Consider the following 57,671-nt stretch of genomic DNA (forward strand, 5'->3'; position numbering starts at 1 on the left):
GCTAGTTTATTAAACGGTGGAATTTCCTTTGATAACTTGCCTGGCGTCGAAAACAAGCTTAATAATAATTGGCTTTTATACCAAGACTATAAATCTGCTCGTCAGTTTGGCCGAAAAGTAACGCTAGTCACGGCGAAAAATGAAACTGTCACCAAAGGTATGCCAATCAAATACCAAGGGGTTCAAGTTGGTGAAGTCACGCTCGTTCATCTGAATTTCCCGAAAAAGAATGTCGAAATTTCAGCGCGAATTTTTCCTGAATACGTCGATAACATTGCAAAAAAAGACAGCCATTTCTGGGTGGTGACACCTGAAATAGGATTAACCGGTGCAAAGCATATTGATACTATTTTAAGCCCTTATATCGAAGTTGAGCCTTCTGATTCTAAAGAGTTAAGCTACAATTTCAGCCTTGGGCATCATGAAAAATCATCCAGCGGAGCCATTTTTTATCTACAAAGCTTAAATCGTGCCTCTGTCAAGGTTGGCGCCCCTATCTTGTATAGAGATTTTGAAATTGGCCATGTTACTAGTGTTGAGCTTGGAGATTTATCTGATCGCGTCATTACCACCATTGACATCGAACCTAAATATGCTTACTTAATTCGTAAAAACTCCGTCTTTTGGAATGTGTCAGGCGTGAATGTCAGCATTGGCTTAACTGGCGCAAATATTAAAGCTGGAACGGTAGATAATGTATTACGCGGTGGTATTGCATTTGCGACACCAGATGATGAGTCGCTACAACCTGCCGCATCAAAAGAGTCCACGTTCTTATTAAATAAAGAACCTCAGCCTGAGTGGCTGACATGGCAATTAGCGATCCCTAAATAATGATCGCAGTGAATAAACCATTCACTTAGCTTAAAAACAACTTACTTGATAAATGCAGCGGTTAAATCAGCTGCATTTTTTTTCATTTCAGTTAAAATTCGCCCTTAATTTTTATCTCCGTTGAGGTTTATCCTGTGCACGCTAATGTCTATCTCCCTAATGAGTTTCTTGAACTTGTTCAATCAACTATGCCAAGTCACTTATCAATGGATGATTTTATTGCGGCCTGCCAGCGACCTCTTCGCCGTAGCATTCGCGTTAACACCCTCAAGATCGATGTAGCTTCTTTCCAGAATGTTGCCCAACAAAAAGGTTGGTCTTTAGCTCAAATCCCATGGTGCAAAGAAGGCTTTTGGATTGAGCGAAGCGATGAGAGCGTCCCGCTTGGCAACACTGCCGAGCATTTAGCCGGTTTATTTTACATCCAAGAAGCCAGTTCAATGTTACCTGTAACGGCGCTATTACAAGACAATGAACAACTCAATCTTGTTCTTGATATGGCGGCAGCTCCCGGCTCAAAGACCACACAAATCGCCGCGGCAATGAACAATCAAGGTGCACTGGTTGCCAATGAGTACGCAGCTAGCCGCGTGAAAGTGCTTAGTGCCAATATTCAACGCTGTGGCGTTCACAACACGGCTTTAAGTAATTTTGATGCACGTGTATTCGGCGGCTGGCTTCCTGAGCACTTTGATACCATTTTATTAGACGCGCCCTGTTCAGGTGAAGGTACCGTTCGCAAAGATGCTGATGCGATGAGTAATTGGGATTTAGGATCGGTTACTGAAATCGCCGAAACACAAAAAGATCTCATTGAAAGTGCCTTTCACGCTTTAAAACCTGGTGGAACAATTACCTACTCAACCTGTACTCTGAACCACCAAGAAAACCAACAAGTCTGCCTGCACTTAAAACAAAAATTTGGTGATGCTGTTGAGTTTTTGCCACTTGGTGATTTATTTGAAAATGCAGAACAGGCATTAACCGAGCACGGATTTTTACATATTTATCCGCAAATATTTGATAGTGAAGGTTTCTTTGTCGCAAAAATCAAAAAGCTTTCTTCAGTTCAAGCACCTGAAGTGAAGAAGCGTTTAGGGAAATTCCCTTTTGAAGTTGCGAATGATAAAACCTATCAACAAATTCAACAGGAATTACAAAACACTCTTGGACTGGATATTCCTTCCAGCAGTCAAGTCTGGCTACGAGATCAAGAAGTGTGGTTATTCCCTTCAGCAATGACTCATATGATTGGCGAATTACGCTTTAGTCGAATTGGCCTGAAACTGGCAGAAACATTAAAGCCATCAAAGAAAAAAAATGCCCCCCTTTACCGATGGCAACATGAAGCCGTCATGGCATTAGGCAAAGCGAGTAATCTCAAGAGTGTGGAGTTAAGTATCGAAGAGGCACGTGAATGGTTCATGGGCCGAGATGTACGCCCTAACATAGAAGCTGGAAACGGTGAAGTTATGGTTACCTACTCTAATGCGGTAATTGGCTTAGGAAAATGGGTTGGAAATCGAATAAAAAATGGATTGCCACGCGAACTCGTTAGAGATAAAAACTTATTCTAAGTGCAAATGTGATCGGCTCATACCACTATAGATATGAGCCGATTGTTATTCATCTTGCGAATGAAAGAAATGGCTTATGATTGTTACTGCACAATTTCCCATTGTGTGGCTAAACGACGTTTAACCCCGCTACCTAACCACTCATTGACTCTATCAAGCAACTCAATATTGTTTTTGTTCATCATATACACCTTATAACTTTCAGTGCCTTCTAATACATCTTCTGAAGCAATGCAGAACACCCCACTTTCGTTTCTTTGATAATAGCGGCCTTCAATTAAATCCGTAAACATGACATCCGCTCTTTTATCCCGAATCGCGCGTAAAGTTTCAAAGTTATCTTTCTTACGTTGGATAATGGCATGCTTGATGTGTGTATTTACATACATTTCATTGGTACCACCAGGATTGACAGCCACTTTTACATTGGGCTGATCGATATCTTCTAGCGATTGAAATTCTAATTTTTTACTACAATGTGTCAGAGCAATTTTGCCATTTTTAGCCACGGAATTAGATAATGCGAATTGTTGTGCTCTCTGAGGCGTTTTGGTCACTCCACCCGCCGCGATATCAAATTTATCCGCTAAAAGATCAGAGCTCAATGTTGGCCATGTCGTGGCAACAAACGTGACATTAAGCCCTAAAGATTGAGCTAACTTCTCAGTCATATCAACATCAAAGCCGACCAGCGTCCCCATTTTATTGCGAAATGACAACGGTGAATAATCTCCAGTAAGTCCTATGCGCAATTCACCACTTTGCTTTATTTCATCCCAAGTCCTCGCATGAGACGAGCTAATTGAACCTAAGGTACAAGTAACAAGTAGACAAGTGACAAAACTCATCCAGCACGGTTTCTTTTTCATCATAATAACTTCCATGTTTAAAACGTTTGGGTGTTTCGACGATTGACAGCAGCCCCTTTGCTTTTTATTTCAATCATCATATATCCAATAACATTGGAATAAGTATAACAACAGAAAGCGCATGAAAACTCTATTGGTTTTCGTAATAAATAAGAAGATTATTCTATTTTAACGGGGACTAACGTATTGATGATAGTAGAAGTAAAATATATTGGATAAATGACGGAACAGGCAGGAAAATAAAAACAAACTCCTCCTTGAGCCTGCGATTACAAAAAAGCGATTAATGACGAGTAAAGCTTGGTAGCTCATCGATAAAATGATGCTCTTTTTCTATTACACCAGCCTTCTCTCGTTGCTGGCCAAGTTCCGGAGCATTTAAAAATGCTTTAGCTTTTTTCTGATCAAAGACTTTAAACATACAAAAAACATTAAACTCCGTTTCAGTGGATGATGTTTCATGCCAAAGACTTTTAAGCATTAACCCTGCTTCTTCATAGGAAATGGTGTTTACATTGAAGTAATCACGCCATACCTGATAGTCCATGATTTTATTTCTACATAAAAGATACATAATAAAACCTAGTTGATTATATACCCAAGTGGCTTCAAGATGCCGAATTCAGAGCTATCATCCGAACCTTTAGACAAGGATGATTGGCGAAGGAATGTAAGCACCTTTCAAACCAATCTGACGCAGCCTTTCTCTTATAACTTTCTCTTATAAAAAGAGGCGATTTGGATGAAGCTCCCGAAGGGCAAGTTAAAACAAGCTTTATGCGGCGTTAAATTGAACAGAGATAGAATGACTATAATCCTATTCAATTTGCCTTGCTTACCGCTTGTTTTATTCTTACTGAAACTCGCCTCTTGATGTTACTTGGGTATAACAGTTACTCACTTTCAGTGGGCGGCTATTTAATGCCATTTGTTTCAATGGTTCAAGCATTGGTGATTAAATTATCAACAACCCTTCCCAAGAAAAGCGACTTCTTTGATATAACTCAACTAATCTTCACCCTTTCAGTGCCTTTAGCTGTCTATCATGCCACTTAGCCATCACAATAAGGCAAGTTATCGCACCAAATAGAGCAAAAGCCATATCCGACTGTGTATCCCATACGTAGCCTTGAGTACCGAGGAATGCTTCTGCATTTTCCCCCGTTGCGACCGCTACCCACCATTCGATTAACTCGTAAAAAGCACTAAAGGCTAAACAAACCGATACCGCAAACAAGTTCATCCAGGCTTTACCATTAACAATATTGAGTCTAAGCAGTAACTCTCGAGCAATTAAGGCAGGAACAAAACCTTGAGCAAAATGACCGAGTTTGTCGTAATTATTTCGAGTAGCACCGAAGAGATGATCGAACAGAGGCACTTCAGCATACGTATAATGGCCACCGACCATCAAAATAATGCAATGGATAAGAATGAAGAAATAAAGCAATGAAGTCAGCTTAAAACGCTGATAGGTGAAAAGTAATAGCGCTGCCCCAATAAGTGCGGGCAATACTTCTAAAAACCATGTGAAGGTATCTTTCGGGTCAAGTGCCGACCATACAAACGTCACTACAAACACCAGTGCCCATAAAACTCTTCCCATCACCTATCCTCTCATGCCCTTAAATAGCAAAACGCACAACGTAATGTTGTGCGTTTTTTAAACTCTTAATACTAAATTTTGTAAATCCCATCTTTGTCTATGCGGATTTTACCTTGCTTATATAATCCACCGATGGTCTTCTTAAATGTCCCTTTACTGGTACGAAACACGGTGAAAATCGCTTCTGGTGTAGATTTATCACTCAACGGTAAAAAACCGCCTTTGCTTTCTAATACATGCATGACCTTCTCACTAAGATCATCCATCTTCGCCACACCAATTTTCTGCAAAGAAAGATTGATACGACCATCTTCTCGAATCTCTTTGATAAAGCCTTTAAGTCGTTTACCAACAAACAATTTGCCGAAGACATCTGATTTAAAGATCACGCCCCAATGCTCACCATTAATAATAGCTTTGAAACCTAGGTCGGTACGTTCTGCAATCAGCAGGTCAACCTGTTGGTTAATTTCATAGTTAGCAGGGGCTTTATCTAATAGTTTATTAAATTTGGTGGTGCCAACAATACGACCAGAGGCCTTATCAGAGTAGACATAAACTAATATGTTTTGTCCTTCATTTAATGGCACACGTTGATTGCTAAAAGGTACCAATAAATCTTTCTTATCAATGCCCCAATCGACAAACGCGCCAATATTATTCACACCAACCACGTGCATCATTGCCCACTCACCGACTTGTGCAAGTGGTTTTTCTGTTGTAGCAGACAGTTGGTTATCTGAATCAAAGTACAACATCACATCAACGTCATCACCAATATTTGTCCCTTCTGGTACAAATTTATTTGGCAATAAAACCGAGCCGTAATCATCCGCGTCTAAAAAAACACCGAAATCGGCTTGTTTGGTAACTTTAAGTGTGTTGATTTGACCAATATTAATCATGAAAACTCTTATTTATTAAAAACGTATTAATTGCCAGTGATAACTGTAGCAAGACCGAAAAGATTATACTCGCTTGCCCATATTATTCACGCAAATACTACGTAAAACGAAAAGTTAACTGCTCAAAACCCCAATCTTAGGTATTACCCACCACTTTCACTGATAAGGTTAATTCAAATTCGGCCATCGGCTGATCACCATTTAAACTCGGGCACAATGCTGTAATACGCACCGCTTGATTAATACGCTCACCGGTTTCCATGGTTTCCGCTAACATTTTATCGATAAGTTTTCCGTCATTACACACAAAAACAACATCCGCTTCAGGTCGAGCTAAAAACTCCGCTTTCACGGCTTTAAATGCTAATGAAATTTTCTTACCCATTTGCTCAGATTTACTAATCGCAAGAAATCCACCAGCCGCATCGGCCCCAACCGCAAGCGCGCCAAAATACATACTATGAAGGTGATTTTTGGTCTCTTTATTAAGCGGAATCTTAATCTCAACAGATTCATCGGTTAGCGTTAATATCTCTGGCTGACAGTAACCAATCATCGGAACTAATTGCTCACCAAAATATTTAAGATGTTCATTTGCCTGACTAAGTACTGTCATTTTACTATTCCTTTTTATTTGATAATCACCTCTGACCAGTTAAACCAGTATTAACACTTTAGTCAACAGTGAAACATTCAACCTGTTATCAATATAAAAAAAACCGACATTTACGTCGGTTTTTTGTGATGAGTGTAGAGAACATTACATCCCAGCAAGTACTTGTACAGATTCTAAATCCGCTAGTGTTTCTTGCATTTTAGGATAGTGGGCTAGATTTTGACAATAAACGACACAAGGCTTATTAGCGTGAACTGCCGCTTTCGCCGCTTGCGACAGTAACATCAACACGGCCTCATGTTCTGGGTTAAAGAGCGCTTCCAATGCTTGGTTATGAATATCGACACCTAAGGTTAATTGCGTCAAATTACCCGTGTTAACAACCAATCCATCAAAGTATTGTAATAATTTATCGGCAAGCAGCACCGATGAAGGCGCATCACAGCAGTAAAGAACTTTCAGTCCGCCTAACCCTCTAGGAAGCCCTTGAACAGCTAAGCGGTCGATGATCATCGCTGCATCACTTAAAGCACGCACGAAAGGAACAACAATCTCTATATCGATTCCTTTGTCACGGAGTTGCTTAATAACCTGACATTCAAGTTCAAAAGAATGCGTATGTTCCACGGATGCAAAACGCGATACACCTCGAACACCAATCACCGGATTCACTTCCGGCTTTTCGATAGCACCGCCAATGAGAGCGGTATAAGCATAACTATCAGCATCGGATAAACAGACTCTTACTTGTTTATGTTGAGGTAAAATAGAAGACTCTATACGAGAAACAAGCGTAGACACGAAGTGATCATCAATAGATTGCTCACCGACTATCGCCTTTAAGCTCGATTTATCAGCTTCAGATAATGAATCGAGATGCTGCCCAATTTCTGGGTGATAAAATATGCTTTCTTGTACTAAATCACTAAGAGAAACAAACAAATGTGTCGCACTCTCAAGCGGTGATGATTGAGGTGATGGTAATACATCTCCCATTAATGTATTAGCTGGGATGGTTCCTTGCGCAGTATGAGTCATAATTACTCCGTTAAATTAAAATCGCTATGGCTTGAAAATACTGAGATAAAGATGACAAAACAAGAAAAAATATCTTTTATCGCTCAATAATTCACCGATTACTCATAAAATAATAAAATTCCACAACAAAACGAGTATGAACGTTTATTCACAGCCATATTTCCGTTATCTTTATCCAGTGTATCTTTAAAATGAAGACGAACAAATGCCTTTAGTAAAAACTGATGAGCTAAGAACTCAAGCGTTAGGGCCTATGCCAACGCCGATGGAGTTGATGCAAGCTCACCCTCTACCCGATGAAGTTGCCGAGCATATTGAACACTCTCGCCGCCAGATAGAAAATATTCTTTCAGGTAAAGACTCTCGCCTGCTTGCTATTGTTGGCCCATGCTCTGTTCATGACACCGAAGCGGCGATGGATTATGCTCAGCGACTAAACCGACTACAAGAACAGTACAAAGATGAATTATTTATCGTCATGCGTACGTATTTTGAAAAACCAAGAACCGTCATTGGTTGGAAAGGTTTAATTACCGACCCAAACCTAGACGGTAGCTATGCATTAGAAGCAGGGTTAAATAAAGCACGAAAATTATTACTTGATATCAACAAACTGGGTCTGGCTACGGCGACTGAGTTTTTAGATATGGTAACAGGTCAATACATTGCAGACCTTATTTCGTGGGGGGCCATCGGCGCACGTACTACCGAATCTCAAATCCACCGAGAAATGGCCTCAGCACTTTCTTGTCCGGTTGGATTTAAAAATGGTACCAATGGCAATGTTAAAATTTCAACCGATGCCATTCGTGCCGCTCAAGCTTCACATTACTTCTGCTCACCAGATAAAAATGGCCGCATGACGGTTTATCGCACATCAGGCAATCCACACGGACACACCATCTTACGTGGCGGTGACACTGGACCAAACTTTGATGCAGTATCCATCCAATCCGCTTGTGAGCAATTAACCGAAGTAGGATTAACGCCTCGCCTGGTGGTAGATTTCAGCCATGCCAACTGCCAGAAGGAACATCGTAAACAATTAGATGTTGCTCGAGATATTTGTCAGCAAATCAGCAACGGTTCTCAATCGATTGCAGGTATTATGGCAGAAAGCTTTATTGAAGAAGGTAATCAGCCAATGACGGACTTAAACGCCCTCACCTATGGCAAATCGATTACCGATCCATGCCTAAGTTGGCAAGATACGGTAACCATGTTAGACATGCTTGCCACTACCATTAAGAACCAACCGGAGAAGAACTGATCATGCCTTCATTTGACATCATTTCTGAAGTGGACAGCGTTGAAGTAAGAAACGCTGCTGAAAATGCGAATCGTGAACTCGATACGCGTTTTGACTTTCGCAACGTCAATGCGAGCTTTGAATTTAAGAACGATATTGTAAAACTGACTGCAGAAAACGAATATCAGCTTGGACAAATGATGACGATGCTTCGTGGTCAACTTGCTAAGCGTGGTGTCGATGCTAATGCGGTTGACTTACAAAAAGCCGATCAAACTGGCAAAACACACACTCAAGAAGCCAGCTTCAAGCAAGGTGTGGATATTGCAGTAGCCAAAAAAGTCGTTAAGCTTATCAAAGACTCAAAAATTAAAGTTCAAGCCTCGATTCAAGGCGACAAAGTTCGCGTGACAGGTAAAAAACGTGATGATTTACAACAAGTAATGGCGCTTGTTAAAGGTGCTGAATTGGATCAACCATTCCAATTTAATAACTTTAAAGACTAAACTAGCCCTATATCTATCATAAATAAAGACAGGCGATACATCTCTGTATCGCCTGTCTTGTCTTTAGTGTAAATGTTCCATTACGCTGGTCGTTGAACCGAAACCACTTCGGTAACTTTACCGTACTCAATTCCGCCTAAACGCCCTAACGGGTTCACTTTTAAAGCATCAATAATCAGCCTGTCATGACGAGTATGATCGATCACGGAATCATCAATATAAACTTCTTCTATTTTAGCAAACACGAGAGTTTGATTGTTGTCACCAATCTCATCGGTTTTATATAAACGACAACCAAAAGCAATCGAACAGCCTTTAAGCTTAGGCAATTCAAACCCATCAAATGTTTCAGTCATTAATTGATTGGCAATAAGCTCTGATTCACCATGCTCAAGAGTTGCAGAAGTGCGAGTGACAATCTCTGCCATTTCCATGCTAGCAATGTGAATAACCAGTTTTTCTGTACGAAGAGCATTGGTCACCGTATCTTTAGGATCGCCATTAGGCTTTTTACCCACAGAAAACATCAATAACGGAGGCTCACTACAAACCGGTGTAAAAAAAGAAAATGGGGCAAGATTGTAGTTACTCTCTGCAGATTCAGTAAGAACCCAAGCGACCGGCCTAGGCATCACAGTCTGAGTCATTAAATGATAAATAGAATGTTGTGTGTTGGTATCTACGGTGATATTCATACTTTTCTCACTCAAAAGCTTAGCTCTGAGGTTTGATTCCTAATTTTGTTATTAAGGCCTTTACATCAGCAAGTTCTTGTTTTTTCTTCACCAAAGCGGTATCGATCTTACCAATCTGTTCTGCGGCCAGTTGCTCTTTTTTGCATGAGTCTGATTTTGGGTCCCAACTGGTACCATCTTTAAACAACTTACATTCTTCTTGTAGCTTTTTAGTTTGAGCCGCTAATTTTTCTCGAGTGGTAGTCAATTTATTAACTTGAGATTCTAGCTGTCCCTCTTTATCAAAAAGCTCATGAGACTGTTGATACAAATCACTTTGCAGTTCAGTCGTTTGCGCTAGCTTCTTATTTTCTGTTTTCAGAGAAACCGCTTGTTCTTTCTGAACAACTAAGGTCTTTTCAACTTTTTTCTTTTGTTGCTTTAGCTTTGATAGTTCTTGAGTGAGTTGATCTATTTTTTCTTGTTGTTGTTGCGATTTTTGTTCGAATGATTGCCCTTCGGTATCGAGCTTAGTTTGTAAGGTTTTTACTTTCGCGAGGAGTTGCTGATGCTTTGCAGAGAGTGCATTTTTCTGCGATGCAGTTTCTTGAGCACCAGGATTAATGACAGCGTAGGTAATCGCCGAGCCTAACACAATCCCAATAACCGTTGAAATCATGAGCGGAACTTTCGTCTTCATGGATATAATGCTTCCTAAATTGATTAAGTGCGATGAATAGAGGACAGTGACTACCGAATCAGCTCAGTAACGACAACAAAACTAATGTAAATCAATAATGCTGCAGACAAAACAATCGCCACCCACTTTTGTAGAGTGACATTCGTTCGATATTTCAGTAATAAATATGCAAGTACCGCAAATATAGCAATGACGATCAATCGAGTCATATTATCCCTTTCAATGTTATGTCTCTTACCAAAAAGTTCGTTAATTCTTTCGTAAGCTTAAGATTTATAACATTTTCATGGAAAATTACCTTACCCTAGCGCAAGGTTTGTTTTCACAATGTCATTTTTAATGCTAGCAAAGGCGTTTTGTGATCACCCGCATTAATTCAAATACTCAATCGTTATCTAATGCTAATTTTAGTCCAAGACTGACTAATACGACACCGGTTACCCCTTCCATCCATTTCATCATGGAAGAATTTTGGATCCAAGATTTGGCTGAATGTACCATAGTCGCAATACCACACTGCCATATCATCGCAATGACAAAATGGATTGATGCCATAAATAACGATTGTAATAATGCAGAATGTTGAGGATTAATAAATTGCGGAAGAAAGGCCAAATAAAACACCGCAGTTTTAGGATTCAACACATTAGACAATAACCCTTCACGGAATGAACGTTTGACGGAGAGTGACTTCCCTACCGCACCACTCGTCACATCTAACTGACCTTGACCTTTCCAGACGGCGATTAAGCTCGTTACCCCAAGATACACTAGATAAGCGGCACCGATTAATTTCATAGCATGGAACAGTTCCGCAGACTGTAACAATATCGCCGAAATACCAATCGCAGATAAAGTGGCGTGCACAAAGAGGCCACAACAAATGCCTAAACTCGTTACACAACCATCCAAGCTACCACTTCGTGAAGTATTCCTAATCACAAGAGCGGTATCTAATCCTGGAGTTAATGTAAGAATGGTGATCGCAATCAAAAACGCACCAGAATTAATGATATAAAAGTCCATGATGTCCCTATCGTAAACGACTGTAATGAACCTTTGTTATATCAGCGAAATCTTTGGAAAGAAAGTGTTTTACAGTGATCTTTTCAAGATGTTATAAGAGGAAACCATGCCACACACAAACCGATGAATAAAGGAATGTTATGAGCCATTATCAAAAGCTAGTTCAACATGCACAAAAGATAGCCAACTTTAACCATTTAGCGGCGATTTCTGGCTGGGATCAAGCAGCCGTCATGCCTAACGGTGGCAATGAAGCACGCTCAAAAGCCATGGCAGAATTATCGGTACTCATTCACCAACTCAATACTGAACCACAATTATCGGACTGGTTCCATGAAGCTGAGCAAGAGTCATTAAGTCCCATCGAAAAATCAAGCTTGCGTGAAATGAAACAGCGCTGGCAGCAAGCGACAATTCTTCCTAAAGATCTTGTTGAGGCAAAATCATTAGCGGGATCGAAATGTGAGCATGCATGGCGTACACAACGAAAACAAAACGACTGGAATGGCTATGCTCAAAACTGGCAAGAAGTGGTTAATCTTTCCCAGCAAGAGGCACAAATTCGAGCCGACAGCCTTGGAACGACACCTTATGATGCGATGCTTGCCCTATATGAACCTGGGACAAGTAGCCAATCTTTAGATGTTGTATTTGAAAATGTGAAAACATGGCTTCCCAACCTTGTCGATCGCGTTATTGAAAAACAAGATAAAGAAAGCGTTATCTACCCTAAAGGGACTTTTGCTAGTTCTCAGCAAAAAGCATTAGGCTTAAAAGCCATGCAGTTTTTGCAATTTGATTTTAACCATGGCCGCTTAGATGAAAGTGTTCATCCATTCTGTGGTGGCGTTCCAACCGATGTTCGAATCACAACCCGTTATGATGAGAATGACCTAATGCAATCCTTAATGGGTACCATTCATGAAACAGGTCATGCACGTTATGAGCAAGGTTTACCAACATCATTAGCGGGTTTACCAGTAGGTGAAGCAAGATCAATGGGTATTCATGAATCTCAATCTTTGTTTTTTGAAATGCAACTAGGTCGCAGCCCAGAATTCATTAATCACTTATCAGCAATGGCGAGAGCTGAATTTCAAGCAGAAGATCAGCCTGCGTTTTCAGCGGATAATTTCCGTAAACTGTACACTCGAGTAGAAAAAGGCTTTATCCGTGTCGATGCTGATGAGCTCACCTACCCAGCCCATGTCATCTTACGTTATGAAATTGAGCGTGATTTGATGAATGGCAACATCTCATATAAAGATGTCCCAGAGTTATGGGATCAAAAAATGCAGTCATACCTCGGATTATCTACTAAAGATAACTATCAAAATGGCTGCATGCAAGATATTCACTGGACTGATGGCGCCTTTGGCTACTTCCCAAGTTATACACTAGGGGCAATGTACGCCGCGCAATTTATGGCAAGTGTGCGTAAACAAGTGAATGTATCAGAAGTCATTCAATCAGGTGATTTGAGCCTTATATTTGCTTGGCTCGATGAGAATATTTGGAAGAAAGCAAGCCAGTTTTCAACCGATGAACTAGTCAAACAAGCGACTGGTGAGACTTTGAATGCCGAACATTTCAAAGCACATTTAAAAGCTCGCTATCTATAATCGACATTGACACTTAGCGAATAATAAACCCTGCCACCAATCATTACTGGTGCAGGGTTTTTAGTATTACAAGAGATGATTTTTCTCTAACAGTAGCCATAACAGAATCCCACCAAGAACCAACGCCACTCTTAGCCATTCATTCTTTGGACGAGAGTCTTTTATTGGCTCGTGTCTCGCCATTTTATTTTCAGCTTTTTCTTCCACCTGTGTATAGGATTGAAGACTCTTAACTTGAGAAGTTAATAACTGAATCTCACTTTGCATCGTGGCTACCTGCTTTTGTAACACCGTAAGCTGTTGCTCAAGTTGTTGGGGTTCCATCGAGGTCCTTATTTCATGTCATAACTTTGATGAGAATATTCATTGGAGAGATTAAGCGTTAAAAGCCCGCATCCGGTTGTTTTAAAAATTCAACCTCAGCATCGGTAGACGCTCTTCCTAAAATATCATTACGATGAGGGTAACGGCCAAAGCGCTCAATGATTGCTTTGTGTTTATATTCAAAATCTAAATTGGATGGTAAACCAAGTTCAGTGAATAAACCAATCGCTATTTCATGAATCATAGCGGATTCACTGTGCATATAAGGTAAATAGAGGAATAAGCGCTCATCTTGGCTTAGGTACTGATCCAATCCTTGGCTAATCGCCACCTGAGAGAGGGTTAAAGCTTGAGCATCGCTCGCAAAGGCTTTTGGCGTATCGCGATAAATATTACGAGAAAACTGATCAAGTATGATGATTTCAGCCAATGCCCCTTTCGGCTCTGCACGCCATGTATATAACTCGCCTTGCTCGGCTTGAAGGTGTAAATGAGCAAACTTATATTCAATCAAAGCATCTAATTCAGGATCTTTCGCCCACCATTGTTCTGGCGAGAGAACTTGGAACCAAAATTCAAGTACTTGCTCTTGCATAATCATCTCCTTTTTATCGAGTGTTATTCAGTATAGGAGATAAATCGTTAAAGCTTATTGTACTCTTTCTGCACGAGTTCCTTTCCATAAACTCTCTCTAGGCGACGGATAATAAAGTGCCCAGTTGCCATATCCTGATAATGGCCAATAAAAATCGTATTGATAATAGCGCCACCAGCTGCACCAATGGCGGGTACCGCTTGCGCAGCCGCCTTTTCAGTGACTTGAATTCCAAAGCGTTTGGCTATTTCAGCGGTAAACTTAACCAGAATCGGCGAACCTTGATCGGTAATGGCTTTTTTAGCTAAAAACTCAGAAGCATCAAGAACAGACTTAGCTAATGCGGTTCTTACTGCATAATAACCACTTTCAGCACCATCATCTTCTTTACTCTTGCCACCGAGTGCAAACACTTCCAAACAAGCTAATTTGGTCTCTAGATCAGAAACGGATTCCCCTTCCGCGCGCGCAATATCCGCAATCGAGCGCAACATAATCGTGGTTGAAATAGGCAGTTCAACGGCGATCCCAGCGACACCAAAAAATCCACCAACACCGCCGGTTACCGCAACGCTCAACTTATGAAGTCGATTTGAAGCGAGTCCAGTAGAAGTGCTCTTCATAGTATAAATTGCAGCATCAGAAGCTTTTAATAAGGCTTTTTGAGTCACCTCATTAATGCTGCTGTTCCAACTTTGAGGCAACAATTTCAAACCACTCTCTATTGGCGAACCAATCGCATTGGACATTTTGGCAGCCAAGCCGGGGTTTTCCAATAATTGCTTGGCTTGGCGTAGCTCTTCAACCTCTTCTAACTGTAAAAGCATTGGCACACCTTAAATCGACAAAACACCGAACATGCAAACATAATGTTTATATTGCTACAGATAATATTACAGTATGTTAACAATAAAATAATAACTTGTTTGCCATATGTTTGATTTATTCATATTGCTTATATATATTGCGCCAAATCAATGCTTGGTCCCGAATTCAACTCCGAACTGCGACATTTGTAATTTCAAGCAGCCAACATCATTTTGCTAAAAATGACGGCTGGTTGCTTGAACCCTAAACACTTCTTTGGACGATAATTTATCCGAAGTTGGGCTCGCTCAACTTCATCATCACTCACCGACCGTAAATCTGTTCCTTTCTTGATATATTGTCTCAACAGGCCATTAGCATTTTCATTAGCACCGCGCTCCCAAGAACTATAAGGGTGAGCAAAATACACATCGGTTTCTAAGGCTTGTGCTACTTCCATATGACCCGCAAATTCTCTGCCATTATCGGCCGTTATAGTATGAACAAATCGTTTGTATGGCCGTAATAAGTCTATCGTCGCTCTGGTCACATCTTCTGCTGATTTTGAAGGCACTTTTTTTACTAAATAAAACCGTGTGGCTCGCTCTAAGATTGTGACAATAGCGCCCGTACCATGTTTACCAAGAACTGTATCAATTTCCCAATCACCAAAACGTGTACGATTATCGACATCTTTGGGTCTTTCATCTATTGAAATGGCATTTTTTATTGCGGGAGCTTTATCTTTCTTGCCTCTTCTATAGCGTTTATGACCTTGGCGTAAATGACGAAACAGTTTACCGCCTTGCCGTTTATTGCAGGCAATAAAACGGTAAATCCATTCATGACTGACTTTTTCTCCAATACGAGTAAGAACGTGAGATATTTGCTCTGGACTCCAGTCTTGCGTTATTAAAAACTCAATAAATTCCACACGTTGTTGCGGTACTCGATACTTAGATGCGTTTAATCGCTTTGCCCTAGATAGTTGCTGGGCTGTATCTGGTGAATATTGTTCTTTTGTACCGCATCGTCTCAACTCTCTATAGAGAGTTGAGCGGTGACATTTTACGGTTTTGGCAATTTCAGAAATTGAAATTCCCTGTTCTAAAAGGGCAGAAATCTGGTATCGTCTTCCCTCGGTCAACTGCTGATAATTCATGGTAGTCCGCTTGTTTCTTTGGCGAGAAGAGCGTACCACTTTCAGCAGTTGGCTTCCTCTTCTACACCATTCCATGAATGTCGCAGTTATTATCTGAAATCAGGTTTAATATTTAATTACAAACTAACCACCACAGTGATATGTTGATCTCATTGAATTTCAGAGAGAAATATATGAAGAATTTAAAATTAGCGCTTTGTTTGTTTAGCACGACTTTACCTATCGCAGCGCCTACTCTAGCAGCAGATACGGATACAACCAATCGTGAATTTTCTGGTTTTTACCTTGGTGCAGGTTATGGTAAGTCATATTTTAGTGATGGTGGCCTAGAAAAAGATTTGCCTAATTATATAGATGGCAACAAAGTCGATTTCGATATTGGTACAGATGACAATAATTATCAAATTTACGGTGGTTACTACTTTAACCGCATTGTCGGAGTTGAAGCTAACTATATAGACTATGGTGATATAGATATCAAAGAAAAATATAGTGGATATAAAGATAGTACATCCGTAAAAAGTGTCTCACTGGCAGCGAATATCGGTTATACCTTTGACAATGGCATTCGTATATTTGCCCTACCTGGTCTTGCTTACATTGATAGTGATGCAAGTAAAGAGAATATTGGGTTCCACTTTGGTACAGGTGTTGAATATTCACCAATCAGCCTACCTAATTTGGCAATCCGAGCGATATATCAAGGTGACTTATTCTTTAGTGAAGAAGAAGACAAGGATGGTGATGCTTATTCTTTAGTGTCTTCGTCCCTAGCACTTGGCCTCGCCTACCGCTTCTAATTCTGCTTTATGACAAAATAACCAAAAAATAAAAAGAGCCTCGATACGTTTAATATCGAGGCTCTTGCTATTAAGTAGATTCAAAGCTTATAAGAAATGGAATGTTGCGCTTAATGAGTAAGTATTTGCGTCAAACTTATCAAAGCCAAAGTGATTATAAGCAAGACCAAGTGACAACGAGCCTAGAGGAATACCATCTAATACTGTGTATTCAACACCAGCGCCATACATGAAATCATAACCATCATCATCTTTGAATTCACGGCCAGAACCAACATCATATTTGTTAGCACCTAATTTACCGTAAAACTCAAGTGGACCGACATTAATGCTTGGCTTAATCGCAGCATAAACGGTCTTTAGATCAGAACCGGCAATATCACCTAAATCCCAGTAGCCAGCTTCAACACCAATAAAAGGTAGAATGCCAGTACCAACATTCAGTCCATAAGTGCCTTCATTACCTGCACTAGAATCCGTAAAATCAGCCGTACCGTAGTTTACGCCAGCATAAAGCCATGAATCCGCTAATGCTGGTGACGCCGCTCCCATTAAAGCCAAAGCTAAAAGTGTTTTTTTCATCGTAATACCTTCGAATCCTTCGATTTTATATTTATGAATTCTGTATTACCACAGAGTCCATATTTCAAACTTATTGCGCATGATTAGTGAGATGGCTTACAAAATCAAGTAAAAAACTTAAATTATTGCCTATCTCAATGTTTACTTACAAAAACCACACAAAAAGTAAGAAAATCCTTAACCTGTTCATTAACAGGCATCGATTGCATTTTTCACCCGTTTATCAGAAACCGGATACGGTGTGCCTAATTGTTGAGCAAAGTAACTCACTCGCAACTCTTCAATCATCCAACGGATCTCTTTGACGTTATCAGGCACTTCCAGTCCTTTCGGAATCTTATTCAGCAGCTCTTTATAGTCTTTTACTACCGCTTCAATTTTAAGCATATGTAAACGGTCTTTATTCGAATCAATCGGCAGCTTCTCCATTCTGCGCTCTATCGCTTTCATATAACGCAAAATATCAGGCAGTCGTTTCCAACCACACTCGGTGGCAAACCCTTTAAAAATTAACCCCTCTACTTGCGCTTTAATATCTGATAGCGCAAACGCCATTGAAAAATCGACTTTCCCTTTTAACTTTTTATTGATGTTGAAAGCGGTCGTTAAAATCGTTTCCACTTGCTGCGCAATATCGACAACTGTATCACCAAGCTCGGCGCGTACATGTTCTTTTAACGCCTCAAATTGCTCTGGCTGCCATACTAGGCCGCCCTTTTCTTCGATCAATTTATCTACGCCACAGGCAATACAATCATCAATTAAATCTAAGACTTTACCGTACGGGTTAAAATACAGTCCTAACTTTGATTTGTTCGGTAAATTGCTGTGTAAGTATTTAATCGGCGATGGGACATTGAGCAACACTAAACGACGTTGTCCTGCTCGCATCGCCTGTTGCTGCTCTTGTTCGGTCTCAAATAACTTGATTTCAACACTGTCTTTAGCATCGACTAATGCGGGGAAAGCTTTAACTTCAAAACCACCACGTTTTTGTTGATACACCCTTGGCAATTCACCAAAACTCCAAGTATGAAGACCTTGTTGTTCAATATCATCGTCAGCCACTTTCGATAAGGTTTCTTGCACTTTATCTTTTAGGCTCTCTTTAAGCTCATATAAATCATAATGTTCTTTGAGTTTACGTTTACGATGATCGACTGCACGGAATGTCACTTTTAGGTGATCAGGAATTTGTTCAAGTTGCCAATCTTCTCGCTTCACTTCTACACCCGTCATTCGGCGTAGCTCTTTTTCTAACGCATCTAAGATGGGCATTTCCATTGGAGTCACACGAGATAGGAACGCATCTGCATAGTTTGGCGCCGGCACAAAGTTACGGCGTAACCCTTTCGGAAGTGATTTGATCAAACTCACCACTAACTCATGGCGTAATCCCGGTATCTGCCAATCAAAGCCATCAGGGCTCACTTGGTTAAGTATTGGTAGCGGAATATGTACCGTAACGCCGTCATTGTCCTGACCGGGCTCAAATTGATAGCTCAGCTTGAGTTTCAAGCCATTTTGATGCCAGAAATTCGGGTAATCCAAGTCGGTCACATGACTCGCATCCCCTTGAAGTAACATCTCTTTTTCAAAGTCGAGCAATTCAGGGGTATCGATGCTGGCTTTTTTCCACCATGAATCAAAATGGCGGCCTGATACTACGTCAGTACTAACACGCTGATCGTAGAAATTGAACAGCTCATCATCATCGACCAAAATATCACGGCGACGCGATTTATGTTCAAGCTCTTCAACTTCTCGTAATAGCTTACGGTTCTGATGGAAAAATTTATGTTTGGTTTCCCAATCACCTTCCACCAAAGCGCTACGAATAAAAATTTCACGGCTAACAACCGGATCAATCGGTCCATAATTCACATTACGTTTAGGCACAATCGGAATGCCATACAGCATCACTTTTTCCGAAGCGATCACGGCCGCTTGCTTCTTCGACCAATGAGGTTCACTGTAGCTGCGCTTAATTAAATGTGGAGCGAGAGGTTCAATCCACTCGGGCTGAATTTTAGCAATGATTCGCCCCCAAAGTTTTGAGGTTTCGACCAATTCCGCCGACATGATCCATTTCGGCTGTTTTTTAAATAGCCCTGATGCTGGGAAGATATGAAAACGGGCATTACGAGCACCTTGATATTCATTTTTCTCCGTATCTTTCACACCAATATGCGAGAGTAAGCCGACTAATAGCGCAGTATGTACCGATTGGTAACCCGCCGCTTCAATATTGAGTTTGGCATCCATCTCTCTCATCGCTTGATGCAGTTGGAAATACACATCTTGCCATTCACGAACGCGTAAGTAGTTCAAATAATCCTGCTTACATTGCTTACGGAATTGGTTGCTTGATAAGGCCTTTTGTTGCTCTTTAATGTAATTCCACACATTGACGAACGTGAAGAAATCGGATTCTTCATGGAAGAAACGTTTGTGCTTGTCATCCGAACTTTGTTGCTTATCGCTTGGACGCTCCCTTGGATCTTGAATAGAAAGCGCTGAAGCGATAATCATCACTTCTTGCAAACAGTTGTATTTAACCGATTCCAACACCATGCGCGCCAAACGTGGATCAATTGGCAAACGCGCTAATTTACGCCCTGTTGCGGTTAAACGTTTTTTAGGATCGTTGGCATTAGGGTTAATCGCACCAAGCTCTTCAAGTAAACGTACCCCATCTTGGATATTACGTTTATCCGGCGCCTCTACAAATGGGAAAGCTTCGATATCACCGAGCCCTAATGAAGTCATTTGCAAAATAACCGAAGCTAGATTGGTACGCAGAATTTCAGGATCGGTAAATTCAGGGCGAGAGTTAAAATCCTCTTCCGAATACAAACGAATACAAATACCTTCACTGACACGGCCACAACGCCCTTTACGCTGATTGGCACTGGCTTGTGAAATGGGTTCAATTGGCAAGCGTTGTACTTTGGTTCGATAACTGTAACGACTGATACGCGCAGTACCCGGGTCAATCACGTATTTGATGCCCGGAACCGTTAATGAAGTTTCCGCCACGTTGGTCGCCAGTACGATTCGACGGCCAGTATGAGATTGAAATATGCGGTTTTGCTCGGCTGAGGATAAGCGTGCATACAAAGGCACAATTTCGGTATCTCTCATATTTCGGTGACTAAGGGCACGTTTAGATAACGCATCCGCCGTATCGCGAATTTCACGTTCACCATTCATAAAGATCAGAATGTCACCTAGCCCCGGCTCGTCACACAGTTCATCAACCGCTTGGAAAATACCTTCTAATTGATCAAGGTCTTGGTCAGCATCGTCAGGGTTGAGCGGACGATAGCGCACATCCACCGGATAAGTACGACCAGAAACCTCAATGATTGGCGCTTTATCAAAATGATTAGAGAAACGTTCAGGGTCAATGGTGGCCGAAGTAATAATGATTTTAAGATCTGGGCGTTTTGGTAGTAACTCTTTCAAGTAACCCATGATGAAATCAATATTCAAGCTACGTTCGTGCGCTTCATCGATAATAATCGTATCGTATTGATTTAAAAAACGATCGTGTTGAATTTCAGCCAGTAAAATACCGTCTGTCATTAACTTAATTTGCGTATTATCCGATATTTGATCGTTAAAACGGACTTTATAACCGACATACTCGCCCATCGGGGTTTGCATTTCTTCAGCGATACGAGAAGCTACCGAGCGCGCCGCTAAGCGACGTGGCTGCGTGTGGCCAATCAAACCAGCACGACCACGACCTAATTCACTGCAAATCTTAGGGATCTGGGTCGTTTTACCTGAGCCTGTTTCACCAGCAATGATCACCACTTGGTGATTGGCAATCGCCTCGGCAATGTCATCACGCTTCTGGCTAACCGGTAAGTTTTCAGGATATTCAATGTGTGGTTTATGCAAGCGACGGTTTTGCACCACCATCATCGACTTAGCAATATCCATCGCGATTTCATCAAATACCGCCGCCTTGGCTTCTGGCTTCTTAATCTTACTGGCACCATGAATACGCTTACTTAAACGAAAGCGATCACGGATCATACAATCTTTTAACGCGGCACGAAGGCTGCTCGCGGTATTGCCCTGTACGCTATTCTCTGAAGGTGAAGAGTGAGAATGCGAGGAAGAATGGGCGCTATCATGAGGATTGTTCAAAACGATTCCTATTGAAACGATGGGTGAACGTTGAGAAAAATCACTCAACGCTCATAAATAAAAAAGAGAATTGTCAAGATTGTAACACAGGGTGCATTGAGATCTAAGCAATGAGCGTGGATTTATCTAGGTAACAAAGACGCAAATCACTCACTGCAAACCTCGTATGATCGCGGTAGCGGCGCTCGCTAAACACAGCACTAACGTAAAGATACGGATCCACTCTTTAGAGACATATTTCACGACCATTTGTGCAGCAACATAACCTAGCCATCCCATCGGCAATAGCGGCAACGTTAGCACAACGTGGTCCCAGGTGAGATAGCCAATAAAGTATTGAACGGTTAACGAAATAAGCGAACTAAACACAAAGAATGCCGCCAAGTTACCACGTAACGATGAGGCATCTTGATGTTGTAAAATCAATGCCATCGGCGGGCCACCAATACTGGAGCTTGTGCCCATAAATCCAGAAAAGAACCCAGCCAACGCCATGCGTTTCGGCGTCGGCTCAAAACGGATTGGAGTCAAACTGATTAAAACCGCCAGCAGCACCATTCCACCCAACCATAGAGAGAGAATAGAACTGGACACGTAAAGCAACAATACCCCACCCGCCACTGAACCGGGCACTCGCCCATAAATCGCCATTTTCAACCCGCCAATCGAGATGTTATTGCGATATTTATAAGCGTTAAAAAGTGAGTTAAATAAAGCCACCATCACAATTGGAGCAGGAACATATTGAGGTGAAATTAAGAATAATAATGGCGCGGCGACCACTGCCAACCCAAATCCAATGGCACTTTGTACAAATGAGCCGAGGAAAATCATCCCCATTGCTAATAATACCGTACTATTTATATCAAACATGGTGTTCCAAACTGGGTGACTAAAACGGCATTATACCGCTAAATCATTGTGAATGAATGCAGACTTTTCTTGATTTTTAATGTCAAAGTTTTAGGGTGTATTGATAACAAACAGTATGAAGGTAATTATGATTCAATCTTTAAAGAGCTTCTTTAATCAACTCGTTGACGAAAATACACAAGAAAATCAAGGCGTTGATAGCAATTTAGCGATTGCGGCGTTATTGTGTCAGGTTTCACAAGCGGATCACTCTGTTGATGAACAAGAACAAGCCACCAAAATACAAATGTTAAGTAAGCTGCTTTCTTTAACGGAAACCGATGCCGAAACCTTATTACAAGACGCTGCCCTGCGTTCAGAAAGCTCGGCCTCACTTTATGAGTTTACCGATCAACTACGTGATTTAGAGCACCAACAACGTTTTGAACTGATTCAATCGATGTGGCAAGTGGCCTATGCAGACAACCACCTTGACCCTATCGAAGAAGCGATCATCCGTAAGGTCGCCGAACTGCTTTATGTTAATCACAGTGATTTCATTCGCGCCAAACTCTCTGTCGCGCCTTAATCTAGCCGTGTCAGATCGTTTATTCCTACTCTGGTATCAGAAGCTATGCTTTCAATTAAGCAAGCAGCTTCTATTATCGGTGTAGCGACGATAACCAAAGAAAGCCCAAGAAAGTCGCCATCATAGCTTGTATTCGAAAGATGGTTGTTATCTTAAATTCGATGCTAAGAGATGGCGTCATGTGGGATGAAAATATCGCTAAAAATTAATTATTGACGCCATATTCGTTTGTTAGCACGGTTCTAATTGCGTACAGCTGTAACTGTCACCTCAATAAGTACATCACCTTCAAGATCTACACCTAAACAAGCTCGTTGGGGCCAATTGTCAGGGTTGTCACCAGCCCACTCACACCAAATCTTATCCATCTTGGGTTTATCGGCCATATTCGCGATGTAGACCTGAGTACTAACAATCTGAGTTTTGTCTGATCCAAACTCGGCTAAATTACTATCGATTGTTTGTAGCGCCAATTGAGTTTGACCACAAATATCCAAGCTTGTGTCTGCCGATGTAGCAACAGTCCAAACTAAATCTTTGTATGCAGACGACTTATTTCGTCCATTATAAATTCCACGCTTCCTTTCGATCATATCGTACCCTTTGAACTGCTAACGCCCAATTAAGGTGTGAAGCACGCAATACCGATGTAACCGCATACCGCCTTAATCACTAAAACTAACGCATAGTAAAAATGCCACGCGTGCTGAATCACTCTTAAATTGTTTGTTATGGCGCACCACTCAACGTTAGCTCTTGGATGTCAATTTGATCTACTTCCCTACCCAATATCCGCTTGTACTCGACTAAACGATGAATCGGGATAACTGGCAACTCGATACCTTGATAATTTTTAATAACTGATTCTGAAAAGTAGATATCAAACTGGTGCCAAGAGCCATCTTGATGTGATTGTATCTTCGTATGTTCAGACAAACCGACTTCAATTTTTTGATTTTGGTAAACCAATTGGAAATACTCTAAATCCCAACCATATTCGGCATAATGAGTTAACGGCTTGGATATGTATTTTGATACATGCGATAACACTTTGTCTGCGTCTGAATTTCGAATATAAAGATCGATATCTGCGACTTCCCGGCTTCCACCATGAATAGTTGCCGCTAATCCACCTACTATTTGATACTCCACAACCTCTGTATCCAAGATTTCTTTGAGCCACTGCAAGGCTACTTTAACTTTATCACTCATCTAGTTCCCTTAGCTGAATTTTGCCCCGCGCCATAACGCCGCATTAAGGTGTGAGCGGCGCTTGGCTATACTTGAGCGAAGCGAAACTGCCAAGCGTTGCGAATCACTCTTAAATGCTTTGTTATGTGAATTTTTACTCGTACGTCTTACCGTTGTGCTTTAACCAACCGTGCGGGTGTCTATTGTTTGGGTCATGGTGTGTCCAGTGCATAACACCACCTTTTTTATTCCATTCATATTCACCGTAAAACTGAACTCGATCGCCCACTTTTAGGTTTGGAATTCTAGGAGCCAAATCAATATTGTGAGCAAAAAGTAAGGTCTGTTTACTGTCCAGCTTTAAAATAAACTTTTGATGCCTACTTCCTTCGTTGTCATCACGTAGCAAGCGAATTACTGTGCCTGAGCCTTGAACTTGAACATCACTTTGATGATTTTCATATGCTTGTTTTAACTGATGATCATTAGCTTGAGCACCAGTCGAGGCTAGACAAAAGAGTGCTATAAATATAGCTATAAACTTCTTCATATACTCAATTTCTCCAATTCACATAACAGTGTATTAGCAAGAAACACGGATAAACCCGGAGATTTTTTCAACACGTTCACTGCTAATCCATTCATTTATCACCATAAGATACTCTAATGATGGATTTTTAAAAGCAATTAGCCGATTTTATGCAATGTAGAAAGCGAGAACTGGGTTTAGCGAGCCAATGGTTACAGTGATGAACGCGCCATTAACAAAAAATATCATTAATGAACAATTGGTTATGATTTAATTTGATAAGCACTCTCTAGAGAATAGTTCTCGCTTTCACGCTGCGTTTCTTAAAAGCTGAAAAATGGCATTATAACTGTATAAATACACAGAGCTAGATATCCACTTCTATTTGCGCTTTCCAATTAACATGTATTCTGAGAGCGGTGAGATGCGATTCTCGTTTGAGATTCCGTGTTATATGAGACGAAAACATTGCTAAAAATGAACCATGACACCATAGATAAAAACTGGCCTAAAAAACGGGAAGCCATTTCTTTACGTTGTACTTAGGGGTAATATACCGATATTAAAGACAATAACTTTCTGGAAGTTCCCATGAGTAACGAAAACGCCCCAACCTTCTTTTTTCTAGATTATGAAACATGGGGTGTTAGTCCAGCCAAAGATCGACCAAGTCAATTTGCTGGTGTGCGTACCGATATGGACTTTAATATCATCGGCGAGCCTTTGGTGATTTATTGTCAACCACCGAGTGACTATTTACCCTCTCCAGAAGCGGCGTTAATTACCGGCATCAAACCTCAAAAAGCGGTGAAAGATGGCCTACCTGAGCCAGAGTTTATTCGTCGCATCCATAACGAACTTTCGACACCAAATACCATTTCTCTTGGCTACAACAGTATCCGCTTTGATGATGAAGTGACCCGTTATACCCTTTATCGTAACTTTTACGATCCGTATGCGTGGTCATGGCAAAATGGTAATTCTCGCTGGGATTTGCTGGATATTATGCGTACTTGTTATGCATTGCGCCCAGACGGTATTAACTGGCCAGAAAATGAGGAAGGTTTTCCAAGCTTTAAACTAGAACACCTGTCAGTTGCCAATGGTATTGAGCACAGCAACGCGCATGATGCGATGGCGGATGTCATTGCGACCATTGAACTGGCTAAGAAAATCAAACAAGCCCAACCAAAACTGTTCAATTACTTATTAAGCATGCGCCACAAGCGTAAACTCAATGAACTGGTTGATATTGTTAATATGACACCCTTGGTACATGTTTCAGGCATGTTCGGCGTTCAGTGTTCCAATATCAGCTGGATCGTTCCAATGGCGTGGCATCCAACCAATAATAACGCGGTGATTACCGTGAACCTTGCAATGGATCCTACTCCGCTTATCGAACTTGATGCCGAAGCCTTGCATCAACGTTTATACACGAAGCGTGATGATCTGGCTCCTGACGAACTCCCGGTGCCATTAAAGCTGGTTCATTTAAATAAGTGCCCAGTTCTCGCTCCAGCGAAAACCCTCACGGCAGAAAATGCTGAGCGTATTGGCATTGACCGTAAACAATGCTTAGACAATCTCGCGCTTTTAAAATCGCATCCAGAGATCAGAGAAAAACTGATCGCGATTTACAATATCGAACGTGAGTTTGCCGAGGATAATAACGTTGATACTCAGCTCTATAGCGGCTTCTTCTCACCGGCCGATAAGGCAACCATTGATATCATTCGGGAAACGGAACCGGAGAAGCTAGCAGGGTTAGGTTTATCGGTTAAAGATGCTCGCATTGAACCACTTTTGTTCCGATATCGCGCTCGAAACTTCCCGTGGACATTAACCGAATCCGAACAGCAGAAATGGTTGGCGCATTGCCGTGAATACTATGAAAGCAATATCGAAGAATACATGCTTAATCTTGAAAACTTGGCTCATGAACACGAAAGTGATGCGGCCAAAATCGATACTCTCAAAGCCGTTTATCAATATGTAGAATCTTTGGTGTCTTAACTTCCATTATCACAATACCACTGCGCTCTTTTTCACCTTTTATTGAGCGCATCGTATACTCTGTCCCGTTTAGAGGAGCCCGACGTGCTTAAGCAAATGATCAATTACGCTTTATCATTCGCACTTATTATGGTGAGTTTGTGGGCCGGTAATGCCATTCAACACTTTTTCCATTTATCCGTTCCCGGCAGCATTTTGGGGATGTTGATATTATTTGCCCTGCTCGTTTCAGGGCTTGTAAAAGTACAATGGGTAAAGCCCGGTGCACAACTTTTCATTCGCTATATGATCATCTTATTTGTGCCTATCAGTGTTGGGTTAATGGAGCACTTTCCACTTCTTATTGATAACGCATTATCGATTTTTGCTAGCAGTGTGGGTGCTACCACCATCGTCTTAGTTTTACTCGCTTTGGGATTACAAAAAATCCTTACCAATAAACCAAATGAGGAGAAATAAGCATGTGGTTACTGCTTACCTTTGTTGTTTTCTTTTCGGTTCGTTGGTTTGCAAACAAGATTAAAAATCCATTAGCGAATCCGCTTTTACTTAGCATCGTCATTATTATTCCTATTTTAATGGCGCTTGATGTCCCTTATGAGGTGTATTACGCCCAAAACGATTGGATGACATTTCTTTTGCAACCCGCGGTCGTGGCTCTTGCTTATCCTCTATACGAACAATTGCCGCAAATTCGCCAAAACTGGAAAATCATCTTCTTAGCTTGTGGCGTAGGCAGTGCGATGTCGATGCTCACCGCCGGACTTATCGCCGTTGCTTTGCATACCGATCCAACGTTATTAGCCAGTTTGATGGGGAAATCGGTCACTACGCCTATTGCAATGGAAGTCGGTAAAAGCTTAGGGGGCGAGCCTGCGATTGCGGCCATTTTAGTGCTCATTGTCGGCGTATTTGGTTCGGTATTTGCCTACCCTATTTATTCCTTCCTTGGCGTGACTCACCCAATAGCGAAAGGATTAACCATGGGCACGGTGTCACATGCTTTAGGTACGGCAACATGCGCAGAAAAAAATGCCGAAGATGCTGCGTTTAGTTCTTTAGCCTTAGTCACATGCGGCATCATAACCTCGATATTAGCGCCATTATTCTTTGCCTTTTGTCTGTGGGTTGGCGGTATTATTGGATAATCTGTTTTAGCGATAACGCCATTTTAAGGAGCTGATTAGGCTCCTTTTTTTGTTGAAGTAAATAGTTCGGCCTAAGCTTTGCACAAGCAAAATTCGATCTAGGTAGAGTTTTTAATGATTAAGGCTATTCAATAATGAGATCTCACCCCATAATTTGACTTATTGCACAATATAAATGTAACGATTGAATATAATTTCACAAAAAAGGAGCCGTATCGCTCACTTAAACGTGAATTACAAGGAAATCAGATGACTCAACCTATTAATCCAGAATCTGTCGCACACTTACCTACAGAGCTTGCTGATCGTATTGTCTCTCAAATGCAAGCGGCTGATTTCAGCGGCCATTTTTCCGCAACGGTTTATCAAGCATTGCTATCACAGTCAGGCATGACTGATACAGAGTTTAAGCTCGCCTTACTGCCTATTGCCGCGACTCGTGCTTATTGTGAAATTTCTAACTTTCACGTGGGTGCCATTGCAGAAGGTCTATCTGGCAATGTTTACTTTGGGGCAAATATTGAAATTGCTGGCGTGCAATTAAACCAAACGGTTCATGCGGAGCAATCGGCAATCAGCCATGCTTGGATGAAAGGTGAAACCGGACTCAAAGACATCACCATTAACTACACCCCTTGTGGCCACTGCCGTCAATTTATGAACGAATTAAATGGCATTGAAGATCTCTCCATTCAACTTCCAGAGCGTCCTGCTTACCGATTAGCGGAATTATTACCTGAATCATTTGGCCCGAAAGATTTAGGTATTGAAGCTCGATTAATGGATAACCAGCAACATCATTATCAGTTTGACAGCGATAGTGCTGCCATTAATGCTGCGGTGAAGGCTCTCAATAATAGCCACGCGCCTTACAGCAATAACCACAGTGGTGTGGCATTACAAACACAGTCTGGCTCTATTTACTCAGGCAGTTATGCAGAAAATGCGGCATTTAACCCAAGCCTTCCTCCACTACAAGTCGCGATTAATCTCTTGCTATTAGCGGGTGAAGATCTCACCAATATCGAATCCGCGATACTAGCAGAAACGGCAAATGGGACAATCAGTCACTTAGCGGAAACACAATCCACCCTAGAAGCGATTAATCCAGATATTACGATTGAGTATTTATCTCTATAAATAGGTCGTTAAATCATCATAATCGACAAAAAATGCCCGTATGACTTTTTAGATGAAGTTTACGGGCTTTTTAATTGCTTTTACTTATTGCGCAAACGTTTGCTTAACTTTAAAATCACACCAAATAATTACCTAGTGAATATCCCCAAGTCACTGTGGGTATCAAAATAGATCTTCTATAGGAATATAAACATGTTTGGAACGGCGACCTCTTCTTCTGCCACAAAAGTACTTCTACTGGGTTCAGGTGAGCTAGGTAAAGAAGTAGCCATTGAATGCCAGCGTCTAGGCTTAGAAGTCATTGCATTAGATCGTTATGCCAATGCGCCAGCCATGCAAGTCGCACATCGTAGTTATACTGTTGATATGCTTGACGGTGATGCTATTGAAGCGATTCTTGAGCAAGAAAAACCAGATTTCGTTGTGCCAGAAATTGAAGCGATTGCAACGGATAAACTCGTCGAACTTGAGCAAAAAGGCTTAAATGTTGTTCCAACTGCCAATGCCACTAAGCTGACAATGAACCGTGAAGGCATTCGTCGTCTTGCCGCTGAAGAGTTGGAAGTAAAAACGTCGCCTTACCGTTTTTGCGATACTTATGAAGAATTCAAACAAGCAATAGAATTTGTTTCGATGCCTTGTGTGGTAAAACCAATTATGAGTTCGTCCGGTAAAGGCCAAAGCGTAATCAAGACCGAAGCGGATATGGAATCTGCGTGGCAATACGCACAAGAAGGTGGCCGAGCCGGAGCTGGTAGAGTGATTGTGGAAGGCTTTGTCGACTTTGATTATGAAATTACCCTACTCACCGTACGGGCTGTTGATGGTGTGCATTTCTGTGCGCCAATTGGTCACCGACAAGAAGATGGGGATTACCGTGAATCTTGGCAACCACAAGCCATGTCGCAAGCCGCCTTAACGGCCGCAGAGCAAATGGCAGAAAAAGTAGTCAACGCTTTAGGTGGTTATGGCTTATTTGGTGTCGAGCTTTTTGTTAAAGGTGATGAGGTCATTTTCAGTGAGGTATCCCCTCGCCCACACGATACCGGCATGGTAACGTTAATCTCACAAGAGCTATCAGAATTCGCGTTACATGTTCGCGCTTTTACTGGTTTGCCAATTAACGGTATTACTCAATACGGCGCTAGTGCTTCTGCGGTTATTCTCGCGGAAGGCAGTTCACAAGATATGACTTTCACTGGATTACAAGATGCACTTGCGGTACCACAAACTCACATTCGTCTCTTTGGTAAGCCGGATATTGATGGTCGTCGTCGCTTAGGCGTTGCGTTAACACGACGTGACAATATTGAAAGTGCGGTTGCTGATGCCGTTGCAGCTGCAGGAAAAGTTAAAGTCAGTTTTTAGTTGCTCGTTGCTCGAAGAAAGTCATTCCTTCTTCGAGCAATTCACCTTACTAATTTGATTCAATCAACCAAACTTCTTCAGCAAAACGAGACAACCCTTGTTTGATTCTTGGGTGTTCACTATCACCGTCATCTCGATTTAAATGCGTCACCTTATAGCCAGCGAATAAGCTTTTGACTTCTTCTGCAGGTACACTAAATGGTGGCCCTGACATTTCAGATTGTTGGTAATCCAATGTCACTAGTAAAATTTTCCCACCGGGTGCAAGTAACGATTTAATACGCTCAGCGTAAACCACTCGCAATTCAGAAGGTAGCGCAATTAAAGCGGCTCGGTCATAGATACGATCAAATTGTGTCAAGGGCGCAGTGAAGAAGTCCCCTGCATAAATTGATAACTCATCAAACTGATAGAGTTCATGCTGGCCATTGAGCGGTGTCACCATGGGAGTGTAAAAATGCTCAGCAAAAAAAGCACGAACGGCAATATTGCTTAACTCGACGCCAGTAACGTCATTGTGCTTTTGTGCCAACCAAACAAGATCTTCTGTTTTTCCACATAAAGGAACAAGAACAGAGTGATGTTGCTCAGGAGACACGACTTTCCAATATTCAATTAAAAGTGGGTTTACATCTTCTAAGTGAAAACCAATTTTATTTTCTGCCCATTTATTATGCCAAAATTCTTGATCTTGCATGGGGTTCCTTTATTAAAATTTAATAACAAAAAGGCCACCTTTGTAGGGTGACCTTCTTTCTTCCAGTGACTGACGTGTTTTTATTTTTCTATCTTAATATTTTCAACACGAGCTTTCAGTTTTTGCCCTGGTCGGAATGTTACAACACGACGAGCAGAAATTGGAATATCTTCACCAGTTTTAGGGTTTCTTCCTGGCCTTTCACTTTTATCGCGAAGATCAAAGTTACCAAAACCAGACAATTTAACCTGTTCACCATTTTCTAGTGCTTTACGAATTTCTTCAAAAAACACTTCAACAGTATCCTTGGCATCACGTTTACTGTAACCAAGTTTTTCAAACAGGTTTTCAGCCAAATCGGCCTTAGTGAGCGCCATAAAACATCCCTCAATTTATCACTACCATAACGGCAGCATTTATAGCATTAGTACGTAGTTAGCAAGCTTAAAGCTAAGTATAACTTCGAAAGTGTAAGCCAACCTTATGATTTTCGCCAAATTTTTTTGTTTCAAGAGCTTATTTGAAGCAAATATATAAGTTTAAAATATATTACTCTCAAACCAACTGATAGTTTAAAACACTAAAATAACCCAAAAATACAGTTACTCATCAAAAAAAGTATAAAAATTAAAGGGAATCACCCTACTTTAAACTTTTTCATTAAATGGGAAAAATTCATCACTATTTCATATGAAATCAGAAAAAATTACGATATTTCGGTTAACAATCCCAATAAAAGCAAACTGTTATAGTGGTTAGACCTCACCTCTATAATGACTTTAATTAAAATCAACGTCATTCAATTAGACCGAATATATCCAATTTTTATTCCTTCATTTTTCAATTTTTTTGGATGAAGTTACCCGTTGTTAATGAGCTTACTCTTCCTTCAAAAAGTAAGCTCAACTTCCATTACTTCGTAATATAAAGATCACGGGTATAGCGGCGATCAGAAGCGTTATCACGACTGTAACCACCGACGTGAGTATTTTTTAATACTGAACGAGTATAAAAATACACCGGAATAGCCGGCATATCATTGGCAAAAATTTTCTCTGCTTTTTGATATAACTTTTCTCGCTCTCCTTCTGTCTTCACTGAAGACGCTTGTTTTAAAGCGGCGTCATAATCAGCATTACTCCAACCGCCATAGTTCAAACCGGCAGAATCAAAGTATGACAAAAAGGTTGACGCTTCATTGTAATCGCCAATCCAAGCATAACGCGCGACAGAAAAGTTTTTCGACGATAGCGTTTGTAAAAATGTTTTCCATTCTTGGTTTGCAATCTCAACTTGCGCCCCTAAGTTTTTCTTCCACATTGAAGCCATCACAATAGCCAGTTTTTTATGAGCTTCACTGGTGTTGTATTCCAAATCAAATTTAAGTGGGTGAGACTCATCAAAACCGGCTTCTTTCAATAACTCTTTTGCTTTTTGGTTACGCTCTTGCTGTGACATTTCAGCCCATTCAAGTTTCGGTACATCAAAACCGGCTACTGCTGGCGGTGTATTGGAATAAGCAGGTAATTGCCCTTGGCCTAAAATTCGTTTTACCACCACATCGCGATCAATCGAATAGGCTAAGGCTTTGCGCACACGAGGATCATCAAACGGTGGCTTATTAAGGTTAAACAGGTAGTAATATGTCCCCAAAGACGGCATGGTCAGCAGTTCATCCGGGCGTTCTTTTTTAATGGTTTGGTATAGTTCAAGCGGAACGACATTAGTAATATCAATTTCGCCGGTTCGGAAACGGTTATATTCGGCATTAACATCTGAGATTGGCAAATAAGTTACTTTGTTAATGACGGTTTCGCTATCATTCCAGTAGTTTTTATTGCGCTCTAGTACAACCTTTTCGTTGATAACCCAATCAGACAATTTATAAGCGCCGCTCACGACGATATTTTCCGGTTTAGTCCAACTGTCTTTATATTGCTTTATGACTTTTTCCGGTAAGGCAAAGGTACTTTCATGAGCAAGCATCTTGGTAAAATACGGAACTGGCTTTGTTAAATTGATTTGCAACGTTTTATCATCAAGTGCTTTTACTCCGAGGCTATCGGCAGGCTTCTCACCTTTGGTAATGGCATCGGCATTAACAATATTGGCCATCGAGACATACCAAGAGTATGGTGCACCTGTTTTAGGATCGACAATACGATGTAAAGCAAAAACAAAATCACTGGCGGTAATGGGCTCTCCATTTGACCAATTAGCGTCGCGTAAATGAAACGTATATTGGGTACCATCATCGGAAATATCCCAACTCTTTGCTAGCGCAGGAATAATATTACCGTGTAAATCTTCCGTCACTAATCCTTCGAACATATCCGCAATAACTCGTGAACTTGCGGTATCGGACGACATAGTAGGATCAAGCGTTGGAACTTCATCACCATTGCCTCGAACTAACTCTTGTTTATTGGCCAGTTCAACATTATCTGGCACTTGTGCAGCCATAGCGGAGACCGAGAACACTGCACTGAAAGCCAATGCAATAGTCGATTTTTTAAATGTGTGCATCTGTTTATATTTCCTTATTATTGTGAATATGCATCCTGCTGAATACAGTTGTATTCCATTGCACTTATGAACTTAACTTGCTCATAAGTATTACATTTACCGAAATTTCATTGACATTTCTATGCCCACAGACGAAAAAACCGCCAATAATGACGGTTTTATTGCAAAACTTGAAGTAGAACGATCAATCTTGAATGCTTTCTACTAATCCTTGGCTATTAAAAAGAATATTCATTTTATTAAAGCGATTTTTCCAATAAACCCAAGTATTCAAATCTGTCGTTGGTGTCACATGCGCGGGTGGATAACCAATCGCATTTAGAACACCTTGTTTGGTCATACCTTCATACACTCGCCCTTCTTTAATTCCTTTTTGATCAACGGTATTTAGATTAGAGAGTGTTGGGCAGGTGGTTCCAAAATCTCTCACAATACCTGACTGAAAATCTCCCGTCGTCTTATGCCAAACATACATATATTCCAAACCCGTTTCAGCCACTTTGAATGTCATGACATTACTATTCGCTTCAATGATATCTACTTTTGTACAACGAGGAATAAATCCATCTTGAAGGTAGTTTAACGTGAAAAGTTTCTTCCTTGCGGCATCTGGATGAAGATTGACTTGAGTGTATACCGTTTGATTAGTCGAGACTAAATCCACATTATCAGCCGTCATGACATCTAATTTAGAAGAACAGCCGGACAAAATGACTAGGCCTACGATTCCCATCATGATTTTCTTCTGCATACACTCTCCAATTTGATAAAAAAAATCCGCTCCTCCTAATATAAGAGAAGCGGACTGAATATACTCAATGAAGAGTCACATTAATCGCGTAATGTCGCACCAAATTGTTCAGTTAGTGCAGCAACAATCGCATCAACCGAAGCGGCAATATCTGCATCTTCTAGTGTACGTTCTGTTGATTGTAGGCTAAGCGCGATAGCAAGGCTCTTATTGCCTTCTTCTACACCTTTGCCACGGTACACATCAAACAGTTTCGCACCGGTCAGTAGTTCGCCACCATTTGCAAGACAAGCGTTAACAATGTCACCACTCGCCACTTCTTCTTTCACCACAACCGCAATATCACGGCGGTTTGCAGGGAATTTAGATAGGCTGACTGCTTCAGGAATAACGCGGCTATCAATTGCAGACCATTCGATTTCAAATACGATCGTGCGGCCATTTAAGCCAAACTTACGTTCAAGCTCTGGGTGAACTGTGCCGATCACACCCACTGGCTCGCCATTCACAACGATTGCAGCAGATTGACCCGGGTGAAGCGCTGGATGGCTTACAGGTTCAAAACTGTACGATTTCTCATTTGATGTCAGTTCAAGAATTGCTTCTAAATCGCCTTTAAGATCAAAGAAATCAACGGTGTTGGTTTCAATATCCCAATGCTCTTCAGAACGAGTTCCAGCGATCACGCCCGCAAGCATAGGCTCTTGACGCATACCGTTTTCTGCTGATTCACAAGGAATAAAACGTAAACCGTATTCGAATAAACGAACACGTGGCTGTTGACGTTTTTGGTTATGAACTACGGTATTTAATAGACCTTGGATCAAGCCCAAACGCATTGCCGACATTTCCACTGAAATTGGGAATGGCAAAATTAATGGTTCAACATCCGGTACGATTAGCTTTTGTTGCTCAGGTTCTACGAAGCTGTAGGTAATCGCCTCTTGGAAACCACGGTCAACGAGTAAGTTACGAACGCGTTTAAGAGGTAAATTCGCCTCAACGTGATCGTTCATGCTTAATGCTGCAATTGGCGCTTGATTTGGGATGTTGTCGTAACCGTAGATACGACCCACTTCTTCAATCAAATCTTGCTCAATCGCAATATCAAAACGCCATGTCGGAGCAATGGCTGTCCAACCTTCATTGGTTGATTCTACCGTCATGCCTAGACGCTCTAAGATCTCAACGACATCGCTATCTGCAATGTGGTGGCCTAATAGATTATCTAGCTTAGTACGACGTAGCGCCACTTTATTTGGTTTAGGTAAATCGGCTTCAGATTCAACCGTAACTACAGGTGCGACTTCACCGCCACAGATTCCAACCAATAGTGCGGTTGCACGCTCCATTGCGCTTAGTTGCAGTGCGTAATCCACACCACGCTCAAAACGCATAGAAGAATCCGTATGTAAACCGTAAGAACGAGCACGGCCACGGATATGATCCGGTGCAAAGAAGGCACATTCTAATAATACGTCTTTAGTTTCAGTAGTAACGCCAGACTCTTCACCGCCAAAGATACCCGCAATCGCCAAAGCTTTAGTGTGGTCAGCCACCACTAAAGTATCCGCGTTTAATTTTGCTTCGGTGCCATCAAGCAGAGTCAATTTTTCATCTTGCTCAGCTAAGCGCACCACAATACCGCCGTCAATCTTAGCCAGATCAAATGCGTGCATCGGTTGACCCTGCTCTAATAGAACAAAGTTAGTGATATCAACCACAGGATCGATAGAACGAATGCCGCAACGACGCAGTTTTTCTTGCATCCAAAGTGGCGTTTGAGCTGTCACGTTCACGTTCTTAACCACACGGCCAAGGTAACGAGGACAGGCTGCTGATGCTTTTACTTCAATAGAGATCGTATCGTCAATAGATGGCATTACGGCTTCTGAGCTTGGTGCAGTTACGTCGGCGCGGTTTAATACCCCTACTTCACGAGCCATACCGCGTACGCTGAAACAGTCTGCGCGGTTTGCCGTTAGGTCAACGTCGATGGTTACATCATTTAGACCTAGGAATTCACGGAAATCAGTGCCGATCGCCGCATCTTCAGCCAATTCCATGATGCCATCTGATTCAACATCAATGCCAAGTTCAGTAAATGAACACAGCATACCGTGTGATGGTTGACCACGTAGTTTTGCTTTTTTAATTTTGAAATCGCCCGGAAGTACCGCACCTACCGTTGCAACCGCAACTTTTAAGCCTTGACGGCAGTTTGGTGCACCACAAACGATGTCTAGTAATTCTTCTTCGCCCACATCCACTTTAGTGACGCGTAATTTGTCCGCGTCTGGATGTTGACCACATTCCACGACTTTACCCACTTTTACGCCAGTAAAGCTGCCAGCAACAGGAAGTACGTCATCGACTTCTAGGCCGGCCATTGTAATTTGGTGAGTCAATTCATCAGTCGTAACGGCTGGGTTAACCCACTCACGAAGCCATGATTCGTTGAATTTCATTGTGATTAATCCTCTCGGTTACTTGAATTGTTTAAGGAAACGAAGATCGTTTTCAAAGAACGCACGTAAATCATTTACGCCATAACGCAACATAGTTAAGCGCTCTACGCCCATACCAAATGCGAAGCCCGAGTATTTTTCTGGATCAATACCAACACTGCGAAGCACATTAGGGTGAACCATGCCACAACCTAATACTTCTAACCATTTACCATTTTTACCCATTACATCCACTTCAGCAGAAGGCTCTGTGAATGGGAAATAAGAAGGACGGAAACGCACTTGCACTTCTTCTTCAAAGAAATTACATAGGAAATCGTTCAAAATGCCTTTCAATTGGGCAAAGTTAACGTTTTCATCCACCAGCATACCTTCCACTTGGTGGAACATTGGCGTATGTGTTTGGTCGTAATCATTACGATAAACGCGGCCCGGAGCAATGAAGCGAAATGGTGGCTTACCGTTTTCCATAGTACGGATCTGAACGCCTGATGTATGAGTACGCAACATCAAATCAGGATTAAAGAAGAAAGTATCGTGATCGGTACGTGCTGGGTGATCTTCAGCAATATTCAGTGCATCGAAGTTATGGAAGGCATCTTCAATTTCAGGCCCCGCTTCAACATTAAAGCCAAGCTCACCAAAGAACTGTTCAATACGCTCAACCGTACGTGTCACTGGGTGTAAACCGCCATTTTCGATACGGCGACCAGGTAAAGAAACGTCGATGGTTTCTGCTGCAAGTTTTGCTTCAAGCTCAGCGCGTTGCAATGCGTCTTTACGAGCAGCGATCGCTTGCTGTACTAGGCCTTTGGCTTTATTGATCTCTTGACCAGCGCTACGACGTTCTTCTGGTGGAAGTTTACCTAAGCTTTGTAATTGAAGGGTCAGTTCCCCTTTCTTACCTAAAACTTGTACACGAACATCTTCTAATGTCGCGACAGAGTCAGCCTGCTCTATTGCTGCCGTTGCATTGGCAATGATTTGTTCTAATTGCATCGTTTCCTCACCTACCGTTTGGTAGTCCTGTGGGTAGTTCAGTTCCTAATTGGCTTAACATCTGCCATTTTGCTCAACATCTTTAGCGCTTATTATTTTTTCAACAATCAACACATCAAAAAGTTATGCAAAATGGCAAGCTTGCACATCATGATAAAAAGCCAGTGAAAATAGCCCTATATAGTAATGAAACCGACAGCTAAAGCCAAATTGAAATCCTATTAATTCGAGCTTTATTTTTATCCATAATTTATTTGTCATGTCTATTTACGATTTCACGCTCGATTTTTATCCATTTACTGTCCAGAGTATGAATATACCTATTCAACATCGAGAGAATGATAACCATGCGATCTTTGATATCTCAGTGCACACGTTATTCTTCACTATTACTATTCAGCTCAATTGCCACTTTTACATCAGTAACAAGTGCTCAAGAAACCATTGAAAGTCCGCAAAGCTACACGACAAAGGTAGTGGCAGATAATTTAGGGGTTCTCTGGGGAATAGATTGGGTAGATACAAATCAACTATTGATGACCGAACGCAGTGGCCATGTTTACCTACTCGATCTCACTACCAAGCAAAAATCTGAAATATCTGGCCTACCTGACATCAAAGTGTCTGGTCAAGGTGGTTTGTTAGATGTCGCTCGTTATACCGATGCAAATAAACAAACTTGGTTTTACTTCACTTACGTGAAACCGCTGCAAGATGGTAATTCTGCAACCTCACTCGCTCGAGCTCAACTCGATATCGAGAATAAAGCCTTAACACAATGGCAAGATTTGCTAATAACGGATTCAGCCGATGACAGTAGCAAACACTTTGGTAGTCGCATCACCTTTGATGAATCAGGTCATGTCTTCTTTGGTGTGGGTGACCGCGGCAATCGTGATAATGGCCAAAACATGGATAACCAAGCCGCGGCTATTTTGCGCTTAAACATCGATGGTTCGGTACCTCAAGACAACCCATTTTTTAAAACAAAGCAAGGCAACCAAGCGATATGGAGTTACGGGCATCGTAACCCTCAAGGTTTGGTTTATGATTCAAACCGAAAAATATTGTGGGAAGTCGAGCATGGCCCGCGTGGCGGCGATGAAATTAACATGATCAAACCCGGGCTCAATTATGGCTGGGCGAAAACGTCACACGGTAAAGAATACTGGGGACCATTAGATGTCGGTGACGCTAAAACACTGCCAGATGTCGAAGCCCCAATTATGGTTTATATTCCTTCTATCGCGCCAAGCTCCGCGGTGATTTACCACGGCAATGCTTTCCCACAATGGCAAGGGAATTTACTCATTGGTGCTCTCGCCAAAACCCATATCAATATGGTGTCATTCACTCCAGATAACCAAATCAACGAAGAAACTCGCTTAGTCGAAGATTTGAAAGAAAGGGTTCGAGATATCACTATCAGTAAACAAGGTTTGGTTTACTTCTCAACGGATTCTGGGAAGTTGTATCAACTTGCACCTAAAAAATAGATCAAGTAGTTTTGAAATCAAAGCCAATAAGTAAAAATAAGCCACTCTTATTGGCTTTATATTTTTCTAAGTCATTAGCGCGCTAAATCAGCCCTTTCAACTTAGCTAAACCATAAGCATTAACGGTTGAAGCATCTTTAATTTCACCTGAAATAATACGCTGTTCAAATTCAGCAATCGGCATTTTTTTGGTGATCAACCCTTCTTCCTCTGGATCGAGGTTTCTTTCTGCTTGTGTTAGATCGGTCGCCAAATAAATATGATAGCCTTGATTGGAATAGCCGTATGCAAGGTATTGAAAGCCGACATAAGTCATATTGCCTGCGAGCAAGCCTGTTTCTTCTTTTAGTTCACCGGCGGCCAATACCACAGGGTCCGCATCTGGGTTACTCTCCCAAGCGCCTTGCGGAAACTCTAATAAGCGCTCTCCAACCGCATAGCGATATTGCTCAACCAAGTGTACATAATCAGCTTCAATAGGAAGAATAATGACAAAATCTGGTTTTTCCACCACCCCATAAATGCCTTTTGCTCCGCTGGCACGTTCAATTTGATCTTCACGTACTGTCATCCACTTATTTTGATAAACCACTTCAGAATGCAGTGTTTTTATTTCGCTCATTTTTATACCTTTAAAACGTATTGAGGCCTTGAAGACTTAATCTGATAACTTGAAGACTTAATCTGATAAATAATATTGCACGGTAGAAACGACCCGTATCTTTTTAATATAAGGGGTATTTTTATCTCTTGCTGAAATGGTAAATTGGCCTTGCGATGCTCGTTTTATCTTACCAAGCTGGCTGTCGGAATCTTTGGCAAACTTTTCAGCTACGACGCGGGCATTTTTGGTCGCCTCTTCAATCATTGCAGGCTTAATATCGTTGAGTCCAGTAAAGATATATTCAGGTTGAGATGCATAACTGTCACCACTGAACACAATACCTTGTTTGCCCAGTTCGGACATTTCGCTCATGACATTACGCACGATATCAATTTTTTGTGAATACACTGTTACGGTTTGATTGGCAGAATAACGAAATTCAGCACGAGAATTATCTCCCCATTGCTGGGCTGACTTATCCACAATAGCAGGCGCGCTAAAACTGATCGCTTCAGGAGAAACACCTTTTAATAATAAGAACGCTTTAATCTTTTCGGTATTTCTATCAACATCATTATATAAACCCGATAAATCGTTGCTGGCTACCGTGAATTGAATTGGCCATATCACAACATCCGCGGTCACTTCTTTCTCTGCCAGCCCTTTCACCGTCACACTACGCTCATACTGTTTATATTCAATTGCAGCAGAACCCAGTTGATAACCCAAAATACCTAAACCGATACAGATAAAAAATCCAAGCAATAATGCAGGGACAAGTAAGCTTGATGTCTCTTTATGATTGGTACGTGAATCTGTCATATTGCCTTCCTTTTATTTACGATCAGCAGGGTGATTAACGCCATCACTGGTCGGCACATCGCCCAAATCAAATGGATTGACACCTTCTAGACATCCTAAATTAAAACCATATTCTTTAGGATCTGAACGACGCTGATGATGCGTATAAATTCCACACACAGAACAAAAGTAATGCTTCGCGGTTCCGGTATTGAACTGATACAAACGCAGAGCTTCATGCCCCTTGATGACTTTCAGATTATCCAATAATACCGAACCAACAATCGCCCCTCGACGACGGCAAAAAGAACAATCACAACGACGTGGCTTTTCAATACCATTAGGTAAAGTTAATTCCAATTCGACGGTACCACAATGGCAAACCGCCCTATGCTTGAGTAAAATTTCCGTTGTTCCAATCGTCTTAATCATCATTCTTCCCTGTTCAATATTGTCGATTAACGTCTTGATATTAGTCGATAGTCACTTCAAATGATACGACCAAGCGGTGAGCGTTTCGTTAAGGTTCTCTCTACTAAATAAAACAAGTACAATACCGCCATCAGAGTGATTAAGAAGTAGCTGAGAAATGGTGAAGTTAAGTAAACGCCTACAACATATTGAATCAATAATCCCAAATCACTACCAACATATTTGGGATTGTTGTTGTGACCATGGTTTTTTAGGTGCCGCATTACTACAACGCCAAGCCGCCCCATTTATTCACTTTGTCGATATCGTTCCTGAGTTAACCTCATTAGTGCAAACTCGCTTAGAGCAATTTTTTGCTCACTCTGCCTCTCAGTGGCAGGTCTATTGCCAAGATGTCAAAACCTTACCTCTAGATAAATCAGCAGGGAAACAATTAGTTATCATAGCAGGCGTTGGCGGCGATTTAATGATAGAGATCATTCGCACCTTACATCAGCAATATTCTCACCTAGCAATTGACTACCTACTCTGCCCGGTTTATCAGCAATTTAACTTACGACAGACCTTGGTCGAACTGAATATGAGTTTGAAACAAGAGCACCTAATTGAAGATAAAGGGCGTTTTTATGAGATTCTGTATGTCTCACACAAGGCCCCTCAATGTTCACAAGAGACTATTCACCCAATTGGTGAGCAAATTTGGCAACATACTGACGCCGCACAAGCCGATATCAATAAGCGCTATCTAAAAAGAACCCTAACCCACTACACTCGTATGCAGCAAAGTGATCCAACACAAGCACAACAACCTATAAAGTGGTATTCGCATATACAGCATCAATTGAATCTGTGAGTTAAAAACAAAGTCGCCGACATGAGTGTATACAAAATAAATATTTATTGTATATAATTAACCTAACTGAAAATCTCACTAACCCTCACTGCAATTGATTTAAAAACAAACAATTAGAGAAAAAATCACCATTGCACCACATTGTTCATCAATGCATTAAAAACGATTTTCTGTGCGCTAAAGCCAAACATTGCAGAAAGATTGTTTACAATTGCTATGTGCATTTTAATATAGCGCTATACTATCGAATCTATGTATCTGTTCCGAACCAAGCAAATTTTGCTCGTAGAAAAAGAGTCCGACAATGAATAACGATAAACGTCCCCTATATATTACCTACGCTGGCCCAGTATTAATGGCTACCCCGCTTCTTAACAAAGGTAGCGGTTTTACCTTTGAAGAAAGAAAAGAATTCAATCTTGAGGGTCTATTACCAGAAGCAACAGAGACCATTCAAGAACAAGTAGAACGTGCATATCGACAATATCAAGCCTTCGAAAGTGATATGGATAAGCATATTTATCTACGTAATATTCAAGACACTAACGAAACACTTTTCTACCGCTTAGTTCAGAATCACATTTCTGAAATGATGCCTATTATCTACACTCCGACTGTAGGTGCGGCATGTGAAAACTTTTCAAACATTTATCGTCGTGGTCGTGGTCTCTTTATCTCTTATCCAAACCGTGATCGTATCGATGACTTAGTTAACAATGCCACCAGCCAAAATGTGAAAGTCATCGTGGTCACTGATGGTGAGCGCATTTTAGGTCTTGGCGACCAAGGGATTGGCGGCATGGGTATCCCTATCGGTAAGCTCTCGCTTTATACCGCTTGTGGTGGGATCAGCCCAGCCTATACCTTACCTATCGTACTTGATGTGGGTACCAACAATCCGCAACGTTTAGCGGACCCTATGTACATGGGTTGGCGTCATCCGCGTATTACTGGCGCTGAATATGACAAATTTGTCGATGACTTTATGCAAGCAATCAAGCGTCGTTGGCCAGATGCACTGATTCAATTTGAAGACTTTGCGCAGAAAAATGCCATGCCTTTACTTGAGCGTTACAAAGACAAAGTGTGCTGCTTTAACGATGATATTCAAGGCACCGCAGCGGTAACCGTTGGCTCGCTAATTGCGGCTTGTCATGCAGCAGGTAGTAAACTGTCTGAACAGCGTGTGACTTTTGTTGGTGCAGGTTCGGCAGGTTGTGGTATTGCTGAAGCCATCATTGCTCAAATGGTCTCTGAAGGCTTAACGGATGAACAAGCTCGCTCTCAGGTGTATATGGTTGACCGTTGGGGCTTATTGCAACAAGGCATGAAGAACCTGCTTGATTTCCAACAGCGATTGGTACAAAAAAACAAACATTTAAAAGATTGGAAAGGTGAAGAACAAGGCTATTCATTACTTGATGTGATGCATAACGCTAAACCAACCGTGCTCATTGGTGTATCTGGTGTTCCGGGGCTATTTAGCCAAGAAGTGATTGAAACCATGCATGCGCATTGTGAACGCCCTATTATCTTCCCGCTATCTAACCCAACCAGTCGAGTTGAAGGTACGCCGCAAGACATTTTCCAATGGACAAACGGTAAGGCCTTGATCGCAACCGGTAGCCCATTCGCTCCAGTCAAATATGAAGGAAAAGATTACCCAATTGCACAATGCAACAATAGTTATATTTTCCCAGGTATTGGCTTAGGCGTACTTGCAGTTTCTGCTTCACGCGTGACTGATGAAATGTTAATGGAATCAAGCCGTGCTTTAGCAACCTGCTCACCATTAGCCCTAAAAGGTAAAGGCGCATTACTTCCACCTTTAGAAGAAATTCATCTTGTCTCCAAGAAAATTGCCTTTGCGGTGGCGAAAAAAGCCATTGAACAAGGTGTCGCACTTTCAATTACTGATGATGCCATTGAATCTGCAATTGAAAACGGGTTTTGGCAGCCGGAGTATCGTCGTTATAAACGTACCGCATTCTAAGTGGAATACTTCTAGCCATGACTATTTCGGCTAGAAATCAAACAATAATGACAACATAATGTAAGCTCACTTTAATATTTAAACAAAGTGGGCTTTTTTATTTTTCACTGTCTAATTACGCTGTTATTATCAACTATCTCAACGATTCCCCACTCAGTAGGTCATATTATATGGATATCAACATGATAAGAAACTGTGATTTTTTTATGGGGCTCATTCCATTTTCAAGCCATATCGAGTATTGACTCTAGCGCGATGATTATAAGCCAAGACCGACTTCAATTAGCTCTAAAATGGCTCACCCGTAGCTTAACGGCTTTGGCGATCATATTAGTATTGTTTATCAGCGGAATAGTACTCATCGACAGGTTGATTAGCTGGCAAACCCAAAGCTCTATTTACCATGATATTGCTGATGTTCCTAAATACGATATTGGCTTAGTACTTGGCACTAGCAAATATATTGGCCATACCCTAAATACTTATTACTCACATCGAATTGAAGCAGCGATTGAGCTGCATCGACAAGGAAAAGTAAACACTTTTTTACTAAGTGGCGATAACGCGCACCGCTCTTATAACGAGCCTTGGACCATGAAGCGAGACTTGCTAAAAGCCGGCATAAAAGAAGAAAACATCCACCTTGACTACGCAGGATTCCGAACACTTGATTCGATTGTTCGAGCAAAAGAAATTTTTCTCGCCGACCATTTTTTAATCATCACCCAAGACTTTCACTGTGAACGTGCGCTCTACATTGCCCGATACAACCATATCAATGCTCAATGTTTAGCCGTACCGGGGCCAGTTGAAACCTCAGGATTATCTATTCGAATCCGTGAAGTATTTGCAAGAACCAAAGCTTTTTTAGATCTCTATATTTTAAACTCTCAGCCAAAGTTTTTAGGTCCAATCAAACCTATTTGGCAAGCACGCCAAGAAGAGTCTTCTAACCAAGAACTAAACTAGGAAACAGCGAATTACACGAACTTTTCTAGCGTTTCAACACGGTTACGCCCATTATTCTTCGCATGGTATAACGCTTCATCGGCTCTTGCGGTCATTTCAGTTACACTTTCACCTGCCACCATTTCGGTTACACCAAAACTACAAGTTAACGTTCCTACTTCCGGCCATTGATAAACTTCAACCATCGAACGAATACGCTCTGCAACCATCTCGGCACCTTCAAGGTTGGCGTTAGGGCAAAAGATTATAAACTCTTCTCCACCCCATCTGACCAAACGATCACCATCTCGTAACTGCCCATAAACCAGATCAACAAACTCCCGTAAAACTTGGTCTCCCACATTATGCCCAAAAGTATCGTTCACCGCTTTAAAGTGATCTAAATCAACATAAATGATTGATAGCTTTGACGTTCCCCAGCGAACTCTTCGAGCGATGTTGTCTAACCAATCGCGAATAGAACGGCGGTTGCAAGCCCCGGTTAGTTCGTCTTTGGTTGCACTTTGAGCAGCCTCTGTATATTTACTTTCTAATGCTTTATTCAGTTGATTAAGATGAGAAGTATGTACTTCCATTTTTTTCACTCGTTTTCTCGATTGAAATAACTCGTAGAATAAAAAAGCAAAGGCGGCAACAAACCAGATGGATAATAAACTGAACGCAAAGGCACGCGGGCTTAAGTAATCACCTTTAAAAATAATTTTATTTACTGTGATGATATGATCGCCAATCACAGAGCCAGAGTCTGTCGCCACTTGAATCATGGACACATTATCAAGTTTCACCCCTGATTCCTCTATTGGAATATTGTAATCAAACAACCACCAAGTCAGCACTTGAAACTTATCATAACCAATCTCTCTCCCCCCTTTTTCAAAACCAGGGTGATATTCAATACCGTTATATTTCAACGTATTGTCATCTTCAGGATTAAATATTTTAGGCTCAAAATTTCGAAAATTCACTCTAACTCTCGCCGTATCTTCTTGCACACCTTTATAATCAATATCTAAAAAAACACGATCATAACCAGACAAATCGACGCCATGCTTAATATCATCGGCTAAGCTAATCGTCATTTCACAATATGGCCACAAATAATCACTTTTTGCTAAACGGCATGACATCGTCGCTTTTTCACCAACGATGCTGAGACTTGCCTGACTACTGCCACCAACAACGGTGTCAGAAGCCACTTTATATGGGTAAAACTGAGGCGTTACTTCAAGCGTTTTCTCATGTCCAAATAAGTAATAAAGTACTGAGAGCAAAATATTAAGCACAATAATCACAAGTACGGCTTTGATGTATAGCTTGTTAAGCATTTTTATTCCTTAGTCGATCACTTATCCCACTTGATTCACTTACTTTGTCCTTCACTACGGGAATTTATCTCAATTTTGTTCGTTGCTTATGATTTAGCACCACCTACAAACGCCATGTTCATTATATTATGTGGCCATTTTTAGTGAGTAAAAGACTTGTTACAACATAAAACCAAAACAAACACTCAATAAATGAGTGGTTATAATTATCACCAATGAAAACACTAGAAGTATAAAGGCCATCAAAATTTCGATAGACTAGACAAAATTAATAAAAATGAGCAGATCAATGTCACTAAATATCACTGGAACTTTATCGAAACTCAGCGCTCACTTAGAGCCTCAATCCGCTAATCAAGTCCAATATCAATTACCTATCGGTGAAGATAAAGTCGCGCTGAACCCTTATATCGGGCAAACCATTACACTGACTCATACTGGCAATATTTTTTGCTCATCTTGCGGAAAGAAAACCAAGAAAAGCTACTCACAAGGCCATTGCTTTGTTTGTATGAAAAAGTTGGCGAGTTGTGACATGTGTATTATGAAACCAGAAACCTGCCATTACGATCAAGGTACTTGCCGTGAGCCTCAATGGGGCGAAGAAAATTGCATGGTCGATCACTATGTTTATTTATCGAACACTTCAAGTTTGAAAGTCGGCATTACTCGCCACACCCAAATTCCCACCCGTTGGATTGACCAAGGTGCGACTCAAGGCTTGCCGATTTTTAAAGTAAAAACTCGTCATATTTCAGGGCTAATCGAAGTTGAACTAGCTAAGCATATTGCCGATAAAACCAACTGGCGCACACTGCTAAAAGAAAATGGCGAAGATATTGCTTTAGAAGAGAGATTTGCTGAACTGCTACCTCTGATCCAACCGACACTTGATCTCGTTAAGCAACAGTTTGGTGATGATGCGGTAGAAGTTTTGTCTTCCGACATTACCCCTATTGACTACCCAGTAGAACAACACCCGGTCAAAATAGTCTCGCATAACTTTGATAAAAACCCTGTTGTGACGGGCCAATTACAAGGTATTAAAGGACAATATCTAATTTTAGATACCGGGGTGATTAACATCCGGAAATTTACTTCGTATGAAGTGACGTTTAGTGATTAACGATTAAGCAAAAACAAACAAGCCACCAAATAGAAAACATTAATTCTTCTGGTGGCTTTCCCCAAATAAAGTTTAATCAACCCACTTATCTTATCGCGCGAGGTGAAGCCGTCGATATAGACCATGGGGGTCATATCTTTTATGATTTCATCAACCTTATTATCTAACATCGCCTTTTCTTTAAGATCTGTAGGAGGAGCAACTTTTGATAAAAAATAGGATCACGATAATTTTTTATAAAGTTCATCTAAATAATAACGTTCAGATGAAGATAGTCGTTTAGTTGCGACCTGATATAATAACTTAAAATTTTCTTTCCTACTTTTTATATTGTGTAAATGTTTTTTGTGCATACCAATTCCACCAATCATCATCACCTTCCGAAACTAATTTTTCTAATAAGTATCTATCATATTTATGGTTAGGGTGATAATCATTACAACCCAATCACCCCAAGAGTAAATACACAACACATTACAGTTGAATAACTTAAGATAACGTGTCATTAATTGTCCAGTCTATAATAAATTCTTGCTTCGTTTCAATATCTCCGTCTACATTACGGACTTGAACGACTTCACCTCTAGCTAATGGATTGACTACGATTGATATAGGATAAGCATGATAGTTTCGTACGTTCAATTTTTCTGTATGCACTGTTTGGTAGTTCATAATAGATGAATAAAAACTGCCAGTGACTTCTCTTTTTATTTCATCTGAGTAGGTCAACACCATTTTTTGACATAAACTCTTTGAAAATCTATCAAAACGAGTCTTTATAGTGGTGTTATCACCTAATTTTGAAAATTGCTTTACAAATTTCGCCAACTTAAACCAATTATCCTTAAAGGATTCCCATTGCAAAAGTTTATCTTGCAATATCGAAGGATTATTATTCATGCGAATTAAACTTTCTTTCCATTGACGTTTTGAACTAATATTGTTTTTCTCATCATGAGCCAAATATTCCATGATTGTTAAGATAGCTTGAGCCTGAGATTGATTGTTTAGCTCTCCCGATTTAGAATCGGTTTGCTCTTTAATTAAAGAGTTGAATAAATTACACAATGTTTCTGGAGGTAATTTTGTCACCCACGGTTTCATTATTGGCTGTCTTTCACGTACATTGAGATTATGAGCCAATAACGGTGCATACTCTTTACTCAAAATGCTTTGTTCACCTTCAGACCATATCGAGATAGGCATCAATAACACATCAGCCACACTCAAGCCCATGATCATAGAAAAAGTTAACAAACTATTTAGTAACTCAAAGTCTTCATTCTTACCATTTTCATCTACATCACCAAATATACTTAAATGCTTAAAGTCATGCATTTTTAATATCCCTAGTAAGGTATTAATAAATTGGTCAACTCCAAGCATATCTAAATTAATTGCAAACCGGCCCGATGCACCAGGGCCCACCACCATCTTTGCCGACGCTACAAGCACTAATACACCTCCTTGGAATAGTAATCGAAATCCAGCCTGCCCTCCAATACCATAAGCTACTGAAAGGTGACCATTAATACTGCCCAGCTCTTGATATGGGTTACTTTTAGATGGTTTCCAATAGACCGTCGCATCCAAATTGCCTCCTGCTTCAACCCCTGCAAAGATATCTATAATCATTTCCGTTTCGGCGGTATACTTCGAACTTATTGGACCAGAAATCAACTTATTTACTCGCCTTACATTAGGATCAAATGCGGTAACCGAACATCCTCTTATCCCGAAATTACTACCATTTATATCAGAAGGACCAAATGCTAGCTTAGAACTCAACATACAAGATGCACCAGCCAAACCGTAGATAGAACCTTCAATTTTAGCTGCAAAAAAACCCGCCGAATAAATATTTTCTTGATGAGCAGAATTTACATAAGGTATTTTAATCTCAAAACCCGAGGTATCTTTTACTTCTTTGATTCCTACATTATTCTTTTGGAGTGGCAACCAAAACTTAATACTAGCTTGTGCTTGTAACAATGAAAGTTGCGCCGATATTCCTCTAGAGCCTCCAAGATACTTCGGTTCTTTTATTGCATTGTGATAAGTAGTTAATGATGAATTTAGGAGCCTTGCTCCTTGAGCACTAAAACGAAAAAGCTGTGCACCAGCATCTATACTGTATTGCGCTTCCTTGCCATCTGGGCTGATACCATCTTGATAATGCCAACCATCTGACCAAAATGCAGTATTAAATTCTTTCCTGTGAGTCAATGGATATAAATTCAAGTTAATCTGTGGTGTTTTTAATTTTTTAAGTGCAGTAGGTAATGTCATTTCAGGCATACTACTATTTGCTCGCACTTTTACAAAGCTAATCTGACTGGTAATATTGCGAACATGCCCTTTCGCTTGTAAACAGAAATCATCACTATTGTTTTCTGGCATGTACCAAGCCGGACCACGTAAATAAAACAGCTTACCTGTCGACATTAAACTGCATTCTACTACTTGTAGATCATTTAATTTAGCTTGGTTTTTAAAACCCGCCTTCTTTTTGATTTTCGCTTTATAGCTATAATCCCACTGCAACGTTAATTTAGCGGGCATAGCAGTAATTTTATGCGGTTTAAACTCCAAGGTAGGATTTAATGACTTCAATCGAGATTGTGCCACTTTTTTTAAAAAATCAATACGAGATTTGGCTACTTTTTTAATCCATAGCAATTTATAGAAAATATTATCAAGTGGAAATATTGTACCTAATATTTGTGCTAAGTTCTTCTGGTGCTCATTGATGGTATTATCAATTAAGGCAATCAGAGCTAGACTTGGATAGTAAGACCAATCTAACGTAACGTCATTCACTAAAGCCTCTGTTACTTCAGTCACACTACCACCTTTAGATTGCTTATAAAGCTCGTTAATCAAAGCCCTATTTTTAATATCAATCACTTGATTTGGTGATCGCCAGTTCGGCATTTTTTCATTTAGTACTTTAGGGCCTTGATTATAAGGACCTTCACCTTCTAATTGCTCTCTGGTTAAGCATTGTTCTTTGATCACAAATCCTAATTGGTTAATTACTTTAAGGAAAAGATATAATGGGTGTAGTTCAGCTGAACTAGAAAAATCAATTGTCGCGATTAGTCGTTCTAGCGCTCTTTCATGTGGCAACTGGGCAATCGCTATTTCACTATGAAGTGAAAAAAATTCTTTCATGTATTTTTCAAGCACATCTTGCCGTATACTGGTAAAGTAGTTAAGTTCATCTCGATAAATAAAGTGAGTACCATCATCCGCTTCCATGTTCTCGGCTTGGATTATGGTCCACTTTTCCACTCTTTTTATTGTGTCAGTAATTTTATTAAGCACGCTATTATGTAAATTATCCAATAATACAGATTGCCTATATTCGGGGATTTGATTCAGTGTTAAATACTCTGTAAAACTAGTACGATTATACAAGGTTTGACTGAAAGCTTTCATCCCTTTTAAAATTTTCTTTACACTAATGTCTAAATTTAAATCATCATATTTAATATGGGCTTTTTCCGCCATGTCATAAAGTACAACGATGGGATCATCCTTTAAATTTTTGTATAGATGAAATGTGAGCACCAACCTAAACAAGTTCAAAGTTTTATAATCATCCGCCATATCTTCTGGCATAAATTGCTCAAAATATTTTGTAGAAAACTTAGATAACACGCCTAATTGGTTTAAATTTTGAGAGGTAGTTTGTACATCACCTTCCACTATTACTTTCTCTAGTAATGCTTTTTCTTGTTCGATAATTTGTTTGGCTTCCTGAGTAATTGCATACCAACACTTTTCACCAGTTTTAGGGTGAGCAGGAATATATAAAATATCTACAAAATCAACCGGACCACTACAAGTATCTGCACCACCTGCTAACTCTTCCGGTGCTTGAGGTAACTCAATACGGCTACCATCTAAAGGAATACTATCAATAGTTGGATCTGGCAACGTTAATTTGTCCCCCTCATAAATGAGATCAGGATTTTTAATTTGATCACTATTCAAACTCATCAATATTTCTTCGGTGGTATTAAAACGTTGTGCCAGCAAACTTAAGCAGTCATTTTTTAATATTGTGTATTGAGCCATAATTTATACCCACTGTTTGAAGATTGACGAAGTAAGATGATAAGGCGTATCAAGAAGCGATGGCTTTATATATTGTTGGCTAAAAGATTGAATTTTTAATGCACTATCAGCCCAATACAAAGCTCTCGCTGGCCCTAAAATCGTATGAATGTCTTGCTCATTAAGCTCATTCGCCACTTGTTCCCAAATACTGTTCACATAAAAGCGGAACAAAAATGCAGTTTGGTCGATTTTAACTGACAACAGATTTTGCAAATGATTAAGCAATACATAGCCATCCATATTTTGCTCTAAAGCGAAGATAACAGAACTGGTATCAAACAAAGGCAGAGTCGACCATTTATCCAATACCGAATCATTTAAACCAAGATTAATCAACAACGGGCTTTGATCGATTAAGTAATCAAAATCAGAGCCTGCATACAGCGGCAAAACTGTATCAAGTACCGTAATTGTTTTAAGTTGCTTTAACGCATCAGGAATCCGTACGGTATCCACCACTATCCAAAAGTTATTCATTCGATGCCCCTTTATCACAAGCACAATCCGCTCGAGTACAAGATCCATCTGCTTGCTTCTGACATTGTTTCGCTAAAGCAACATTCGCGATCGCTAAGGTCTGCATTTTTGTCGCAGAAATCTGCATTGGTAACGGATTTGTCGGCGCAGGCAGTGATTCAAGCCCTAACGGTAACACTGGCATCGACCCGCCAAACCCAGAGCCACTGCCTACACTGCCACCAGAGTTAATATTGATGCCAGCTCCAACTAGATGAACCCCTGCGGCGTCGACTTTGACAAAACTACCACCGGCTTTAATGGTTAACTCACCCGCGGCTTCTAACACTATTTTTTGCCCTGCTTTCAAATGCACTTCATTGGCAGCATCTTTAATAATGGTTGAGTCGGATTTTATTTGTAAATCGCCATCAACTATAACCGTTTGGTTTTTTGATACTTTAGTTCGACTCTCGCCTTCAATGGTTACGTTGTGGTTGTTTTTAATTTGAGTGAATTGGTCATTTTCAACCGTTAAATGTTGGTCGTGGTTGATGTCGGTAATCGCATCATTTTGCACTTCCGCTTTAAAATCTTTTTGTGCGTGTAGATATACTTGCTCGCGATCCGCCTGGTCTTCAAAGCTGATTTCATTAAAACCTTCACCTTGATGAGTTTCACTGCGCCACACCGTTTTGGTTTTGTTATCTGGCAAGGTGTATGGCGGTATATTTTGCGCGTTGAAGGCACGTCCGGTGACGATGGGTTGGTCTGGGTCACCATTTAAAAATGAGACAATCACTTCATGACCAATGCGCGGAATGGCTATCATGCCATATTGGCTGCCCGCCCAACCTTGGGAGACTTGTACCCAGCAAGAGCTGTGTTCATCGCCATTGGAATATCTATCCCATGGAAAATGCAGCCTGACACGGCCATATTCATCACAGAAGATTTCTTCTCCTTCAGGGCCGACTACATAAGCGGTCATCGGGCCGTCGACTTGTGGTTTGGTCATCTGCGGCAGGCGCCAGGTTTTATCCGCTGGAATCGCTTCAAACTGGTTGGCGTAAGTTGTAGGTTTACTGCCGGCGGATTCTTCAAGCGCTTGCGGTTGGTCACCTTGATGGTGACTGGCAATAATCAGCCATGATTGATTAAAGCTATCGTCGCTGTGGTCTTGCATATCAAACTTCGCGCCCGTTTGCAGCTGTGGCTCATTGCTGGTGCCTTTAGCGGTGTGAGCTTCGCGACGCAAACTATCTAAACGTAGTTGATTGAACGCTTTACCTGTTGCGTCATCTTTAAAACGCCCCGGGAAATCAAAGTGCTGATACGTATCACGTTGATAATCCATATCACTGCCCACCGCTTGCTGGGCAAAAGTGTACTGAGGTTTTTTAAAGCTGTAGTCACCGCTGTGCGCTTCACTGACTTCAAACTGAGTGGTTTTGGTGAAAGTGTTGATGTACGGCGTCGAGCTAATGCCGCTCGCCATTGCGTTGTAAGGAATTGGGGCATCGAGTGAGCTAATCAATTGGCTATCATCGGTAAACAATACCGTGTGTTTGCCTTTTGATTGCTCAATGTGATAGACCATGCCTTCTTCGGCTGCTAAACGGTTGATGAAGGCTAAATCGGTCTCACGGTACTGCATGCAAAACTCACGCAGTTTAGGTGTGCGCGTTAAGGCAAAAGCGAAATTTTGAATGTCCATTTCTTTGAATAAGGTGGCAATGATGTCGGGCGTCGAAATGGATTGGAAAATACGGCTGTTATGACGCAGTGATAAACGTTCGATTTCAGGCACTAGGGTAAGCTGGTAAAAAGTGTGGTGATGGCCGGTTTCACCAATCGAAAAAGCGCGCACAATGCCATTGATGCGTTGCACTACTTCGCCATCTCGATGCATGACAAGTTCGGTGTTTTTATCCACCACATCCAATGCGGTAATATCGGGGCGGCGGCTGGCAAGGGCAATCTGATAACGAAAACCGTGACACCACGAGCCATCGGCTTGTTGCACCGATGAAAAGTTATCTTGCCCTTGGTAATGAACGACCGCCAGTGAATCCTCACTGAACCCATCTACCTGTATTGAAAACTGCAACCTTGCCATATTGTATTCCACCACGAAGGAAAGAAGAAAAACCGTTACAAATCAGAATTAAGCGACTGTACTGTTCTGCTTTTTATCGTGTTGAGCGTCATTTCTCAATTCAACAAAAACCAGAAAATCTGATGGTTAGTGTGTTAACAACATCAGAAAACATCCAAAAACAGGAAATGAGGTGAGCCCCTCATTTCCTGAGTAATAGCGTGAATCATCAAAGCGATTAGGCTTCGATAGGCTTACGCCAATCGTCACCACCTGAGGTACCTGCATTGTTGTGGTCCCAAGTGATTTTGCGGTAAGACATCGCTACCGTGATGTTTTGTGTGAAGTCTTTCATTGATGGGTCTTGGCAATGTGGCATTTCACATTGGATATCAATGATGGTCGCGCCTTCTAATTTCGTAGTGAAGAAGTTCTCTTGCTTACCTTCAATTGAAGTGCGGTACCATTTCAGTTCAACTTCATCCAGTTTTTCACCAGAAGTCAGTGCGTTGTACATCAATGGTACTGCTTTGTTTAACGCGACTGTGAATTTGAACGGCTTATGAACACGTTGGCCCGAAGGTTGGCCAGATTGTGGGTCAGTTGGAATGGTGACGGTGTGGTCAACATGTTGAACCAGCATTTGGTCTTCATGGCCTTCAACATAAGAGTCACCGATAGAATCCGCAGTACATGCGCCTGCAGTGATGTTGCCTTGAGTCGCGCCTTTGATAGATAAATAACATGGAGTTGGCATTGTATTGTCCTTATGAGATTGAGTTAAATGATGAAGGTCATCCTTCACACTCACCCTACCAAGCAACTTCTATGCCAAATAAAAAATACATGTAATTCAATGTATTATAAATTTAAAAATGAAATGACCAGGCAAAAAATTGCCAGATACTTGGCAAGATCTTGCTTGGTCATATGTATTATTTCAAAGTTGTAATGGTTAAAAAAATCAGATTTATAGGATTGAATCATGGACTCAAAGCTTCAATACCTAATCTCAAAGCTTTGAAGAAAGTTTCTATTTCTTGTTGAGTGTTGTAATGCATTAACCCAACTCTCAAAAAGCCGCCATGCTCCTCACATTGCAGCTGCTCTAATAATCCAACCGCATAAAAATGCCCACTCCAAACACAAATATTTTGCTCAGCGAGATACTTAGCTAATTCACCGGAATCAATGCCTTTCATTTTTAAAGCGAAAGTCGGCGTTCTTTTCGCAATAGCATTTAAATTGGTATGCCCGTAACAAGTGACTTCGGGGAATTGGGTTAATTGTTGTAAAAATTGCAGAGATAACTGCTGTTCATAGTCAGAATAATACTCAAAACTTTGTTTTAAGCGCAGCCTTAATGAGGCTTCAGGATCACCTAGTGCCGCGAGATGCTCAATACAAGCGACCATGCCTGATAATGCTTCAAAATTCTGAGTTCCGGTTTCATAACGGCCCGGACCAATATTCGTCGCTGGCTCCACTTTATATGGCTCTAACCTATGTAACCACTGTGGATGAACATACATCATACCGATATGTGGACCGAAAAACTTATACGCAGAACACACCAAAAAGTCACAGCGTAACGACTGTACATCGATTAAATGATGAGGTGCGTAATGAACCGCATCAACAAACACTTGCGCCCCTACCTCATAAGCCTTATCAACCACCCGTTTGACATCAACAATGGTGCCTGTTGTATTCGAAGCATACGTCAGCGCAATCAAGCGTGTTTTTTCACTAATCAAGGCCTCTAGTTGCGAATAATCGAGATCACAAGTATTTGGGTTTACATCAATTTGATGTACTAGGCAGCCTTTATCTTTAGCCGCCTGTTGCCAAGAAGAAACATTGGCATAATGATCTAGCCGAGTGACGATAATCTCATCACCCGCTTGCCAGTCTTTTGCAAGCGTCCGGCTGAATGAGAAAGTCAAACTGCTCATATTGGCGCCAAACACAATATTTTCTGGAAGCTCTGCATTTAATAAATTAGCCGCATAATATCGAGCTTTATTCATTAAATCGGTCGTCAGATGGCTAGAAAAAAAGGCGCCACCAAGGTTTGAATTGTAACGCCCTAAATAATCTTGCATCGCTTGTATAGTGCGGTAAGCCACTTGAGAGCCACCAGGGCCATCAAAGAAAATCACTGGCTTGCCTTGATGTTGTTGCTGCAATGCAGGGAAGTCTTGCCGTAAAGCATCAACATCGAAACGTTTAATTTTTGGCATCACGCCCCTCCTTAGCGGTTAGCACCATCACATCCATATAGCCCTCTTGCTTTGGGTCTATCGCTCGAATCGGTTGGGCGTTATGCCAAAGTCGATGATCATCTAGCATAGCCATTTCACCATCATCGAGTACTTTACGGAAAAATGGCGCTTCATGATCATGATTATAAAGCATAATTTCACCCCCCACGACATTGTGCCGCGCGATGCCAATAATCGCGATATGATCAAACCCATCCTGATGAACCCCTTCTGGTGCAACAGGCGTTTCATCCATAAGCGTAGCCACCCTCATTTGATGAATTTCTATTTCTTGACCATTCGGTAAATGGTTTGCTTGGATGAAGTGCCAACACATCGATTTCAACGATGAGCTATTTAATACATTCAACTCCATTGGTTCGAAATGTCGTACAATATCACCTTGAAAATGGTTAATATCACTGGTTTGAACAAAATCATGTTTATCGCTAGGTTTTACTTCACCATCAATAAAATAGATCACAGAATAACGGCGTAAACGATATTGCCCATCGGCATGATTCGTATGGGGAAGTGTTGAAAAGCTATCTAAAATAGGGGCTAAAGCGTCACCACCTAATTGAACGAGTTGAAGCTCATTTTGTGGCCTATCTATGACTACATCACTCATACCAACCTCTCAATATAACTATGTCTTATCAGTTATAAGTGTTGGTCATTAAACTGGCCAAATCAAATTGAGCAGTTAAATATAAAACTAAACTCTGCATCAATAGTTGATAACAGACAGTTAAGTACCACAGTGCAGCATTTAATACTGCCAAATGACGAAAAATAAACGTCATCGGAAATAGCATCCACAATTTCCTCAATGGAAAGTACATCTATTGCTTTCTTTAATGCGACATTTTCCATACAATTCAGACACAATATATTGACCTTGTATCGCATTCAAATTGGAGTCTTCATGAGCAACGTAAAGCATTGTAATTTACTCATCCTTGGTTCAGGTCCTGCTGGCTATACCGCTGCAGTTTATGCTGCTCGCGCCAATTTAAAACCGGTTCTTGTAACTGGGATGCAACAAGGTGGTCAGTTAACCACCACAACTGAAGTTGAAAACTGGCCAGGTGATCCAGAAGGCTTAACGGGCCCGGGTTTAATGGAGCGCATGAAAGAACATGCCGAGCGTTTTGAAACCGAGATTGTTTTTGATCATGTCAATGAAGTTGACTTCAGCC

The 57,671-nt window shown here is 41.0% G+C and carries 54 protein-coding genes and 1 pseudogene (2 of these 55 cut by a window edge); 19 read left to right on the forward strand and 36 right to left on the reverse strand.

From position 1 onward, the window contains the following. On the forward strand, positions 1 to 834 hold the end of the coding sequence (locus VRUMOI_RS06950) for an MlaD family protein (RefSeq protein WP_231897429.1). Its footprint begins 1,803 nt before the window's first position; the window shows 834 of its 2,637 coding nt (coding positions 1,804-2,637); its start codon lies beyond the left edge, outside the window; its stop codon occupies positions 832 to 834. A gap of 134 nt (positions 835 to 968) precedes the next feature. Then, the gene (gene rsmF, locus VRUMOI_RS06955) at positions 969 to 2,411 is read left to right on the forward strand and encodes a 16S rRNA (cytosine(1407)-C(5))-methyltransferase RsmF (RefSeq protein ID WP_089138167.1); all 1,443 of its coding nucleotides are present in this window, start codon (positions 969 to 971) and stop codon (positions 2,409 to 2,411) included. 83 nt (positions 2,412 to 2,494) lie between these two features. On the opposite strand, the gene VRUMOI_RS06960 is transcribed toward rsmF, so the two are convergent. The 6 genes from VRUMOI_RS06960 to VRUMOI_RS06985 form a co-directional block, all read right to left on the reverse strand. Further along, positions 2,495 to 3,283 carry a transporter substrate-binding domain-containing protein gene (locus VRUMOI_RS06960; RefSeq protein WP_231897430.1) on the reverse strand — a complete coding sequence of 263 codons (789 nt, stop codon included), beginning with the start codon at positions 3,281 to 3,283 and terminating at the stop codon, positions 2,495 to 2,497. A 280-nt stretch (positions 3,284 to 3,563) separates the two neighbouring features. Next, on the reverse strand, positions 3,564 to 3,854 hold the full coding sequence (locus VRUMOI_RS06965) for a hypothetical protein (protein ID WP_089138166.1): 291 nt from the start codon (positions 3,852 to 3,854) through the stop codon (positions 3,564 to 3,566). A 441-nt stretch (positions 3,855 to 4,295) separates the two neighbouring features. Continuing rightward, positions 4,296 to 4,886: a DUF2238 domain-containing protein gene (locus VRUMOI_RS06970; protein ID WP_089138165.1), complete on the reverse strand. Its 591-nt coding sequence runs from the start codon at positions 4,884 to 4,886 to the stop codon at positions 4,296 to 4,298. A gap of 71 nt (positions 4,887 to 4,957) precedes the next feature. Further along, entirely contained in the window at positions 4,958 to 5,791 is an 834-nt protein-coding gene (locus VRUMOI_RS06975; RefSeq protein WP_089138164.1) for a CvfB family protein, read from the reverse strand. 136 nt (positions 5,792 to 5,927) lie between these two features. Continuing rightward, a complete protein-coding gene (locus tag VRUMOI_RS06980) occupies positions 5,928 to 6,407 on the reverse strand; it encodes a PaaI family thioesterase (protein ID WP_089138163.1) in 480 nt (159 codons plus the stop codon). Between the two features lie 144 nt (positions 6,408 to 6,551). Further along, entirely contained in the window at positions 6,552 to 7,445 is an 894-nt protein-coding gene (locus tag VRUMOI_RS06985) for a putative PEP-binding protein (RefSeq protein ID WP_089138162.1), read from the reverse strand. A 205-nt stretch (positions 7,446 to 7,650) separates the two neighbouring features. Between VRUMOI_RS06985 and VRUMOI_RS06990 the strand changes: the two genes are divergently transcribed. Together VRUMOI_RS06990 and VRUMOI_RS06995 are read left to right on the forward strand one after the other, a co-directional pair. Then, positions 7,651 to 8,715 (forward strand): 3-deoxy-7-phosphoheptulonate synthase, encoded by a 1,065-nt coding sequence (locus VRUMOI_RS06990; protein WP_089138161.1) that lies wholly within the window; start codon positions 7,651 to 7,653, stop codon positions 8,713 to 8,715. A gap of 2 nt (positions 8,716 to 8,717) precedes the next feature. Next, complete coding sequence (locus VRUMOI_RS06995) at positions 8,718 to 9,200, forward strand: YajQ family cyclic di-GMP-binding protein (RefSeq protein WP_089138160.1); 483 nt, start codon at positions 8,718 to 8,720, stop codon at positions 9,198 to 9,200. Positions 9,201 to 9,280: 80 nt separating this feature from the next. Here VRUMOI_RS06995 and VRUMOI_RS07000 read toward each other — a convergent pair whose 3' ends face one another. The 4 genes from VRUMOI_RS07000 to VRUMOI_RS07010 form a co-directional block, all read right to left on the reverse strand. Further along, positions 9,281 to 9,895 carry a flavin reductase family protein gene (locus tag VRUMOI_RS07000; protein WP_089138159.1) on the reverse strand — a complete coding sequence of 205 codons (615 nt, stop codon included), beginning with the start codon at positions 9,893 to 9,895 and terminating at the stop codon, positions 9,281 to 9,283. Between the two features lie 19 nt (positions 9,896 to 9,914). Then, positions 9,915 to 10,574: a hypothetical protein gene (locus tag VRUMOI_RS07005; RefSeq protein ID WP_089138158.1), complete on the reverse strand. Its 660-nt coding sequence runs from the start codon at positions 10,572 to 10,574 to the stop codon at positions 9,915 to 9,917. Between the two features lie 50 nt (positions 10,575 to 10,624). Further along, positions 10,625 to 10,783, reverse strand: a complete 159-nt coding sequence (locus tag VRUMOI_RS19355) for a hypothetical protein (protein WP_089138157.1) — start codon at positions 10,781 to 10,783, stop codon at positions 10,625 to 10,627. Positions 10,784 to 10,958: 175 nt separating this feature from the next. Beyond that, positions 10,959 to 11,600, reverse strand: a complete 642-nt coding sequence (locus VRUMOI_RS07010) for a LysE family translocator (protein ID WP_089138156.1) — start codon at positions 11,598 to 11,600, stop codon at positions 10,959 to 10,961. Between the two features lie 140 nt (positions 11,601 to 11,740). Here VRUMOI_RS07010 and VRUMOI_RS07015 point away from each other — a divergent pair, with 140 nt between their 5' ends. After that, positions 11,741 to 13,222, forward strand: a complete 1,482-nt coding sequence (locus VRUMOI_RS07015) for a carboxypeptidase M32 (protein WP_089138155.1) — start codon at positions 11,741 to 11,743, stop codon at positions 13,220 to 13,222. 66 nt (positions 13,223 to 13,288) lie between these two features. Here the strand turns inward: VRUMOI_RS07015 and VRUMOI_RS07020 are convergent, their stop codons facing one another. From VRUMOI_RS07020 to VRUMOI_RS07035, 4 genes are all read right to left on the reverse strand, one after another. Continuing rightward, positions 13,289 to 13,546, reverse strand: a complete 258-nt coding sequence (locus tag VRUMOI_RS07020) for a hypothetical protein (RefSeq protein WP_089138154.1) — start codon at positions 13,544 to 13,546, stop codon at positions 13,289 to 13,291. Between the two features lie 58 nt (positions 13,547 to 13,604). Beyond that, positions 13,605 to 14,141, reverse strand: a complete 537-nt coding sequence (locus VRUMOI_RS07025; RefSeq protein WP_089138153.1) for a DUF924 family protein — start codon at positions 14,139 to 14,141, stop codon at positions 13,605 to 13,607. Between the two features lie 47 nt (positions 14,142 to 14,188). Next, positions 14,189 to 14,968: an EcsC family protein gene (locus VRUMOI_RS07030; RefSeq protein WP_089138152.1), complete on the reverse strand. Its 780-nt coding sequence runs from the start codon at positions 14,966 to 14,968 to the stop codon at positions 14,189 to 14,191. Between the two features lie 194 nt (positions 14,969 to 15,162). Further along, positions 15,163 to 16,110 (reverse strand): IS30 family transposase, encoded by a 948-nt coding sequence (locus VRUMOI_RS07035; protein WP_110410617.1) that lies wholly within the window; start codon positions 16,108 to 16,110, stop codon positions 15,163 to 15,165. A 173-nt stretch (positions 16,111 to 16,283) separates the two neighbouring features. Here VRUMOI_RS07035 and VRUMOI_RS07040 point away from each other — a divergent pair, with 173 nt between their 5' ends. Further along, the gene (locus VRUMOI_RS07040; RefSeq protein ID WP_162598348.1) at positions 16,284 to 16,910 is read left to right on the forward strand and encodes a porin family protein; all 627 of its coding nucleotides are present in this window, start codon (positions 16,284 to 16,286) and stop codon (positions 16,908 to 16,910) included. Positions 16,911 to 16,997: 87 nt separating this feature from the next. On the opposite strand, the gene VRUMOI_RS07045 is transcribed toward VRUMOI_RS07040, so the two are convergent. The 3 genes from VRUMOI_RS07045 to VRUMOI_RS07055 form a co-directional block, all read right to left on the reverse strand. Continuing rightward, positions 16,998 to 17,492 carry an outer membrane beta-barrel protein gene (locus tag VRUMOI_RS07045; protein WP_089139839.1) on the reverse strand — a complete coding sequence of 165 codons (495 nt, stop codon included), beginning with the start codon at positions 17,490 to 17,492 and terminating at the stop codon, positions 16,998 to 17,000. Positions 17,493 to 17,681: 189 nt separating this feature from the next. Beyond that, positions 17,682 to 21,653 carry an ATP-dependent RNA helicase HrpA gene (hrpA, locus tag VRUMOI_RS07050; protein ID WP_231897431.1) on the reverse strand — a complete coding sequence of 1,324 codons (3,972 nt, stop codon included), beginning with the start codon at positions 21,651 to 21,653 and terminating at the stop codon, positions 17,682 to 17,684. Between the two features lie 150 nt (positions 21,654 to 21,803). Further along, a complete protein-coding gene (locus tag VRUMOI_RS07055) occupies positions 21,804 to 22,493 on the reverse strand; it encodes a sulfite exporter TauE/SafE family protein (RefSeq protein ID WP_394608105.1) in 690 nt (229 codons plus the stop codon). Positions 22,494 to 22,653: 160 nt separating this feature from the next. On the opposite strand from VRUMOI_RS07055, the gene VRUMOI_RS07060 reads away from it, so the two are divergent. Further along, positions 22,654 to 23,094 carry a tellurite resistance TerB family protein gene (locus tag VRUMOI_RS07060; RefSeq protein ID WP_089139837.1) on the forward strand — a complete coding sequence of 147 codons (441 nt, stop codon included), beginning with the start codon at positions 22,654 to 22,656 and terminating at the stop codon, positions 23,092 to 23,094. A gap of 101 nt (positions 23,095 to 23,195) precedes the next feature. Next, positions 23,196 to 23,303: pseudogene (locus VRUMOI_RS19715) on the forward strand (IS110 family transposase); the annotation flags it as partial. A 33-nt stretch (positions 23,304 to 23,336) separates the two neighbouring features. On the opposite strand, the gene VRUMOI_RS07070 reads toward VRUMOI_RS19715, so the two are convergent. The 3 genes from VRUMOI_RS07070 to VRUMOI_RS07085 all read right to left on the reverse strand — a co-directional run bounded on the left by VRUMOI_RS07070 (position 23,337) and on the right by VRUMOI_RS07085 (position 24,835). Continuing rightward, positions 23,337 to 23,687 (reverse strand): RidA family protein, encoded by a 351-nt coding sequence (locus tag VRUMOI_RS07070; RefSeq protein ID WP_089139836.1) that lies wholly within the window; start codon positions 23,685 to 23,687, stop codon positions 23,337 to 23,339. Between the two features lie 136 nt (positions 23,688 to 23,823). Then, positions 23,824 to 24,306, reverse strand: a complete 483-nt coding sequence (locus tag VRUMOI_RS07080) for a MazG-related protein (protein WP_089139834.1) — start codon at positions 24,304 to 24,306, stop codon at positions 23,824 to 23,826. 133 nt (positions 24,307 to 24,439) lie between these two features. Continuing rightward, complete coding sequence (locus tag VRUMOI_RS07085; RefSeq protein ID WP_089139833.1) at positions 24,440 to 24,835, reverse strand: DUF3465 domain-containing protein; 396 nt, start codon at positions 24,833 to 24,835, stop codon at positions 24,440 to 24,442. Between the two features lie 570 nt (positions 24,836 to 25,405). Between VRUMOI_RS07085 and sbcB the strand changes: the two genes are divergently transcribed. The 5 genes from sbcB to purT all read left to right on the forward strand — a co-directional run bounded on the left by sbcB (position 25,406) and on the right by purT (position 30,486). Further along, positions 25,406 to 26,830 (forward strand): exodeoxyribonuclease I, encoded by a 1,425-nt coding sequence (gene sbcB, locus VRUMOI_RS07090; protein WP_089139832.1) that lies wholly within the window; start codon positions 25,406 to 25,408, stop codon positions 26,828 to 26,830. A 96-nt stretch (positions 26,831 to 26,926) separates the two neighbouring features. After that, positions 26,927 to 27,289, forward strand: coding sequence for a CidA/LrgA family protein (locus tag VRUMOI_RS07095; RefSeq protein WP_408646268.1), 363 nt, complete (start codon positions 26,927 to 26,929; stop codon positions 27,287 to 27,289). 2 nt (positions 27,290 to 27,291) lie between these two features. Further along, the gene (locus VRUMOI_RS07100; RefSeq protein WP_089139830.1) at positions 27,292 to 27,978 is read left to right on the forward strand and encodes a CidB/LrgB family autolysis modulator; all 687 of its coding nucleotides are present in this window, start codon (positions 27,292 to 27,294) and stop codon (positions 27,976 to 27,978) included. Between the two features lie 249 nt (positions 27,979 to 28,227). Beyond that, the gene (cdd, locus tag VRUMOI_RS07105; RefSeq protein WP_089139829.1) at positions 28,228 to 29,118 is read left to right on the forward strand and encodes a cytidine deaminase; all 891 of its coding nucleotides are present in this window, start codon (positions 28,228 to 28,230) and stop codon (positions 29,116 to 29,118) included. 192 nt (positions 29,119 to 29,310) lie between these two features. Beyond that, positions 29,311 to 30,486, forward strand: a complete 1,176-nt coding sequence (purT, locus tag VRUMOI_RS07110) for a formate-dependent phosphoribosylglycinamide formyltransferase (protein WP_089139828.1) — start codon at positions 29,311 to 29,313, stop codon at positions 30,484 to 30,486. Between the two features lie 49 nt (positions 30,487 to 30,535). On the opposite strand, the gene VRUMOI_RS07115 is transcribed toward purT, so the two are convergent. The 6 genes from VRUMOI_RS07115 to pheS all read right to left on the reverse strand — a co-directional run bounded on the left by VRUMOI_RS07115 (position 30,536) and on the right by pheS (position 37,927). Continuing rightward, complete coding sequence (locus VRUMOI_RS07115) at positions 30,536 to 31,183, reverse strand: thiopurine S-methyltransferase (protein ID WP_089139827.1); 648 nt, start codon at positions 31,181 to 31,183, stop codon at positions 30,536 to 30,538. Positions 31,184 to 31,263: 80 nt separating this feature from the next. Then, entirely contained in the window at positions 31,264 to 31,560 is a 297-nt protein-coding gene (gene ihfA / locus VRUMOI_RS07120; protein WP_027697326.1) for an integration host factor subunit alpha, read from the reverse strand. Positions 31,561 to 32,095: 535 nt separating this feature from the next. Beyond that, positions 32,096 to 33,709: a peptide ABC transporter substrate-binding protein gene (locus VRUMOI_RS07125; protein WP_089139826.1), complete on the reverse strand. Its 1,614-nt coding sequence runs from the start codon at positions 33,707 to 33,709 to the stop codon at positions 32,096 to 32,098. A gap of 184 nt (positions 33,710 to 33,893) precedes the next feature. Further along, positions 33,894 to 34,460, reverse strand: a complete 567-nt coding sequence (locus tag VRUMOI_RS07130; protein ID WP_089139825.1) for a hypothetical protein — start codon at positions 34,458 to 34,460, stop codon at positions 33,894 to 33,896. Between the two features lie 80 nt (positions 34,461 to 34,540). After that, positions 34,541 to 36,928, reverse strand: a complete 2,388-nt coding sequence (gene pheT / locus VRUMOI_RS07135; RefSeq protein WP_089139824.1) for a phenylalanine--tRNA ligase subunit beta — start codon at positions 36,926 to 36,928, stop codon at positions 34,541 to 34,543. Positions 36,929 to 36,946: 18 nt separating this feature from the next. Then, a complete protein-coding gene (pheS, locus tag VRUMOI_RS07140) occupies positions 36,947 to 37,927 on the reverse strand; it encodes a phenylalanine--tRNA ligase subunit alpha (RefSeq protein ID WP_089139823.1) in 981 nt (326 codons plus the stop codon). Positions 37,928 to 38,274: 347 nt separating this feature from the next. On the opposite strand from pheS, the gene VRUMOI_RS07145 reads away from it, so the two are divergent. Beyond that, positions 38,275 to 39,423, forward strand: a complete 1,149-nt coding sequence (locus VRUMOI_RS07145) for a PQQ-dependent sugar dehydrogenase (RefSeq protein ID WP_231897432.1) — start codon at positions 38,275 to 38,277, stop codon at positions 39,421 to 39,423. Between the two features lie 82 nt (positions 39,424 to 39,505). Here VRUMOI_RS07145 and VRUMOI_RS07150 read toward each other — a convergent pair whose 3' ends face one another. From VRUMOI_RS07150 to VRUMOI_RS07160, 3 genes are read right to left on the reverse strand one after another with little or no spacing between them, the layout of a single operon-like run. Further along, on the reverse strand, positions 39,506 to 40,045 hold the full coding sequence (locus VRUMOI_RS07150; protein ID WP_089139822.1) for an NUDIX domain-containing protein: 540 nt from the start codon (positions 40,043 to 40,045) through the stop codon (positions 39,506 to 39,508). A gap of 57 nt (positions 40,046 to 40,102) precedes the next feature. Beyond that, the gene (locus VRUMOI_RS07155) at positions 40,103 to 40,849 is read right to left on the reverse strand and encodes an SIMPL domain-containing protein (RefSeq protein WP_089139821.1); all 747 of its coding nucleotides are present in this window, start codon (positions 40,847 to 40,849) and stop codon (positions 40,103 to 40,105) included. A 12-nt stretch (positions 40,850 to 40,861) separates the two neighbouring features. Next, positions 40,862 to 41,260 carry a GFA family protein gene (locus VRUMOI_RS07160; RefSeq protein WP_089139820.1) on the reverse strand — a complete coding sequence of 133 codons (399 nt, stop codon included), beginning with the start codon at positions 41,258 to 41,260 and terminating at the stop codon, positions 40,862 to 40,864. Positions 41,261 to 41,417: 157 nt separating this feature from the next. Between VRUMOI_RS07160 and VRUMOI_RS07165 the strand changes: the two genes are divergently transcribed. From VRUMOI_RS07165 to VRUMOI_RS07175, 3 genes are all read left to right on the forward strand, one after another. Beyond that, the gene (locus VRUMOI_RS07165) at positions 41,418 to 42,113 is read left to right on the forward strand and encodes a tRNA (adenine(22)-N(1))-methyltransferase (RefSeq protein ID WP_231897433.1); all 696 of its coding nucleotides are present in this window, start codon (positions 41,418 to 41,420) and stop codon (positions 42,111 to 42,113) included. Positions 42,114 to 42,417: 304 nt separating this feature from the next. Next, a complete protein-coding gene (locus VRUMOI_RS07170; protein ID WP_089139819.1) occupies positions 42,418 to 44,106 on the forward strand; it encodes an NAD-dependent malic enzyme in 1,689 nt (562 codons plus the stop codon). 255 nt (positions 44,107 to 44,361) lie between these two features. Further along, positions 44,362 to 45,075 carry a SanA/YdcF family protein gene (locus VRUMOI_RS07175; protein WP_089139845.1) on the forward strand — a complete coding sequence of 238 codons (714 nt, stop codon included), beginning with the start codon at positions 44,362 to 44,364 and terminating at the stop codon, positions 45,073 to 45,075. A gap of 11 nt (positions 45,076 to 45,086) precedes the next feature. Here the strand turns inward: VRUMOI_RS07175 and VRUMOI_RS07180 are convergent, their stop codons facing one another. Further along, the gene (locus VRUMOI_RS07180) at positions 45,087 to 46,400 is read right to left on the reverse strand and encodes a GGDEF domain-containing protein (protein WP_089139818.1); all 1,314 of its coding nucleotides are present in this window, start codon (positions 46,398 to 46,400) and stop codon (positions 45,087 to 45,089) included. A 289-nt stretch (positions 46,401 to 46,689) separates the two neighbouring features. Between VRUMOI_RS07180 and VRUMOI_RS07185 the strand changes: the two genes are divergently transcribed. Then, complete coding sequence (locus VRUMOI_RS07185; RefSeq protein WP_089139817.1) at positions 46,690 to 47,526, forward strand: DUF2797 domain-containing protein; 837 nt, start codon at positions 46,690 to 46,692, stop codon at positions 47,524 to 47,526. Positions 47,527 to 48,015: 489 nt separating this feature from the next. Here VRUMOI_RS07185 and VRUMOI_RS07190 read toward each other — a convergent pair whose 3' ends face one another. The 6 genes from VRUMOI_RS07190 to VRUMOI_RS07215 form a co-directional block, all read right to left on the reverse strand. Continuing rightward, positions 48,016 to 51,609, reverse strand: a complete 3,594-nt coding sequence (locus tag VRUMOI_RS07190; protein WP_089139816.1) for a LysM peptidoglycan-binding domain-containing protein — start codon at positions 51,607 to 51,609, stop codon at positions 48,016 to 48,018. Between the two features lie 3 nt (positions 51,610 to 51,612). Then, positions 51,613 to 52,128: a DUF4123 domain-containing protein gene (locus tag VRUMOI_RS07195; RefSeq protein ID WP_089139815.1), complete on the reverse strand. Its 516-nt coding sequence runs from the start codon at positions 52,126 to 52,128 to the stop codon at positions 51,613 to 51,615. Next, entirely contained in the window at positions 52,121 to 54,226 is a 2,106-nt protein-coding gene (locus VRUMOI_RS07200) for a type VI secretion system Vgr family protein (protein WP_089139814.1), read from the reverse strand. Before VRUMOI_RS07200 ends, VRUMOI_RS07195 begins: the two co-directional genes overlap by 8 nt. A 217-nt stretch (positions 54,227 to 54,443) precedes the next feature. Then, positions 54,444 to 54,962 carry an Hcp family type VI secretion system effector gene (locus tag VRUMOI_RS07205; RefSeq protein ID WP_089139813.1) on the reverse strand — a complete coding sequence of 173 codons (519 nt, stop codon included), beginning with the start codon at positions 54,960 to 54,962 and terminating at the stop codon, positions 54,444 to 54,446. Positions 54,963 to 55,188: 226 nt separating this feature from the next. After that, positions 55,189 to 56,448: a cysteine desulfurase-like protein gene (locus tag VRUMOI_RS07210; RefSeq protein ID WP_089139812.1), complete on the reverse strand. Its 1,260-nt coding sequence runs from the start codon at positions 56,446 to 56,448 to the stop codon at positions 55,189 to 55,191. Next, on the reverse strand, positions 56,435 to 57,100 hold the full coding sequence (locus VRUMOI_RS07215; RefSeq protein WP_089139811.1) for a 2OG-Fe dioxygenase family protein: 666 nt from the start codon (positions 57,098 to 57,100) through the stop codon (positions 56,435 to 56,437). Before VRUMOI_RS07215 ends, VRUMOI_RS07210 begins: the two co-directional genes overlap by 14 nt. Before the next feature lie 297 nt (positions 57,101 to 57,397). Here VRUMOI_RS07215 and trxB point away from each other — a divergent pair, with 297 nt between their 5' ends. Beyond that, positions 57,398 to 57,671: the 5' portion of a thioredoxin-disulfide reductase gene (trxB, locus tag VRUMOI_RS07220; RefSeq protein ID WP_089139810.1), read on the forward strand. 689 nt of this gene lie beyond the right edge of the window; 274 of the gene's 963 nt are visible here — the first part of the coding sequence; the start codon lies at positions 57,398 to 57,400; its stop codon lies beyond the right edge, outside the window.

The organism is Vibrio rumoiensis (genome assembly GCF_002218045.2).
In the GTDB taxonomy this organism is placed as follows: domain Bacteria; phylum Pseudomonadota; class Gammaproteobacteria; order Enterobacterales; family Vibrionaceae; genus Vibrio; species Vibrio rumoiensis.

Bases quoted from the DNA above. Each gene is read 5' to 3' on its own strand.
- VRUMOI_RS06960 (WP_231897430.1), bottom strand. From the start codon at position 3,283: ATGATGAAAAAGAAACCGTGCTGGATGAGTTTTGTCACTTGTCTACTT.
- VRUMOI_RS06965 (WP_089138166.1), bottom strand. From the start codon at position 3,854: ATGTATCTTTTATGTAGAAATAAAATCATGGACTATCAGGTATGGCGT.
- VRUMOI_RS06970 (WP_089138165.1), bottom strand. From the start codon at position 4,886: ATGGGAAGAGTTTTATGGGCACTGGTGTTTGTAGTGACGTTTGTATGG.
- VRUMOI_RS06975 (WP_089138164.1), bottom strand. From the start codon at position 5,791: ATGATTAATATTGGTCAAATCAACACACTTAAAGTTACCAAACAAGCC.
- VRUMOI_RS06980 (WP_089138163.1), bottom strand. From the start codon at position 6,407: ATGACAGTACTTAGTCAGGCAAATGAACATCTTAAATATTTTGGTGAG.
- VRUMOI_RS06985 (WP_089138162.1), bottom strand. From the start codon at position 7,445: ATGACTCATACTGCGCAAGGAACCATCCCAGCTAATACATTAATGGGA.
- VRUMOI_RS06990 (WP_089138161.1), top strand. From the start codon at position 7,651: ATGCCTTTAGTAAAAACTGATGAGCTAAGAACTCAAGCGTTAGGGCCT.
- VRUMOI_RS06995 (WP_089138160.1), top strand. From the start codon at position 8,718: ATGCCTTCATTTGACATCATTTCTGAAGTGGACAGCGTTGAAGTAAGA.
- VRUMOI_RS07000 (WP_089138159.1), bottom strand. From the start codon at position 9,895: ATGAATATCACCGTAGATACCAACACACAACATTCTATTTATCATTTA.
- VRUMOI_RS07005 (WP_089138158.1), bottom strand. From the start codon at position 10,574: ATGAAGACGAAAGTTCCGCTCATGATTTCAACGGTTATTGGGATTGTG.
- VRUMOI_RS19355 (WP_089138157.1), bottom strand. From the start codon at position 10,783: ATGACTCGATTGATCGTCATTGCTATATTTGCGGTACTTGCATATTTA.
- VRUMOI_RS07010 (WP_089138156.1), bottom strand. From the start codon at position 11,600: ATGGACTTTTATATCATTAATTCTGGTGCGTTTTTGATTGCGATCACC.
- VRUMOI_RS07015 (WP_089138155.1), top strand. From the start codon at position 11,741: ATGAGCCATTATCAAAAGCTAGTTCAACATGCACAAAAGATAGCCAAC.
- VRUMOI_RS07020 (WP_089138154.1), bottom strand. From the start codon at position 13,546: ATGGAACCCCAACAACTTGAGCAACAGCTTACGGTGTTACAAAAGCAG.
- VRUMOI_RS07025 (WP_089138153.1), bottom strand. From the start codon at position 14,141: ATGCAAGAGCAAGTACTTGAATTTTGGTTCCAAGTTCTCTCGCCAGAA.
- VRUMOI_RS07030 (WP_089138152.1), bottom strand. From the start codon at position 14,968: ATGCTTTTACAGTTAGAAGAGGTTGAAGAGCTACGCCAAGCCAAGCAA.
- VRUMOI_RS07035 (WP_110410617.1), bottom strand. From the start codon at position 16,110: ATGAATTATCAGCAGTTGACCGAGGGAAGACGATACCAGATTTCTGCC.
- VRUMOI_RS07040 (WP_162598348.1), top strand. From the start codon at position 16,284: ATGAAGAATTTAAAATTAGCGCTTTGTTTGTTTAGCACGACTTTACCT.
- VRUMOI_RS07045 (WP_089139839.1), bottom strand. From the start codon at position 17,492: ATGAAAAAAACACTTTTAGCTTTGGCTTTAATGGGAGCGGCGTCACCA.
- VRUMOI_RS07055 (WP_394608105.1), bottom strand. From the start codon at position 22,493: ATGGGGATGATTTTCCTCGGCTCATTTGTACAAAGTGCCATTGGATTT.
- VRUMOI_RS07060 (WP_089139837.1), top strand. From the start codon at position 22,654: ATGATTCAATCTTTAAAGAGCTTCTTTAATCAACTCGTTGACGAAAAT.
- VRUMOI_RS07070 (WP_089139836.1), bottom strand. From the start codon at position 23,687: ATGATCGAAAGGAAGCGTGGAATTTATAATGGACGAAATAAGTCGTCT.
- VRUMOI_RS07080 (WP_089139834.1), bottom strand. From the start codon at position 24,306: ATGAGTGATAAAGTTAAAGTAGCCTTGCAGTGGCTCAAAGAAATCTTG.
- VRUMOI_RS07085 (WP_089139833.1), bottom strand. From the start codon at position 24,835: ATGAAGAAGTTTATAGCTATATTTATAGCACTCTTTTGTCTAGCCTCG.
- sbcB (WP_089139832.1), top strand. From the start codon at position 25,406: ATGAGTAACGAAAACGCCCCAACCTTCTTTTTTCTAGATTATGAAACA.
- VRUMOI_RS07095 (WP_408646268.1), top strand. From the start codon at position 26,927: ATGATCAATTACGCTTTATCATTCGCACTTATTATGGTGAGTTTGTGG.
- VRUMOI_RS07100 (WP_089139830.1), top strand. From the start codon at position 27,292: ATGTGGTTACTGCTTACCTTTGTTGTTTTCTTTTCGGTTCGTTGGTTT.
- cdd (WP_089139829.1), top strand. From the start codon at position 28,228: ATGACTCAACCTATTAATCCAGAATCTGTCGCACACTTACCTACAGAG.
- purT (WP_089139828.1), top strand. From the start codon at position 29,311: ATGTTTGGAACGGCGACCTCTTCTTCTGCCACAAAAGTACTTCTACTG.
- VRUMOI_RS07115 (WP_089139827.1), bottom strand. From the start codon at position 31,183: ATGCAAGATCAAGAATTTTGGCATAATAAATGGGCAGAAAATAAAATT.
- ihfA (WP_027697326.1), bottom strand. From the start codon at position 31,560: ATGGCGCTCACTAAGGCCGATTTGGCTGAAAACCTGTTTGAAAAACTT.
- VRUMOI_RS07125 (WP_089139826.1), bottom strand. From the start codon at position 33,709: ATGCACACATTTAAAAAATCGACTATTGCATTGGCTTTCAGTGCAGTG.
- VRUMOI_RS07130 (WP_089139825.1), bottom strand. From the start codon at position 34,460: ATGCAGAAGAAAATCATGATGGGAATCGTAGGCCTAGTCATTTTGTCC.
- pheT (WP_089139824.1), bottom strand. From the start codon at position 36,928: ATGAAATTCAACGAATCATGGCTTCGTGAGTGGGTTAACCCAGCCGTT.
- pheS (WP_089139823.1), bottom strand. From the start codon at position 37,927: ATGCAATTAGAACAAATCATTGCCAATGCAACGGCAGCAATAGAGCAG.
- VRUMOI_RS07145 (WP_231897432.1), top strand. From the start codon at position 38,275: ATGCGATCTTTGATATCTCAGTGCACACGTTATTCTTCACTATTACTA.
- VRUMOI_RS07150 (WP_089139822.1), bottom strand. From the start codon at position 40,045: ATGAGCGAAATAAAAACACTGCATTCTGAAGTGGTTTATCAAAATAAG.
- VRUMOI_RS07155 (WP_089139821.1), bottom strand. From the start codon at position 40,849: ATGACAGATTCACGTACCAATCATAAAGAGACATCAAGCTTACTTGTC.
- VRUMOI_RS07160 (WP_089139820.1), bottom strand. From the start codon at position 41,260: ATGATTAAGACGATTGGAACAACGGAAATTTTACTCAAGCATAGGGCG.
- VRUMOI_RS07165 (WP_231897433.1), top strand. From the start codon at position 41,418: ATGGTGAAGTTAAGTAAACGCCTACAACATATTGAATCAATAATCCCA.
- VRUMOI_RS07170 (WP_089139819.1), top strand. From the start codon at position 42,418: ATGAATAACGATAAACGTCCCCTATATATTACCTACGCTGGCCCAGTA.
- VRUMOI_RS07175 (WP_089139845.1), top strand. From the start codon at position 44,362: ATGATTATAAGCCAAGACCGACTTCAATTAGCTCTAAAATGGCTCACC.
- VRUMOI_RS07180 (WP_089139818.1), bottom strand. From the start codon at position 46,400: ATGCTTAACAAGCTATACATCAAAGCCGTACTTGTGATTATTGTGCTT.
- VRUMOI_RS07185 (WP_089139817.1), top strand. From the start codon at position 46,690: ATGTCACTAAATATCACTGGAACTTTATCGAAACTCAGCGCTCACTTA.
- VRUMOI_RS07190 (WP_089139816.1), bottom strand. From the start codon at position 51,609: ATGGCTCAATACACAATATTAAAAAATGACTGCTTAAGTTTGCTGGCA.
- VRUMOI_RS07195 (WP_089139815.1), bottom strand. From the start codon at position 52,128: ATGAATAACTTTTGGATAGTGGTGGATACCGTACGGATTCCTGATGCG.
- VRUMOI_RS07200 (WP_089139814.1), bottom strand. From the start codon at position 54,226: ATGGCAAGGTTGCAGTTTTCAATACAGGTAGATGGGTTCAGTGAGGAT.
- VRUMOI_RS07205 (WP_089139813.1), bottom strand. From the start codon at position 54,962: ATGCCAACTCCATGTTATTTATCTATCAAAGGCGCGACTCAAGGCAAC.
- VRUMOI_RS07210 (WP_089139812.1), bottom strand. From the start codon at position 56,448: ATGCCAAAAATTAAACGTTTCGATGTTGATGCTTTACGGCAAGACTTC.
- VRUMOI_RS07215 (WP_089139811.1), bottom strand. From the start codon at position 57,100: ATGAGTGATGTAGTCATAGATAGGCCACAAAATGAGCTTCAACTCGTT.